Origin of the sequence: Acinetobacter sp. WCHA39 (assembly GCF_002165385.1) — a bacterium.
In the GTDB taxonomy this organism is placed as follows: Bacteria; Pseudomonadota; Gammaproteobacteria; order Pseudomonadales; family Moraxellaceae; genus Acinetobacter.
This window is the reverse complement of the sequence record NZ_NHRP01000014.1, coordinates 1-57,671: the sequence shown is the minus strand read 5'-3', so window position 1 is coordinate 57,671 and position 57,671 is coordinate 1. Positions and strand designations below refer to the sequence as shown.

53 protein-coding genes, 1 tRNA gene, 1 pseudogene and 1 riboswitch (1 of these 56 running past the window's edge) are annotated in these 57,671 nt (G+C 39.9%); of the genes and pseudogenes, 19 read left to right on the top strand and 36 right to left on the bottom strand.

Features of this window, described 5'->3' with window-relative positions; all coding sequences use genetic code 11:
* The 3 genes from CDG56_RS08900 to CDG56_RS08890 form a co-directional block, all read left to right on the top strand.
* Positions 1-1,193: the 3' portion of a type II toxin-antitoxin system HipA family toxin gene (locus CDG56_RS08900; protein WP_087547637.1), read on the top strand. Its footprint begins 40 nt before the window's first position; the window shows 1,193 of its 1,233 coding nt (coding positions 41-1,233); its start codon lies off the left edge, out of view; the stop codon is at positions 1,191-1,193.
* Positions 1,194-1,367: 174 nt separating this feature from the next.
* Positions 1,368-1,673, top strand: coding sequence for a hypothetical protein (locus tag CDG56_RS08895; protein ID WP_004678953.1), 306 nt, complete (start codon positions 1,368-1,370; stop codon positions 1,671-1,673).
* Between the two features lie 578 nt (positions 1,674-2,251).
* Positions 2,252-2,327 (top strand) — tRNA-Thr (locus CDG56_RS08890).
* 48 nt (positions 2,328-2,375) lie between these two features.
* Here CDG56_RS08890 and CDG56_RS08885 read toward each other — a convergent pair.
* The 6 genes from CDG56_RS08885 to CDG56_RS08860 form a co-directional block, all read right to left on the bottom strand.
* Entirely contained in the window at positions 2,376-3,203 is an 828-nt protein-coding gene (locus tag CDG56_RS08885; RefSeq protein ID WP_087537024.1) for an SAM-dependent methyltransferase, read from the bottom strand.
* 2 nt (positions 3,204-3,205) lie between these two features.
* Positions 3,206-4,504 carry an FAD-dependent oxidoreductase gene (locus CDG56_RS08880; RefSeq protein WP_087547636.1) on the bottom strand — a complete coding sequence of 433 codons (1,299 nt, stop codon included), beginning with the start codon at positions 4,502-4,504 and terminating at the stop codon, positions 3,206-3,208.
* Between the two features lie 435 nt (positions 4,505-4,939).
* Positions 4,940-5,800 carry a pirin family protein gene (locus CDG56_RS08875; RefSeq protein ID WP_087547635.1) on the bottom strand — a complete coding sequence of 287 codons (861 nt, stop codon included), beginning with the start codon at positions 5,798-5,800 and terminating at the stop codon, positions 4,940-4,942.
* A 278-nt stretch (positions 5,801-6,078) separates the two neighbouring features.
* Positions 6,079-6,663, bottom strand: a complete 585-nt coding sequence (gene ssb, locus CDG56_RS08870; RefSeq protein WP_005156773.1) for a single-stranded DNA-binding protein — start codon at positions 6,661-6,663, stop codon at positions 6,079-6,081.
* A gap of 51 nt (positions 6,664-6,714) precedes the next feature.
* Positions 6,715-8,079, bottom strand: coding sequence for an MFS transporter (locus tag CDG56_RS08865; RefSeq protein ID WP_034602552.1), 1,365 nt, complete (start codon positions 8,077-8,079; stop codon positions 6,715-6,717).
* Positions 8,080-8,230: 151 nt separating this feature from the next.
* On the bottom strand, positions 8,231-9,313 hold the full coding sequence (locus tag CDG56_RS08860; protein WP_005156777.1) for a DUF475 domain-containing protein: 1,083 nt from the start codon (positions 9,311-9,313) through the stop codon (positions 8,231-8,233).
* 171 nt (positions 9,314-9,484) lie between these two features.
* On the opposite strand from CDG56_RS08860, the gene tenA reads away from it, so the two are divergent.
* A complete protein-coding gene (tenA, locus tag CDG56_RS08855; RefSeq protein WP_005156779.1) occupies positions 9,485-10,159 on the top strand; it encodes a thiaminase II in 675 nt (224 codons plus the stop codon).
* Positions 10,160-10,315: 156 nt separating this feature from the next.
* Here tenA and CDG56_RS08850 read toward each other — a convergent pair whose 3' ends face one another.
* Positions 10,316-10,486, bottom strand: a complete 171-nt coding sequence (locus CDG56_RS08850; protein WP_413772785.1) for a DUF1304 family protein — start codon at positions 10,484-10,486, stop codon at positions 10,316-10,318.
* A 22-nt stretch (positions 10,487-10,508) separates the two neighbouring features.
* Positions 10,509-10,835, bottom strand: a pseudogene (locus tag CDG56_RS08845) (TetR/AcrR family transcriptional regulator); the annotation flags it as partial.
* 367 nt (positions 10,836-11,202) lie between these two features.
* On the opposite strand from CDG56_RS08845, the gene uvrA reads away from it, so the two are divergent.
* Together uvrA and omp33-36 are read left to right on the top strand one after the other, a co-directional pair.
* On the top strand, positions 11,203-14,034 hold the full coding sequence (gene uvrA / locus CDG56_RS08840; RefSeq protein WP_087547634.1) for an excinuclease ABC subunit UvrA: 2,832 nt from the start codon (positions 11,203-11,205) through the stop codon (positions 14,032-14,034).
* A 713-nt stretch (positions 14,035-14,747) separates the two neighbouring features.
* Positions 14,748-15,617: a porin Omp33-36 gene (gene omp33-36, locus CDG56_RS08835; protein WP_087547633.1), complete on the top strand. Its 870-nt coding sequence runs from the start codon at positions 14,748-14,750 to the stop codon at positions 15,615-15,617.
* Between the two features lie 115 nt (positions 15,618-15,732).
* Here omp33-36 and CDG56_RS08830 read toward each other — a convergent pair whose 3' ends face one another.
* Positions 15,733-16,383 (bottom strand): response regulator transcription factor, encoded by a 651-nt coding sequence (locus tag CDG56_RS08830; protein ID WP_004659931.1) that lies wholly within the window; start codon positions 16,381-16,383, stop codon positions 15,733-15,735.
* Positions 16,384-16,734: 351 nt separating this feature from the next.
* On the opposite strand from CDG56_RS08830, the gene msuE reads away from it, so the two are divergent.
* Both msuE and sfnG read left to right on the top strand, forming a co-directional pair.
* Complete coding sequence (gene msuE, locus CDG56_RS08825; RefSeq protein ID WP_087547632.1) at positions 16,735-17,475, top strand: FMN reductase; 741 nt, start codon at positions 16,735-16,737, stop codon at positions 17,473-17,475.
* Between the two features lie 27 nt (positions 17,476-17,502).
* Positions 17,503-18,609: a dimethylsulfone monooxygenase SfnG gene (gene sfnG, locus CDG56_RS08820; RefSeq protein WP_087547667.1), complete on the top strand. Its 1,107-nt coding sequence runs from the start codon at positions 17,503-17,505 to the stop codon at positions 18,607-18,609.
* Between the two features lie 79 nt (positions 18,610-18,688).
* Here the strand turns inward: sfnG and CDG56_RS08815 are convergent, their stop codons facing one another.
* Positions 18,689-19,102 carry an Lrp/AsnC family transcriptional regulator gene (locus tag CDG56_RS08815; protein ID WP_087547631.1) on the bottom strand — a complete coding sequence of 138 codons (414 nt, stop codon included), beginning with the start codon at positions 19,100-19,102 and terminating at the stop codon, positions 18,689-18,691.
* A gap of 105 nt (positions 19,103-19,207) precedes the next feature.
* Here CDG56_RS08815 and CDG56_RS08810 point away from each other — a divergent pair, with 105 nt between their 5' ends.
* On the top strand, positions 19,208-19,750 hold the full coding sequence (locus CDG56_RS08810; protein WP_087547666.1) for a cysteine hydrolase family protein: 543 nt from the start codon (positions 19,208-19,210) through the stop codon (positions 19,748-19,750).
* 55 nt (positions 19,751-19,805) lie between these two features.
* On the opposite strand, the gene acs is transcribed toward CDG56_RS08810, so the two are convergent.
* Complete coding sequence (gene acs, locus CDG56_RS08805) at positions 19,806-21,749, bottom strand: acetate--CoA ligase (RefSeq protein ID WP_087537034.1); 1,944 nt, start codon at positions 21,747-21,749, stop codon at positions 19,806-19,808.
* A 282-nt stretch (positions 21,750-22,031) separates the two neighbouring features.
* Between acs and CDG56_RS08800 the strand changes: the two genes are divergently transcribed.
* Both CDG56_RS08800 and CDG56_RS08795 read left to right on the top strand, forming a co-directional pair.
* On the top strand, positions 22,032-22,601 hold the full coding sequence (locus CDG56_RS08800; RefSeq protein ID WP_087537035.1) for a DUF805 domain-containing protein: 570 nt from the start codon (positions 22,032-22,034) through the stop codon (positions 22,599-22,601).
* 134 nt (positions 22,602-22,735) lie between these two features.
* Positions 22,736-23,707: a mechanosensitive ion channel family protein gene (locus CDG56_RS08795; protein WP_087547630.1), complete on the top strand. Its 972-nt coding sequence runs from the start codon at positions 22,736-22,738 to the stop codon at positions 23,705-23,707.
* Here CDG56_RS08795 and CDG56_RS08790 read toward each other — a convergent pair.
* Both CDG56_RS08790 and CDG56_RS08785 read right to left on the bottom strand, forming a co-directional pair.
* Positions 23,696-24,409, bottom strand: coding sequence for a 16S rRNA (uracil(1498)-N(3))-methyltransferase (locus CDG56_RS08790; protein WP_087537037.1), 714 nt, complete (start codon positions 24,407-24,409; stop codon positions 23,696-23,698). The genes CDG56_RS08795 and CDG56_RS08790 overlap by 12 nt on opposite strands.
* Positions 24,406-25,722: a 3-deoxy-D-manno-octulosonic acid transferase gene (locus CDG56_RS08785; protein ID WP_087547629.1), complete on the bottom strand. Its 1,317-nt coding sequence runs from the start codon at positions 25,720-25,722 to the stop codon at positions 24,406-24,408. Before CDG56_RS08785 ends, CDG56_RS08790 begins: the two co-directional genes overlap by 4 nt.
* 153 nt (positions 25,723-25,875) lie before the next feature.
* Here CDG56_RS08785 and CDG56_RS17305 point away from each other — a divergent pair, with 153 nt between their 5' ends.
* Together CDG56_RS17305 and CDG56_RS17300 are read left to right on the top strand one after the other, a co-directional pair.
* Positions 25,876-26,145 carry a hypothetical protein gene (locus tag CDG56_RS17305; RefSeq protein ID WP_227519056.1) on the top strand — a complete coding sequence of 90 codons (270 nt, stop codon included), beginning with the start codon at positions 25,876-25,878 and terminating at the stop codon, positions 26,143-26,145.
* Entirely contained in the window at positions 26,142-26,321 is a 180-nt protein-coding gene (locus tag CDG56_RS17300) for a hypothetical protein (RefSeq protein WP_227519055.1), read from the top strand. The genes CDG56_RS17305 and CDG56_RS17300 overlap by 4 nt, the downstream gene beginning before the upstream one ends.
* A gap of 94 nt (positions 26,322-26,415) precedes the next feature.
* On the opposite strand, the gene CDG56_RS08775 is transcribed toward CDG56_RS17300, so the two are convergent.
* From CDG56_RS08775 to prfB, 3 genes are all read right to left on the bottom strand, one after another.
* The gene (locus tag CDG56_RS08775; protein WP_087547628.1) at positions 26,416-27,468 is read right to left on the bottom strand and encodes an alkene reductase; all 1,053 of its coding nucleotides are present in this window, start codon (positions 27,466-27,468) and stop codon (positions 26,416-26,418) included.
* Positions 27,469-27,494: 26 nt separating this feature from the next.
* A complete protein-coding gene (locus CDG56_RS08770) occupies positions 27,495-27,797 on the bottom strand; it encodes an ArsR/SmtB family transcription factor (RefSeq protein ID WP_087543600.1) in 303 nt (100 codons plus the stop codon).
* Positions 27,798-28,063: 266 nt separating this feature from the next.
* A protein-coding gene (prfB, locus tag CDG56_RS08765; protein ID WP_143225706.1) for a peptide chain release factor 2 occupies positions 28,064-29,159 on the bottom strand; the annotation gives its coding sequence in 2 pieces (ribosomal slippage) (positions 28,064-29,086 and positions 29,088-29,159; 1,095 coding nt in all).
* Positions 29,160-29,547: 388 nt separating this feature from the next.
* Between prfB and CDG56_RS08760 the strand changes: the two genes are divergently transcribed.
* Entirely contained in the window at positions 29,548-30,315 is a 768-nt protein-coding gene (locus tag CDG56_RS08760) for a putative porin (RefSeq protein WP_087547626.1), read from the top strand.
* Between the two features lie 43 nt (positions 30,316-30,358).
* Here the strand turns inward: CDG56_RS08760 and recJ are convergent, their stop codons facing one another.
* From recJ to CDG56_RS08700, 11 genes are all read right to left on the bottom strand, one after another.
* On the bottom strand, positions 30,359-32,059 hold the full coding sequence (recJ, locus tag CDG56_RS08755; RefSeq protein WP_087547625.1) for a single-stranded-DNA-specific exonuclease RecJ: 1,701 nt from the start codon (positions 32,057-32,059) through the stop codon (positions 30,359-30,361).
* Positions 32,060-32,713 carry a pyridoxamine 5'-phosphate oxidase gene (gene pdxH, locus CDG56_RS08750; RefSeq protein ID WP_087547624.1) on the bottom strand — a complete coding sequence of 218 codons (654 nt, stop codon included), beginning with the start codon at positions 32,711-32,713 and terminating at the stop codon, positions 32,060-32,062.
* Between the two features lie 12 nt (positions 32,714-32,725).
* Positions 32,726-34,063, bottom strand: a complete 1,338-nt coding sequence (gene glmM, locus CDG56_RS08745; protein ID WP_004678999.1) for a phosphoglucosamine mutase — start codon at positions 34,061-34,063, stop codon at positions 32,726-32,728.
* Between the two features lie 126 nt (positions 34,064-34,189).
* Positions 34,190-35,656: an IMP dehydrogenase gene (guaB, locus tag CDG56_RS08740; protein WP_004659900.1), complete on the bottom strand. Its 1,467-nt coding sequence runs from the start codon at positions 35,654-35,656 to the stop codon at positions 34,190-34,192.
* Between the two features lie 141 nt (positions 35,657-35,797).
* Positions 35,798-36,163, bottom strand: a complete 366-nt coding sequence (locus CDG56_RS08735; RefSeq protein ID WP_087547623.1) for a YkgJ family cysteine cluster protein — start codon at positions 36,161-36,163, stop codon at positions 35,798-35,800.
* Positions 36,164-36,267: 104 nt separating this feature from the next.
* Positions 36,268-37,065 carry an MBL fold metallo-hydrolase gene (locus CDG56_RS08730; protein WP_087547622.1) on the bottom strand — a complete coding sequence of 266 codons (798 nt, stop codon included), beginning with the start codon at positions 37,063-37,065 and terminating at the stop codon, positions 36,268-36,270.
* A 158-nt stretch (positions 37,066-37,223) separates the two neighbouring features.
* Positions 37,224-37,799, bottom strand: a complete 576-nt coding sequence (locus CDG56_RS08725) for a TMEM165/GDT1 family protein (protein ID WP_087537048.1) — start codon at positions 37,797-37,799, stop codon at positions 37,224-37,226.
* Positions 37,800-37,883: 84 nt separating this feature from the next.
* Positions 37,884-38,024, bottom strand: a riboswitch (yybP-ykoY riboswitch).
* Between the two features lie 34 nt (positions 38,025-38,058).
* Complete coding sequence (locus CDG56_RS08715) at positions 38,059-38,346, bottom strand: hypothetical protein (protein WP_046739814.1); 288 nt, start codon at positions 38,344-38,346, stop codon at positions 38,059-38,061.
* A gap of 136 nt (positions 38,347-38,482) precedes the next feature.
* On the bottom strand, positions 38,483-40,450 hold the full coding sequence (locus CDG56_RS08710) for a 2-oxo acid dehydrogenase subunit E2 (RefSeq protein WP_087547621.1): 1,968 nt from the start codon (positions 40,448-40,450) through the stop codon (positions 38,483-38,485).
* 2 nt (positions 40,451-40,452) lie between these two features.
* The gene (aceE, locus tag CDG56_RS08705; protein WP_087547620.1) at positions 40,453-43,176 is read right to left on the bottom strand and encodes a pyruvate dehydrogenase (acetyl-transferring), homodimeric type; all 2,724 of its coding nucleotides are present in this window, start codon (positions 43,174-43,176) and stop codon (positions 40,453-40,455) included.
* A 205-nt stretch (positions 43,177-43,381) separates the two neighbouring features.
* On the bottom strand, positions 43,382-44,086 hold the full coding sequence (locus tag CDG56_RS08700; protein ID WP_087537051.1) for a M23 family metallopeptidase: 705 nt from the start codon (positions 44,084-44,086) through the stop codon (positions 43,382-43,384).
* A gap of 107 nt (positions 44,087-44,193) precedes the next feature.
* On the opposite strand from CDG56_RS08700, the gene CDG56_RS08695 reads away from it, so the two are divergent.
* The gene (locus CDG56_RS08695; protein WP_005156852.1) at positions 44,194-44,634 is read left to right on the top strand and encodes a hypothetical protein; all 441 of its coding nucleotides are present in this window, start codon (positions 44,194-44,196) and stop codon (positions 44,632-44,634) included.
* A 98-nt stretch (positions 44,635-44,732) separates the two neighbouring features.
* On the opposite strand, the gene lpxC is transcribed toward CDG56_RS08695, so the two are convergent.
* The 9 genes from lpxC to CDG56_RS08650 form a co-directional block, all read right to left on the bottom strand.
* Complete coding sequence (gene lpxC, locus CDG56_RS08690) at positions 44,733-45,635, bottom strand: UDP-3-O-acyl-N-acetylglucosamine deacetylase (protein ID WP_005156853.1); 903 nt, start codon at positions 45,633-45,635, stop codon at positions 44,733-44,735.
* 111 nt (positions 45,636-45,746) lie between these two features.
* On the bottom strand, positions 45,747-46,928 hold the full coding sequence (ftsZ, locus tag CDG56_RS08685) for a cell division protein FtsZ (RefSeq protein ID WP_005156855.1): 1,182 nt from the start codon (positions 46,926-46,928) through the stop codon (positions 45,747-45,749).
* A gap of 166 nt (positions 46,929-47,094) precedes the next feature.
* On the bottom strand, positions 47,095-48,357 hold the full coding sequence (ftsA, locus tag CDG56_RS08680; protein WP_087543588.1) for a cell division protein FtsA: 1,263 nt from the start codon (positions 48,355-48,357) through the stop codon (positions 47,095-47,097).
* A 65-nt stretch (positions 48,358-48,422) separates the two neighbouring features.
* A complete protein-coding gene (locus tag CDG56_RS08675) occupies positions 48,423-49,280 on the bottom strand; it encodes a cell division protein FtsQ/DivIB (RefSeq protein WP_005156864.1) in 858 nt (285 codons plus the stop codon).
* 6 nt (positions 49,281-49,286) lie between these two features.
* Positions 49,287-50,213, bottom strand: coding sequence for a D-alanine--D-alanine ligase (locus tag CDG56_RS08670; RefSeq protein ID WP_087547619.1), 927 nt, complete (start codon positions 50,211-50,213; stop codon positions 49,287-49,289).
* 46 nt (positions 50,214-50,259) lie between these two features.
* Positions 50,260-51,705 (bottom strand): UDP-N-acetylmuramate--L-alanine ligase, encoded by a 1,446-nt coding sequence (gene murC, locus CDG56_RS08665; RefSeq protein ID WP_087547618.1) that lies wholly within the window; start codon positions 51,703-51,705, stop codon positions 50,260-50,262.
* A 13-nt stretch (positions 51,706-51,718) separates the two neighbouring features.
* Positions 51,719-52,816, bottom strand: coding sequence for an undecaprenyldiphospho-muramoylpentapeptide beta-N-acetylglucosaminyltransferase (gene murG, locus CDG56_RS08660; protein ID WP_087547617.1), 1,098 nt, complete (start codon positions 52,814-52,816; stop codon positions 51,719-51,721).
* Between the two features lie 226 nt (positions 52,817-53,042).
* Positions 53,043-53,987, bottom strand: a complete 945-nt coding sequence (gene gshB, locus CDG56_RS08655) for a glutathione synthase (protein WP_087547616.1) — start codon at positions 53,985-53,987, stop codon at positions 53,043-53,045.
* Positions 53,988-54,210: 223 nt separating this feature from the next.
* Entirely contained in the window at positions 54,211-54,693 is a 483-nt protein-coding gene (locus tag CDG56_RS08650) for a glutathione peroxidase (protein WP_087547615.1), read from the bottom strand.
* A gap of 179 nt (positions 54,694-54,872) precedes the next feature.
* On the opposite strand from CDG56_RS08650, the gene CDG56_RS08645 reads away from it, so the two are divergent.
* From CDG56_RS08645 to CDG56_RS08630, 4 genes are all read left to right on the top strand, one after another.
* Entirely contained in the window at positions 54,873-55,325 is a 453-nt protein-coding gene (locus CDG56_RS08645; RefSeq protein WP_087547614.1) for a MarR family winged helix-turn-helix transcriptional regulator, read from the top strand.
* On the top strand, positions 55,326-55,535 hold the full coding sequence (locus CDG56_RS08640) for a DUF3565 domain-containing protein (RefSeq protein ID WP_087547613.1): 210 nt from the start codon (positions 55,326-55,328) through the stop codon (positions 55,533-55,535).
* A gap of 79 nt (positions 55,536-55,614) precedes the next feature.
* The gene (locus CDG56_RS08635; RefSeq protein WP_087547612.1) at positions 55,615-56,940 is read left to right on the top strand and encodes an AAA family ATPase; all 1,326 of its coding nucleotides are present in this window, start codon (positions 55,615-55,617) and stop codon (positions 56,938-56,940) included.
* Complete coding sequence (locus CDG56_RS08630; protein ID WP_087547611.1) at positions 56,924-57,544, top strand: hypothetical protein; 621 nt, start codon at positions 56,924-56,926, stop codon at positions 57,542-57,544. The genes CDG56_RS08635 and CDG56_RS08630 overlap by 17 nt, the downstream gene beginning before the upstream one ends.
* Positions 57,545-57,671: the final 127 nt, after the last annotated feature.

Here is a 57,671-nt window from a genome sequence, read left to right as displayed (position 1 = left end):
TTCACGTTTGTACAAATCAAATCGATCTAGGTGTACTGACATATGGTTCAGTACATCACTATCAACCTATACAAGAAAAACAACATGTATCTCTCACCATGACTAAAAAAGGTATGGATGGTTATTCATCAGGTTCATTACACCCAATATTTTCACAAAATTTACCTGAAGGCTTTAATCGTCGATTCATTGCTGAAAAACTTGCAAGATATGCCAAGGTCAATGATATGTATTTGTTGGCTTTACAAGGTAATCAAGGAATCGGAATGCTTTCTTATAAAAGTGAGCTGAATTTACCCGAAACCGAATCTTTAAGTCTAGGTGAAATTTTATCCTACGACAGCAAGGAACCTCTTTTCCCTCAACTATTAGAAAAATATTACCTAAGAAATTCATTAGCTGGTATGCAGCCTAAAGTGAGCGTACCAAATGCAATCACAACCCAGACGGATAGAACCGTTCAACAAAGAGATTTGATCGTAAAATCATTCGATTCAGAATTTCCATTACTGACAGTTAATGAATTTGTTTGTATGGAGGCAGCAAGAAAATGTGGGCTTGAACCACCAAAGACTTATTTATCCGAAAATTTAGAAACTTATGTTATAGAGCGTTTTGATAAAACCGATGATGGTATAAGACTTGGATATGAAGACTTTACGACTTTAATGAAAAAGCCTAATGATCCTGATGCAAAATATACAGGAAGCTATGAAGCTTTATTAAAAGCTACCTATCTATATACAGGTAGCTCAATTGAAGTTGAGAGGATGTATAAGTACATTGTTTTCAACTGTCTAATTGGCAATGGTGATGCACACCTTAAGAATTTCGCACATCAATATTCATCTGATATGAAGAATATTTTTGTTTCACCGCCATTTGATATTACACATACACTGATCTATAAAACGATTGATAATAAAATGGCACTTAAACTTAATGGTGGCAAGGAATTTCCACATACATCAGATCTAATCAAGTTGGCTCAAAACGACCAAATTAAGATTAGAAATCCTAAAGAAATTATAGAATCTCTCAGTGAAAATATTATTGACCACCTTAAATCATCCAATGAAGTTCAGCTATTTAATGGTTTACGTGCATCTATGGAAAGCTCAGTTTCCAATATCATGACCTCAAATGTTTCAACCAAATCTTATCGCCATGATAAAAAGAGAAAATTTGAATAGATGAAAACAGATTAGTTTTAAAATTGTGTTTTTATCACTCGTAGTTGGAGTGTGATACTTAAAAAATCATCAATAATTTTCAATATCTCAACAGTTGATTTTTACCGCCATACGGAATGTATTCCTATTTGACTACAGAATCTAGGAATACAGTCCCAGTTTTCAGAGATGCCTATGGGAAGAAGAGATTTATACAGGGTGCTATTCCCTAAACAGCGTAAGGCCTTGACAGCTTTTGGAGAAGATCTGTTACTTGCGGCAAAACGCCGTGGACTGACTAAACAATTGATCTGTGATCGTACAGGTTTTGATAATAAAACAGTGAGTAAAGTTTTTGCTGGCGACCCTAGTGTGGCTATTGGTACATACATTAAAGTAATGGCGGTGCTTGGTATGGAAGAAAACTTCGCCAAATTGGCAGCTCATGATGAAGTAGGGATTAAATTACAGAATATTAAACTGTTAGGCAGTTCAAAGTGATCTTATACTAGTGTCTATCAACTCCTCTTTAAGATACTTAGGGGAAAATAGAAATTCATGTATAATTAAGAACAGCACAGGTGAGCCTCGATGTAAATTTTTCCCTTTGCGATTCAGCATCCCTACCCTCATGCAGTTGGGGGTATAACTGGGGGTAAAATACAAAATATGATTTTTATTTTTCATTAATTATCATAAATTTAATCTAATAAGTTTATTCCCTCTCTCGCCAAGATTCATTATCATGTAGCCACATGATGTCTTAGAAGGCTTAAATCTAAAGGGTTTAAGCTTTTTTTATGCCCAATACACTACGGCGAATAACGGTAGTATACCGACAACTTTGTCGGTATATTTGTCGGTATAAATCAGAATCAGCCAAATTTTGACCCACAAATTTCAATGGAATTAGCTTCAAATCTTAGGTTGAAAGCTATTTAAAACCATTAATTGATTGGAATTTACTGCGGTCAATTTGGGGAAAATTGATAAAAAATCAACAATCAAATTAAATTTATCTGTTTGCTCATTTTTTCGCTTGTTTTTTTAAATAGATTCTGTATAATTCTCGCCACGTTGCCGGCATAGCTCAGTTGGTAGAGCAACTGACTTGTAATCAGTAGGTCCACAGTTCGAATCCGTGTGCCGGCACCATCAAATTCAAAAAAGGTTTAATTTTAAAGATTAAGCCTTTTTTATTGCCTAATTTTTAACTGCGCTGACCTGAATATAATGCACTAAACCATCTTGATAGAGTTTTCTGCATAACTTTGCTGTCATATCAATTTTCAATTGTGCCAAGTCAAAATGTTTCCTTTGTTTTCTCTTATTTTCAATATAGACAGCAAAACCATTTAAAACAGGTTCGGAAAAATCCTGAATTTCAATCTGGGTAAATCCTTTTTGTATAAGCTTTTGTGTTAATTGTTGTTCACCCATTAAATTTTGCCAATTTACATCAGCGCTTTTGAGCAAATAACGGTATTGTTGTTTTTTTAAATTTGAACACTCTCGCCAAGCATCTGACCACATCAAATAATGAAATGCAATTCGACCTTTTGAATTCAAAACCAAAGATGTCGAATTGAGAAATGAATTCAAATCACTGTGATAAGCTGCATCTATACACAGCACTACATCAAATAAATTTAAAAGTTGCAGTGCGTTTAAATTCAAAAATGATCCACAATGAATTTGAACTTGGGCTAATTGTTTTTGAATTCGTTTGGCATATTCTGGTTGTAGCTCAACCGCACTGAGTTGTTGAATCTGATAATACCTAAGCCAATGTAAAAGACTTGCTCCCTGTCCACAGCCCAGATCTAAAACATGATCAGATTGTTTGAGTTGAATAGAAGCAGCGATTTGATCCGCTAGGCTTTGACAAGCCTGTGGGTAATCATCATATTGGTTCTGCCAATAACCTAAATTACTCCAAGCAAGTAGAGAATCATCTCCGAGACGTTTTGCATCTATTGCATATTTATGTCCGAAAACTTTCTCAATCCATCCTTGCTTGGAGTAAGCCATATTTAATAACCCAGTTCTGGCGCAACTGAAACTTTCGGTTTAAGCCCAACGAAAGGCAATGGCGCACCTAAAATTTCAGAAATATGCATCGCCGAGGTCACCGCAGATTCTAAAATTGGCAATCCATCACATGACCACGAACCACAATAAAACACTTTACGATTGAGGTCTAAATGACGTTTTTGAATTTGTTTATTCAACGCAACCGTCTCTGAATCAACAACAGCACGGGTGAGCTGTACCTTAGAAATAATTTTCTTAGGGTCAATATCAATTACAGGGCACCAAGTTTGGAATACGGCATTTTTGCCGACTAGGCTTGGTTCGATTGAATTAATCCACACAGTGAATTGCTGGCGGCTAAAATTCCGATCCATCATATAACTTAATACTGCCCAATCTTTACGGCGTTGTGGCATCACGATTGGATCGGTGTGAATAACCAAATCACCTTGTTCAAAACGGAACTTTTTCAGTAATGCAATATCATCTGCAAATTGTGGTTGCTTGAGAAAATTTTCAATGGCTGGTGTTGGTGTTGCAATAACAACTCGATCGAACAATTGGCTTGCACCTTGTCCATTTTCTACCAAAATCTTATCGCCTTGTTCTTCTACTTTTTCAACAGGTGAGCCACTATGGATAGCAATTCCATCAATCAGTCGATTCACGAGTGCAGGTGTTCCCCCTTTCATTCGCAATAAAGCGTCACCTTCTGTGAGTTGGCGAATAAATTCTAATAGGGGCTTGGCTGGCCACTCACCAATCGTTTTTGGATGGCATGTGCAAATGGTATAAAGCACTGGCATTACCGTACCATGCCAGAACACTTCCTCAATATGGTATTGATTCATGAACTCAGCTAGGGTGATGTCTTGATTATCTGATTTGAAAAATTGATGTACAGCTGTTTTGAGTTGTAGCATCCCTTTTACCAGACGCCAGCCATATTGCTGTATCCCTTTACGGTTATTAATAATTGGGAAATTTCCAATTCGGCTACGTGAAGTTGTTAGCCAAGTATCTGTTTTATCTTCAAATAACCAACTACAAGCCATAAATGTACGCACAGGGAACATTTCTATTCCCAAATAGCTGGCTAAACTTAAAGTATTTTTCCAAAGTTTTGGGTTCATCACACGTAATGGTGCATCAATTAAGCCCCCATCAAAGTCTATACTGTGACTGTCCATGCCGCGCCCAGCAAGTGCTTCGAATATCGTTACGTTATGTCCTGCATCATGTAGGATTCTGGCTGAGGCAAGTCCTGCCATACCACTGCCGATAATTGCAATATCCAAAATTATGTCCCATCAGTTGATGATTTTTCTTGATTATGACTGATAGTTAACCTAAATACGGTATTAAAAAATACCATATTCTGCATTTAAGCTAGACTTTTGTCTTAATGTGTCCATTCACTTATTGTTACATTTTAACACACTTCTTATTTTAAGCTTAAATCAATGATAATATTAACTATATTTTTTATACATTAAATAAATATACATAACATTCTTTATTTTTCCATTTTTATCCTGTTAGGGACTTTGCAAAGCTGAAATTTAGCGCTATTGTGATTAAACAATAATCAGAATCGAGTCACGTAGCAAACTGGATAATAATAAGTGACCTAATATTAAAACAATCAATAGAGAGCCTTATAGCGAAAGCCCATAACTTTAAAGGAGTTATGGGCTTTGTTATATGTGTCTATATATAAGGAAAATTAAGCTTTACATGCTGCCAAATTTACCACGATTGAAATCATTGATCGCATCTGTAATCTCAGCTTTGCTATTCATAACAAATGGCCCATAACCTTCAATCGGTTCATTCAAAGGTTGACCTGTTAAAATCAAGAATTTACTGTCTTGCTCAGCCTTGATCTTAAAATCAATTTCTTCACGGCTCAGTACAACCAAGCTTGGTGCTGCAATGTGTTGAGCATCATTTAAAATCACCTCACCAGAAAGTAGCACCAACAATGTGGTATGTCCTTCGGTCACATAAAACGTGTGCGCTTGATCTGCCACAACTTTACCATCCCAAACATTGACTGGACTGAATGTTGTAGCTGCGCCAATTGTCTCTTGATATTGCCCAGCAATCACACGCAATTCACTCCCTACATCATCCAAGTGAATGCTTTGGATATCTGCTGCTTCAATGGCTTGATATTTTGCAGGCGTCATTTTCGAATGAGCTGGCAAATTTACCCATAGTTGTACCATTTCAAACAAACCACCTTGATGAGCAAATTCAGGGGAATGAAATTCTTGGTGTAGAACACCGCCTCCAGCTGTCATCCATTGCACATCACCAGCTTTAATTGTACCACCGCCACCACTTGAATCCTTATGTGTCACTTCACCTTGATAGGCAATCGTTACGGTCTCAAAACCGCGGTGCGGATGGGTACCCACTCCTTGTTGAGCAGTTGTTGGTTCAAAACGGTACGGCGCTGCATAATCTAAAAGTAAAAATGGGCTAATCGCTTGTCCCAAACGATCATAAGAAAACAAATTGTACACAGGGAAACCATCACCAACCCAGTGCATATTTTTATTTTGATAGATACCAAGAACTTTCTTCATTTAGTTTCTCCTATTCAGGTAGAAATTCTTTTCTTGAGACTCATTTTACGCCTTGATGATCAACGCTTATAGATATGGATTAACAACAAATTATTCCACAAACAGGACAATCTTAAATTTTATAGATAATTTAGTACTAAATTAGGGTCTGTTGACATTTGCTGTATAAAAAATGGCGAGTAAGTAAAATTCAATATTTTTTTAAAAATAAAAAAAAGAACCTGATACATATCAGGTTCTTATTGTAATTAGAGTACAATATTTACATATTATACAAGTTAAAATGGTAAATCATCATCTAAATCAGCAGGGGCAGTCGCAGGCTGAGGTGCTGATTTTGGTGTATTAAAACCATTTCCTGCTTGTGGACTACCAGCATAATTACCTTGATTACCGCCAGCAAAACCTCCGCCCTGACCATAACCATTTTGGTTGTTGTTATAACCCGTATTTTGGTAACCACCACCTTGGTTATTGTTGTTATTAAAACGTGGTTGATTAAAGTCACCGCCGCCTTGTTCGCTTTGTTGACGCGTATCTAACATTTGCATTTGATCACCACGAATTTCAGTACTGTAACGCTCTTGACCGTTTTGATCTGTCCATTGACGAGTACGTAATGAACCTTCGATATAAACTTTTGAACCTTTACGCAAATATTGCTGTGCAATTTCGCCTAAACGGTTGTGTAACACAATACGATGCCATTCTGTTTGTTCTTTACGCTCGCCTGTATTCTTATCTGTCCAAGACTCACTTGTTGCAATCGAAAATTGAGTCAGGGATCCACCATTTGGAAAAGTTTTGGTTTCAGGATCTTTACCCAAAGTACCTACTAAAATAACTTTATTCACACCACGCATTAGCTGTCTTCATCCTATATATTTCTATGTTTTACTTTATAAGAGTTATGTTTAAATGGCTACCTCTTTGCCAATCAAGTGCGTTAAATCTTGTCGTCCAGCATCATCTATACACTGTTTATCGACTTTAATATAAGCAACTTGTTGTTCAGGCATCACCACGACTTCTTCAATACCACGAATTGCCAACAATTTTGAAGTCCATTCGTCCGTTTGTGTCATTTGAGGTAGAGGCAACACAATTGAAGACAAATATCGAGGTTGAGCCAGCCCAAAACTGACCAACAACCAAAGTATAGCAATCCCAGAGAGGACACTCCAGCCAAGTGCAGTATTCTGTAACATCAGAAGCTGTCCACCCAAAGTACCCCCAAAAAAAGCACCTAAGAATTGGCTACTGGCATTTATTCCCATCGCAGTTGCTTTAGATTGAATAGGTGCAACTTTCGATAACCAAGATGGCAATAACGCTTCCATGACATTGAAGGCGATAAAGAAAATACCAAGCCCTGCGAGCAATACATATTTCGATTCATAACCAAAAATAAGAATCAGTAAACCCACAATAATTCCAGCAATTGCTGACAAGAAAATACCACGCATTTTGCGATATTTTTCAGCAATAATAATACTTGGGAAAGCAAAGAACAGACTCAGCACCAATAATGGCAAATAAATCAAACCATGTTTTGCCAGTGGAATTTGTGCATATTCAATCAACTGAGAAGGAATATAAATAAACATTGCCGTGAGCAATAAGTGCAGAGAAAAAACAGAGACATGTAAGCGATTCAAATCGCCCATTTGAATGACTTGTTTCAACTGCGATAAATAACCTTGTTGGAAATTGCGATGATGTCGTGTGACTTTAGGCACGAGCAATAACATCAAGATCGCAGCCAATCCCATAATCGTTGTCACGAAAAATAGCCCAGAAATACCGACTAAGCTAGTGAGCCAAGGCCCTAAACTAAATGCCACTACGAAAGACAAGCCAATACTCATCCCCATCGCTGCCATGGCTTTAGTCCGCTGTTCTTCACGGGTCACATCAGCCAGTAAAGCCATGACTACGGCTGAAACTGCACCTGCACCTGCAATCGCACGACCAATAATCACACCATAAATTGTGTCAGATAAACCTGCTATCGCACCACCAATCGCAAATAAGAGCAAACCCAGTACAACCAATGGTTTACGACTAAAACGATCAGCCAACAAGCTAAACGGAATCTGCAAAATTGCTTGTGTTAAACCATAGACCCCTACAGCTAAACCAATGAGGGCAGGCGTGGCATATTGATAAGATTGTCCTGCCACTGAAAAGACAGGAATAATCATGAACAAACCCAACATGCGTAAGGCAAAAATGCTGCTTAAGGCAAAAGTTGAACGGCGTTCTAAAGCATTCATTATTGATAAGACACTATAACTGGCTTAGCGAATTATAAGCGATTCGCTTAACAAGGTTGTAAGTAGATTATGAAAAACACAATCTTTAGGAGAAAAAATAAAGGAGCAAATCGTGCTCCTTTATTTAAAATATATCACTTAGCTGAAAATAAACTTAAGAAGCTTGCTGTTCTCGCTTGCTATATTGAATAGATGCGATCACGGCCCAAACGATAAAAGCAACCCCGATTAGCCCCGTTACAACTTCAGGTACATGTAAACCTGTACCACTTGCGATCATGATAAATGCCAAAGCGCCAATCGCATAATGCGCACCATGTTCCAAGAAAATATAAGCATCTAACGTGCCTTTTTCAACAAGATAGATGGTCATTGAACGGACAAACATTGCGCCAATCGCAAGACCTAACATAATAATGACAACATCACTGGTAATCGCGAATGCACCGATCACACCATCAAAACTGAACGATGCATCTAGGACTTCAAGATATAAAAAACCACCAAAACCAGCTTTCACGACACCTGAAGCAGCGCCATTTGCATCATGCGTAACCGCATTACCATTTTCATCAATCTCTGGCTCACCACCAAGGAGATGACTAAGCACCTGTACGCCAATATATACGACAATACCCCAAATCCCTGCCATGGTCACAGCCAAACGTACAGACTCTTCAACATTGGCTGCCATAATAATCATGGCAATCAATGCGAGAAAAACAGACATGGCGGGTACACTGGCTAAATTTGCTAATTTTGCTTCTAACCACTTAAACCAATGCGTTTCTTTACCATCATCAAAGAAGAAGTTTAAAAACACCATTAACAGGAAAGTACCACCAAACGCTGAAATTTCAGCATGATGTGCCATTAAACGCTCTGAATAGGTTTTTGGATCATTCAATGCCATTTTAGCGACTTCAATCATGCCCATATCTGCCGTCACAGCAACAATAACGACAGGGAAAATCAAACGCATACCAAACACGGCGATTAGAATACCCACCGTTAAAAAAATCATTTTCCAAAAATGATCCCAATTACGTAATACCGAAGCATTTACCACAGCATTATCAAAGGATAGCGAAACTTCCATTACGGCCAAGATCGCAGTAATGGTCAATGCTTTAAGCATCGTAGCTACGCCTGCTTCAGGGCCATGCGTGTAGCCCCAATAGGCAGATAGTGCTAAACACACTACCGTAAAGAATATAGAAAAACGAAAATGCTTCATGAACAGCCTTATGCGAAATCGTTGAGTTATAAAAATGTAGCTATTGTAGGCGAGTTTCGACCCAAAAAGAGAAAAGATTGTTGGACTTGTTTGGCAAAAGAAACCATCCAAACCAGACTCTGTTATAGTGCTGAAAGATTTCTTTTATATGTACTTTAATAGGTTCATTTCATGACGTTTTCTCAAGATGTATGGCAACGTAATCACGATTTATATCAAAAAATATTAGCTCTACCATTCAATCAAGAACTAGCTAAGGGTACTTTAGATCGTAAAGCATTTTGTCATTATGTGATTCAAGATGCTCACTATTTACTAGCTTATGGTCGTGCGCTTGCTGTAGCTGCGGCAAAAGCCTATGAAGCAGATGATGTGATTCAATTTTCGGAAGCAGCAAAAATTGCGATTATTGTAGAACGTAGCCTGCATAGTGATTTTATGCAGGAGTTTGATGTCAGCAAAGCTGAGTTTGAAGGCACACCATTAACACTTGCCTGCCACCATTACACCTCTTTCCTAACCGCAACAGCTTGGTCAGAAAGTTATCCTGTGATTTTGGCAGCATTGCTTCCCTGTTTTTGGATTTATGCTGAGGTTGGTAAAGACATCGTAAACCAATCAGTTCCTAATAATCCGTATCAAGCATGGATTGATACCTATGCAGGTGAAGAATTTAATACGGCAGTGCGCAATGTGATTGCAACTGTAGATAAAGTGGCAGCACGTTGTGATCAAGACACTTTGGCGAAAATGCATGCTGCATACACTATGGGTGCAAAACTGGAATGGTTGTTTTGGGACAGTGCGTATCAGCAACGCCAATGGTTAGGTTTAGATCAAGCTTAATCGTCTAGCAGACCTTCATTTACATTTTTCACAGACATAAAAAAGCCCCTCATAGGGGCTTAGTCGTATATCGTATTGTCCGATATACTGTATGAGGCTCATCTCAAACTGGCTGCATTAAAACATAAATCAGATCGAGTGAATACCTTTAATTGCTTAAAAAAAGTTAACCGCAATTAAGGCAAGCAATGCGGGTACAGATTGGATATAAATAATTTTTTTTTGCTTGCCGTCAAAGCACCATAAATACCTGCAATCAACACACACTAAAAAGAAATTTGCCAAAGCCACCGCATAGGTTTCAGGTGCAATGAGTGCCCAAAACAAACCTGCTGCAAGAAACCCGTTATAAAGACCTTGGTTCTGCGCTAAATTTAGTGAGTTGGGCTTTTTCCAAGCTATTACCAAAAGCCTTTAAACGTGCATACGCACTTTGTTCAGTATGCTGCCAAAGCTGTTCGACTTGTACTTTATAGTCAGCCATGTACTGTTCTAATAGGGCACAACCAAATGCCTCTTTAGACGCAAAATAGTGGTAGAACGAACCTTTTGTCACGTCACAGGCTTTTAAAATTTCTTGTAAACCAACTCCCACAAAACTTTTACGCAATAACAATTCAAAACTAGTATCCAAGATATGTTGTCGAGTTGCTTCACTCTTGATTGATCGTTTCATAGCCACACCATAAATTAATATTAGACCAGTCATGTAGTAAATTTATGTATTTTTATTCTGCAACAGCTTTACGGTAGTAAAATCAAAAAAGGAATGATAAAAATACAACTCGGTCAGGATGTGATACTCGTTATAAATGTGATTTAACCGTCACAATTTGTAGTTTTAAATATTTTTATACCTCTTGAACAATTTTAAGGCGCTATCATATAAGACCCATTCAACAGCAAAATGCTGCTCAGAAATTATTTTAAATTGATTAGTATTGAGCTTTCTTTCAATACATTCAACTTAAATAATGAATGATCTATGAGATTGCTGTTCAATGTATTTTGATCTTCTATTTGCATATTACTGAGATGTTTTCATGAGCCAAAGTCATATCCGTATTCGAGGCGCACGTACCCATAATTTAAAGAATGTGTCACTCGATATTCCACGTGACAAATTTGTGGTGATCACAGGGCTTTCAGGTTCAGGAAAATCATCCCTTGCATTTGACACTTTATATGCTGAAGGTCAGCGTCGCTATGTCGAATCACTTTCAGCTTATGCACGCCAATTCCTTTCGCAAATGGAAAAACCTGAAGTTGACTCAATCGAAGGTTTATCACCTGCGATTGCAATTGAGCAGAAGTCAACTAGCCATAACCCTCGTTCAACTGTCGGGACAATTACCGAAATTTATGACTATTTGCGTTTGCTTTACGCACGTGTTGGAACGCCTTACTGTCCTGAACATGATCTCCCAATGGTGGCACAAACCATTTCAGAAATGGTTGATGCGGTAAAAGGATTAGAAGAAGGCACCGCACTGATGCTACTTGCACCAGTGGTGCGCGAGCGTAAGGGTGAATACACCCAATTATTTGAACAATTACAAGGTCAAGGTTTTGTCCGTGCGCGTGTCGATGGTGAAATCATTGATATTGATACCCCACCTGAATTAGACAAAAAGAAAAAACATACCATCGAAGTCGTGGTCGATCGCTTTAAAGTCCGTGACGATCTCGGCAATCGTATTGCAGAATCGTTTGAAACTGCATTACGTCTAGGTAGTGATATTGCGGTGTTGTCGTGGATAAATGGCGAACATCCTGAACGTGTGTTCTCTGCAAAACATTCATGTCCTGAATGTGACCGTGCCGTAGCTGAACTTGAACCACGATTATTCTCATTTAATAATCCATTTGGTGCTTGCTCTGTCTGTGACGGTCTAGGAACACGCAGCCATTTCAGCGCAGAAAAACTGATTCCAAATCCAGAAGTTTCAATCAGCCAAGGGGCGATTCGTGGTTGGGACAGACAACGTCCGTATTACTACACCATGCTGCAAAAAGTTGCGGATCATTTCAGTATTGATCTCGATCAGCCTTGGAATAGTTTAGATAAAGACACCCAAAAGAAATTTTTACAAGGCACAGGCAGAGAGAAAATCGACCTCAGTTATATCGATGAACGTGGTCGTAAACACAGTCGTGTACAAGCCTTTGAAGGAATTCTGCCACATTTAGAACGCCGTTATCGTGAAACTGAATCGAATTATGTGCGTGATGATCTCGCACAATATTTATCCAATGCAGCTTGTGATGCCTGTGATGGTTCACGTCTCAATGAAATTTCTCGCCATGTTCGTGTTAAAGATAAAACTATTGCACAAATCACCAAGATGTCGATTGGTGACGCTGAAAACTACTATCAAGACCTCAATCTTGAAGGTGCCAAAGGTGAAATCGCCGATAAAATCTTTAAAGAGATTCGTGAACGTTTACATTTCCTCGTCAGTGTCGGTTTAAATTATCTCAGTCTTGCACGTTCAGCCGAAACATTATCAGGGGGTGAAGCACAACGTATTCGTCTCGCATCGCAAATTGGTGCAGGCCTAATGGGTGTGATGTATGTACTGGATGAGCCATCTATTGGTCTGCATCAACGTGACAATGATCGCCTATTACAAACCTTAATTCGCTTACGTGATTTGGGTAATACGGTGCTTGTGGTTGAGCATGATGAAGACGCGATTCGTGCTGCGGATCATATTATTGATATTGGTCCTGGTGCAGGTATTCATGGTGGGGCAATTATTGCCGAAGGCACTTATGATGAGTTGGCAAGCCATGCTGACTCCCTTACAGGTCAATATCTCTCAGGCAAATTGAAGATTGAAGTACCGAAACAGCGTACCCAATCACCTCGTCCAAATGAAGTCATTAAGTTGTCTGGCGCAAGCGGACACAACTTACAGAATGTCGATTTGACCATTCCTCTCGGCATCATGACCTGTGTGACTGGGGTTTCAGGTTCAGGAAAATCAACGCTGATTAACCGTACCTTATTACCTTTGGCTGCGACCCAGCTCAATGGTGCAACCACACTGACCGCAGAAAAGTTTGATTCGATTGATGGTTTACAGCACTTAGATAAAGTGGTTGATATTGACCAAAGTCCGATTGGTCGTACCCCACGTTCGAATCCTGCCACGTATACAGGCTTATTTACACCAATTCGTGAGTTATTTGCACAAACGCCTGAAGCCAAAGCACGTGGTTACAGCGCAGGTCGTTTCTCGTTTAACGTGAAAGGCGGACGTTGTGAAGCCTGTGAAGGCGACGGCATGATCAAGGTCGCAATGCACTTCCTGCCTGATATGTATGTGCCTTGTGATGCCTGCCATGGCAAGCGTTATAACCGTGAAACTTTAGAGGTTGGTTATAAAGGCAAGAACATTTCAGACGTGTTAGAAATGACCGTAGAAGATGCTGCTGAATTCTTTAGTGCCATTCCTGTGATTCACCGCCGTTTAGATACCTTAATTCAAGTAGGTCTAGGCTATATTCGTTTAGGTCAAGCAGCAACCACGCTTTCAGGTGGTGAAGCGCAACGGGTTAAATTAGCGCGTGAGTTAGCAAAACGTGATACAGGTAAAACCTTATATATCTTGGATGAGCCGACAACAGGTCTACATTTCCATGATATTGCTAAGTTACTCGACATTTTGTATGAACTACGCAATAAGGGTAATACCATTGTGGTGATTGAACATAATTTGGATGTGATCAAGACTGCCGACTGGGTAATTGACCTTGGTCCTGAAGGTGGTTCTGGTGGTGGTCAAATCATTGCCGAAGGTACACCTGAGCAAGTCGCTGAAGTTGAGATTTCTCACACAGGGCGTTTCTTGAAGCCAATGTTGAAATAAATTTAATTGGTTCTCAAGTACTGGCGTAAATTTAGGTTGATTTCGTCTCTCTAGCTTGAATTTACGCCAACTCAAAGGTCATATCTTAAAAAATGATAAAGAACTGGGCAAAAAAAAAGCTCAACCTTGGGGAAAGTCGAGCTAGTAAAACACAATATATTGAGAAAATGTTACGAGAGAATAAAATGCAAATTAAATACCTCTCTTCAACCATTATGTGAATTATATCTCAAAAAGTAAAGTCGATTAAATAGATCAAGTTTAAATTTACAATCGTTTTTCCAAATTAAATTAGCTCTTAAAATTGAACTTCCCAAATTTTTTAATTGTCATGCTTCATTTACAAATTAAATTAATCGTATAACACAATTTTAATGAGATTAAAATCACATTTTTATTGGTGATTTATTACAGTTTTACGACATATTAAAACGAAAAAAAACGATAAACTCAATCGAATTAACCAATTAAGATACATCGTTTCAAAACAAGATTACTCGCTTAAATAAACATAAGAAAATATCTTATCTATATATTAATATTATATTTTTTCTAAAGTTGACAACCGAAACTCTAGCAGAGCAATTTTTAACCACCATTATTATCTTACATGATCATTTGTCGGAACATGTCATTTATTACATTGACATCATATTTTGTTACAATAGAATGAAATCCAACTTTACTCCTTACTGTAAAAGCTGGAAATTATTATGAAAAAACTCGGTTTAGCCACTGCTTTATTATTAGCCATGACCGGTGCTCAAGCTTACCAATTCGAAATCCAAGGTCAGTCTGAAGCTCTAGATTCTAACGATGAAAACAGAGATTTTAATAATTACACTGTTGGCGGACAAGCAACTTACTACTTCAAAAATGTAGATGCATCTAAAGGTCCTTTAGCAGAAGCAGCTTTTGTTAACCAAGCATCAAATGTAGCTCTTGGATATAACTTTGCTAATCTTGATGATACTAAATCTCAAAACGTAGGTGTTAAAGCTGAAGCTTATGTACCAACTCCATATACACCAGCGTATGCAAGCTTAAGCTATAGCGCGACTGACAATGACGGTAAATATGGTGAGAATGATGACCGTGGTCAGCGTTGGGCTGTTGAATTTGGTTCGGTAATCGCTCCTAACTTCCTTGTTGCTGTAGGTTATACGAACGTTGTTGAACAAACCTCTTTGGATACTTTCAAAATCTTAAATAAAGGTTTTGGTAAAGCAGTTGGTGAAACAGCGACTATCGATGACAAGCAAGATGCCATCACTGCTCGTACTAAATACGTTGGTGCTATCGATGGCACGCCTATGTCAATCGGTTTCGAAACAGGTATCGTTTACGGTGAAGACACTGCATACGAGTTAAAAACTGATTTGTACCTAAACTCTAAACTTAGCACAGGTGTTTCATACGCTAAATCAAGTTTTGCAGATACACCTGATTCAGCTTGGGGCGTTAATGTAAACTACTTTATTACCCCAGCAGTTGCTGTAGGTGCAAGCTATTTAAATGCTAATGCTGTAGGTACTGATGAAGATATGCAAACTATTGGCTTAAACGCTAAAGTACGCTTCTAATGCAGTCATAGATGTTCTAATTCAGCATCTATGCATAAAAAAACCCAGTTCATGAACTGGGTTTTTTATTGTCTTTAAACATTTGAATAAACGAATGAGTTATTCAACTTGTTAATTACATCTTTTTATCTTCGATATTTAATGCACTAATTGCTAAAACAGCTTGCGTACGGTTTTGTACGCCTAATTTGCGGAAAATAGCCGTGACATGCGCTTTGATCGTGGCTTCTGATACGTCTAACTCATAAGCAATTTGTTTATTGAGCAGACCTTCTGCCACCATCATCAATACACGGAACTGTTGTGGTGTAAGCGATTGCAGACGTTCTGCCAACGCCGTTTCATCCGCAGCTCTTGGATCGAAACCATGATGCATGGGTAAATTCGGTGGTAGCCAAATTTCACCCTCTAATACATGTTTAATTGCCTCGCCAATATGACTTGGATGTGATGATTTCGGGATATACCCCATTGCACCATGTGCAATTGCCCGTTGGATAATCGACACTTCTTCATGTGCTGATACAACAATGATTGGAATCGCTGGGTATTGTGCTCGTACGTATACCAAGGCAGAAAAACCAGATGCGCCGGGTAAATTCAGATCAAGTAATACAAGATCAGGTTCTGCACCATGCTCTAAGCGCTCATAGAATTCATCGACATCCGCAGTTTCCTGAATCTGTGCTTGAGGAAGACTATATCGAACCGCTTGAATTAAAGCATGTCTAAATAAAGGGTGGTCGTCTACAATTAAAATATTCATAAGCGCTGAGCTGTCTGCGAGTACGTCACTGTACGGTGTTTATTCAAATTTAATCTATCTTAGCCTATTTTTTAAATGAACTGTTGGTTAGACATCAAAACTTGTTTATTTCATCATAAATGCAAAACAATACAAATATTGATATAACTCACACAACATAGACCAATCAATACACACTATACAGAAATAACCAATAGAAACAGAGTATTAAATTCATTTAATTTTTTCTACTGAATCCTTTATAGGTATATATACAAAACAGATAAGCTTGCAGCATTTCCTTATTTTACAACTTGGCATGCGGTGTAGATAAATAAATAGCAATTCGAAATGATCTTTTAGGCCGCTATTATGTCCAATCACAATACTCTCTCTACTCCCCTTAATATTGTTGCAGTATCTGGTGGTTTAAACAGCCCATCAAAAACAGAAAGTTTAGTTAAGGCGATTCTGGATGAGCTTTCGGAAGCGATTAATATTAAAGTACATTTCGTCAAGCTGAGTGAAATTGGGCCTTTACTAGGCGGGGCAATTTATCGTAATCAGCTGCCACAACGGGTACAAGATGATTTGGCTGCTGTTGAAGCCGCAGATGCATTGATTGTTGGAACACCTGTTTATCGTGCTTCGTTTACGGGCTTATTTAAGCATTTCTTCGACTTTGTTGAGCAAACAGCTTTGGTTGATGTACCTGTGTTACTCGCCGCTTCAGGTGGCAGTGACCGTCATGCACTGGTGTTAGAACATCAATTACGCCCTTTATTCAGTTTTTTCCAAGCACAAACCTTACCGATCGGGGTCTATGCCACTGATCGTGATTTCACGCCTGAATATACGGTTAAAAGCGAGCAATTGTCTGATCGCGTCACCTTGGCTGTGGCACGTGCTTTACCAATTTTGGAATGGGCACCTGCCAAAGGCCAACGTGCTGCTGCCATCAAAGCTAAAACTGAGCAAGCCAATCAGAATCTCGGCATTAATAAACAAATCGAACAAGCAGAAGTCTTACCATCTGCGGCAGTACCGAATCTGGATGCAGCTGAATCTCGCTTACACCCGAAGTCAGCCAAGGAGTTAACCCACGTCGCATAAACCATATCTGTTATGGAGGATACAACGATGACAATAACAACATCAGCAATTAAATTTGCCTACTGGGTTCCCAATGTGAGTGGCGGTCTCGTTGTAAGCAATATTGAACAACGTACAAACTGGAGCTACGACTACAATGTGCGCCTCGCACAAGCAGCGGAACGAAGCGGCTTTGAATATGCACTTACACAAATCCGTTTTACCACTGGCTATGGCGCAGAAAACCAACATGAATCCGTGAGTTTCAGCCATGCTTTATTGGCAAAAACCGAAAAACTCAAAGTCATTGCAGCGATCCTACCAGGCCCTTGGAAACCTGTACTCGCCGCTAAACAACTAGCGACCATTGACTACCTCACCCAAGGGCGTATTGCGATTAATGTGGTCAGCGGCTGGTTCCGTGGCGAATTTGATGCGATTGGCGAACCTTGGCCTGAGCATGATGAACGTTATGTTCGTTCGGAGGAATTTATTCGTACCCTCAAAGGTATCTGGACAGCTGACAATGACAGCTTTGATGGCAAATATTACCAATTCCAAAATTACACGCTTAAACCGAAACCTTTGCAAAAACCTTATATCGAAGTGTTTCAAGGTGGCAGTTCCCGTGCAGCACGTGATATGGCCGCGCGTGTATCAGACTGGTATTTTACCAACGGCAATAGCGTTGAAGAAATCAAGAAGCAAGTTGATGATGTCCGCAGCAAAGCAAAGTTAGCCAACAGACAAGTCAAGATTGGGGTTAATGCCTTTATCATTGCCCGTGATACTGAGGAAGAAGCCAAAGCAGTACTGAATGAAATCATAGCTCAAGCCAATGTCGAAGCGGTGAATGCCTTCGGTGATGCCACCCGTGAAGCAGGTGCAGCAGCCCCTGAGCGTGAGGGCAATTGGGCAAAATCGACCTTTGATGATTTGGTTCAATACAATGATGGTTTTAAAACAAATCTGATCGGTACTCCGCAACAAATTGCGGAACGGATTGTGGCCTTAAAGAATGTTGGCGTTGATTTGGTTCTTTCAGGCTTTCTACATTTTATTGAAGAAGTAGAATATTTTGGAGCAAAAGTTCTACCGTTAGTCCGTCAACTTGAGCAACAACAGGAACAGCGTCTCGCAGCAAAATCAGCTTAGTTTTCAGTGCTGAATAAGAAGAAAAACAAAAGAAATGGCAAATCTTTCCCCCAAGGCTCGGCTTGGGGCTTTTTTTATTTTAACGGGTCTCAATTTCCCGCATGACCGTTTCAACCGAATATCGGCACCACTGCGACAGTTGCTCAATAAACTCATTTAATTGTGATGGATTAAAATGGCTAACAATCATATAGCAGGCGTTGCCGAGAATTTTAAAACATTCATCCACCTGCTCATATTGTTTGACCAAACGCTCAACCTCAATAAAAGCTTGCTGATCATTCATAAACAGTTGGATGAATTGTTTATGTTCATATTTTATCGCGATGGTGTAATTTTTGATAAAGCCTGCATCCATTAACTGTGCAATACGAGCGCCAACGGCCTGCCCAGTACGGTGCACTCGCTGTCCTATTTCTTTATGGCTTAAACGCGAATCTTGTTTTAGCAATTCAATAATTTTCAGATCAATCGGATCAAATTCAATATTCATTTTTCATTATGAAAGAAAACCAGCAACAATGCTTTCATCTGAATATAGCGGATTTTTCACACTTCCCCTACTCTTGTTTTATCTTAACGCTGGAAGAAAAAAATGATGAAACAAGCCTTACTGATTATTGATGTCCAAAACGATTATTTTAAAAATGGCAAAATGGAATTGGTCAATCCAGAGCTTGCTCTAGCGCAAACCAATCTATTAGAAGACCATTTTATTCAAAACAATTTACCGATTATTTATATTCAGCATATTAACCCTGCCTCTGCCAGTTTCTTTCAGGAAAATACCGTGGGTGTTGAATTACATCCTCAACTTAAAGTCACAGATCAATCAGTGATTGTCGAAAAGCATTTTCCCAATAGCTTTTTGGAAACCAATCTTCAAACCATCCTTGAACAACATCAAGTTGAACAGTTAGTGATCACAGGTATGATGACCCATGTCTGCATTGACTCAGGGACACGTGCAGCCAAAGAACTTGGCTACCAACCCATTGTGATCGCAGATGCCACTGCAACCCGTGATCTGGAACATGATACTAAGATCGTCAAAGCAGCCGATGTACAAACGGCATTTTTATCTGCACTCGGTTTCTTTGCCACGGTACAAAACACGGCTGATTTTTTAGCACAGAATTAAATCATGCAGAAAAAAAGAGCGTTCCATCGAACGCTCTTTTTAAATTTGAATAGGTTTATCGGTTTGGATAAACCGTGGCAATCAGATGTTCAACCACAGCCGGCTCAGCCAATGTTGAGGTATCGCCTAAGCTATCCAACTCATTGGCAGCAATCTTTCTTAGGATACGACGCATGATTTTACCTGAACGAGTTTTCGGCAAAGCAGGCGCCCAATGCAGTGCATCAGGGGTAGCCACTGGCCCAAGCACTTTACGCACCCAGCTCACCAACTCCTTGCGTAGCTCCTCAGATTCCGCCACATCGGCTTGCAAGGTGACAAAAGTACAAATCCCTTGACCTTTAATGTCATGTGGCATACCAACAACTGCCGCTTCAGCCACTGCTTCATGTGCAACCAATGCACTTTCAATCTCGGCTGTCCCTAAACGATGACCTGAAATGTTCAGTACATCATCAACACGCCCAGTGATCCAGTAATAGCCATCGGCATCACGGCGTGCACCATCACCAGTAAAATAATAGCCTTTAAAAGTTGAGAAATAAGCTTCAATAAAGCGCTCTGGATCGCCCCAAATGGTTCTCATTTGGCCCGGCCATGAGTCTTTAATGACCAAATTACCTTCTGTTGCTCCGTCCAATTCATTTCCTTCGCCATCGACTAACGCAGGTTGTACTCCAAAGAATGGACGTGTTGCTGAACCCGGTTTGAGTGCAGTTGCACCCGGCAATGGTGAAATTAAAATGCCACCTGTTTCTGTTTGCCACCATGTGTCGACAATTGGACAACGGCCTTCACCTACGACCTCGTGATACCAATTCCATGCTTCAGGGTTAATTGGTTCACCGACTGAACCCAGCAAACGTAAACTACTCCGATCACTTTCACGCACGTAGGCATCGCCTTCACGCATCATGGCGCGAATTGCAGTTGGTGCAGTATATAAAATCGTGATGTTATGTTTATCAATCACATGACCAATACGTGCCCAAGTTGGATATTGTGGAATTCCCTCGAACATGACTGTAGTAGTGGCATTACTCAACGGACCATAAAGTAAATAACTATGTCCCGTAATCCAGCCTACATCTGCGGTACACCAGTACACATCATCCTCTTTAAGGTCAAACACTTCCCTAAAAGTAGTGTTGACATAAACCAGATAACCACCTGTGGTATGTAACACGCCTTTCGGTTTTCCTGTTGAACCCGAGGTGTACAGAATGAAGAGCGGATCTTCTGCTTTCATCGGTTCTGGTGGACAGTGTTCATTTACTTCCATAATCGCAAGGTGATACCAAACGTCACGCTCAGCATTGAACTGAATCGGATTCCCTGTACGATGCACCACAATCACATTTTCGACACTACTGGTGCCATCAATTTCTAAGGCTGCATCTACATTTTCTTTCAGTGGAATAAGCTTACCGCCGCGCATGCCCGCATCCGCAGTAATCACTAATTTTGCTTGACTATCTTCGATACGGCTAGCCAATGAGTCTGGTGAGAACCCACCAAACACCACACAATGCACAGCACCAATTCGTGCACAGGCCAACATGGCAATCGCTGCCTCAGGCACCATTGGCATATATAGCACCACACGATCACCCTTGCGAATGCCTTGTTTTTTTAGCACATTGGCAAAACGACAGACTTCATCGTGTAGTTCAGAAAATGAAATGATTTTATGACGTGAAGGATGATCACCTTCCCAGATAATCGCAGGCTTTAAAGGATTATCTTTAAGATGACGATCTAAACAGTTGGCTGAAACATTCAGTTCACCATCGGCGAACCACTCAATTTTGAAATTATCTGCGTTAAAACTTGTATTTTTAACCTGTGTGAATGGTTTGATCCAATCAATATTTTTTGCTTCTTGTGCCCAAAATACTTCGGGTTGCTCAATTGAATCCTGATAACGTTTGAAATAGTCTGCTTCCGAGATTCTTGCCATTTCTTTGAATTTATCAGGCACTGGGTAGATTTCTTTCATAGCTCACTTCCTTTGTTTTTTATTTCATACCTTAGATATACACATCTATTTTTCGGGTATATTTTGTTTTCTCTCACAGTATGGTCATCATTTACAAGAGCAAACAATGCGGCTTTGGTCGTAAGAATGTTATGCTTTAGCAACCAAATTTTTTTCAAAAATTTACTCAAAATAATTTAAATTTGAACTGCTTGTCTATGCTTTTTACTTTTAAAATAAGTGATTATTTTGATCATTGCTAAGACCTTAAAAGATTTAATAATCAAAAAATAGGAATTCATCATGTTCGATCAAACACGATCTGCCCCAATTCAGCCTCAATACGATCATCCTTTATCTGCTAAAGGACGTTTTAATCGCTTAAGCTATCTAGGTTGGTATGGTTTGTTGAGTGTCAGTTGGACGGTTCTTTTCATTCTTATTGCCACAATTTCGGCGAGTCTAAGTGTAAATAATGTACAGATTCATGAACCAATCTTATCTGCATTTTCAGGAATCGGAGGAATTGCGCTGATTGCACTATGGTTTGCTGGTTTTTATTTTCAGATCATTTTTTTAATCCGACGCTTACATGATCTGAATAAAACAGGATGGCTATGTCTATTATTACTGGTGCCAATCCTTCAATTCTTTTTTACACTTTATGTCTTATTTGCAGCAGGCACACCTCATCGCAATGATTATGGCGATGTCCGCCCATCCACCACATGGGAAAAACTATTTGCATGGATCATGATTATATTCAGTTTAACGATGATATGTGGCATGTTTATCTTTAGCTATTATTTTGCTAGCCCTGACTTTTGGGGTACACCAACCCAGATCTTACAAAATACAACTGAGTATTTTTAATACTTTATCGAACAGCCAAATTTGAGCCACTCAATCAATAAAACCGTTACGGAATTTATCATGCATGATCAGCGTAAATTCATTATGATAGCTCCCCTAATAAATTCCTTACGTTGCGAAATAGAGATTTTCCCGTGGCAAATGAGCAAACGACATTAACTGAGGTCGCTAAAGATACTGGTGAATTGATTCATCAAGCAGGTGCAAAAACCACGCAAACGGTATTGGCACATACTGAAAAATATCATGATGCCTATACAACAATCGATAAAATTATGGATAGCTTTTGGGAGCGTGTACCCTATATCTGTATTGCGATCACAGTATTTGTCATTTTTTGGCTACTGACTAAGTTATTTAAATTCTTTATTCACAAAACTTTGGAAAACCGTAGCTACACCCGACAAAACTTGGTACTGGTGCTCAACCGTGTCGGAAGCACTTTTATTCTATTCTTTGGTTTTTTAATTGGATTGGTCATCGCTATTCCAGGTTTCACCCCAAGCCAGTTAATCGGAGCATTGGGAATCGGTTCTGTTGCGATCGGTTTCGCTTTCAAAGATATTTTCCAAAACTTGCTATCAGGTATCTTAATTTTACTCAGTGAACCTTTCCGCATCGGCGATGATATTGTTGTGAATGGTTTTGAAGGCAATGTTGAAGATATCCAAATTCGCGCAACCTTTTTACGCTCACCTGATGGTCGCCGTATCGTGATTCCCAACGCAACGGTCTACACCAGTGCCGTGACAGTGAACAATGCCTACCAGCGCCGCCGTTGTGAGTTTATAGTGGGTATTGGGTATGAAGATGATATGCAGAAAGCAAAAAAAATCATTATGGATATTTTAGACCGTAATCTTAATGTACTTAGCCAACCCGGTTTCTCGGTCAATGTCACCGCACTTGCAGATTTCTCGATTAATTTAACCGTCCGTTGGTGGGTAAATACCACAGAAACCACCACATCTGCATCAATTAGTGAAATTCAAGAACTGGTTGTAACAGCCTTCGATGAAAAAGGAATTTCGATTCCTTACCCAGTACAAGAAGTCAAAGTGTATCGTGGTGATCAATCTGATAATACAGAGAACTTAGATAAATAATCGCCCTAAAATATGTGATACTGCCGTTTCAGTTCGTAAAATTCGGTTGCCTAAGCTCATCGCTTGGCAGCCGTTTTTTATGAGCAGATCGACCTCATACGGAATAAATCCACCTTCTGGGCCAACAATTAAGTGACATGAATGTTGAATCGCATAAGGCATCTGCTGTTCTGCATAAGGGTGTGCGACATAAGCAGGTTTCTGATCCGAAATAAATGTAGGCAAAACATCTTCAACAAAAGGTTTAAAGCGTTTATACAATTGAATTTCAGGTGCAATCGTGTCGCCTGCTTGCTCTAAACCTAAAGTCACATAATCATCGAGTTGCTGTAAAAATGGGCTTTGCCAATAGCTTTTATCCACTCGATAACTATGAATCAAACTGATCCGTTCCACACCTAAAGTCACCGCATCCATGATGATACGGCGTAACACTTTAGGACGTGGCAAAGCAAGAATCAAATGCACAGGTAACTTTGCTGGGATTGCTTCAACCTGAATTGGTCTTATGCGAATCTGTTGCTCAGAAACAGATATTACTTCCGTAAGATAGCGTTGACCATTACGCACGCCGACTTTTAAAGTATCACCACAATTCAACTGAATATGCTGTTGTAAATGTTGGAGTTGACGTTGATTTTCAATCTGCCAGATATTATCTGTTGTGGTGATTTGATTAGGTTCAAGTAAAACAATATTCATGACAAGGCTTTAAATTCTAAATAATGATCAATCAATTGAATATGCTTTTGGAGTGAGCCTTTATTTCGTTGCAGAACCAATTCTGCCTGTTCAATCAATTGCTGAGTCTGTATTCGGTCATCTAAACAACTCAAAAGTTGCTGTACCACTTGTACAGCATCTGTTCCAATCAAAATTCCGTGTTCCGCTACAAACTCATCCACGATACTTTGGAAATTAAAATAGCGTGGGCCAATCACAGTCGGTACATCTAAAACCATCGGTTCTAAAATATTATGTCCGCCCCCAGGCTCATTCAATGAACCACCAACAAAACAAGCTTGACTGAGTGCATACCATAACCACATTTCACCCATACTATCGGCTAGAAAAACCTGTGTATCAGTTTGAATTGGCTGTTTAAGACTACGGCGTTGCGTATTTAAATTTAAACTTTGACAAATTTTATACACCTCATCAAAACGCTCAGGATGACGTGGTACCACAATACAGAGCAAATTTGGATTTGAATTTAAATGTGGTTGTAATTGTCTTAATAAATTTTCTTCTTCCGGTGAATGTGTGCTAGCTAAGGTAATCACCTGACGATCGGCCAATTGCCATTGCTGTCTCAACTGTTCCGCCTGCTGGATATAGTGTTGTGGTGCTGTAATATCAAACTTGATATTACCCACCACCTGACTCTTGGCTTGATCTAGCCCCAAATTCACATAACGCTGTTGTGTCGCGATGTCTTGAGCCAATAACCATGTGAGTTGCTGCAACATTGGCTGTGTTAAACGGCGAACTTTGCCATAACCTTTGGCTGATTTTGCTGAAAGACGAGCATTCAATAAGATACATGGGATTTGTTGCTGTTTCGCTTGGGCAATTAAGTTTGGCCAAATTTCAGTTTCCACTAGAGCAAGAAGTTTCGGTTGATACAACTCAAAAAATTGTTTCAGTAATGGTTTTTGATCAACAGGCAAATAGACCGCCTGAAAAAGTGTCGGATATTTTTCGGAAAATAAACTCTTGGCTCTGGCTTGTCCTGTTTTGGTGGTGTTGGTGACCAGCACAGGCTGGCCCAGTTTTAAATAATGTTCAATCAAGGGCTGGGCGGCATTGGTTTCACCCACTGACACCACATGAAACCAGATCGCATGCTGGTTTTTAACTGGCTGAAATGGGCCAAAACGCTCTAGACACTCTTGCTGAAATAGTGCATCACTTTCAGTCCGTTGTTTAATTTTCCAACGGTATAAAGGCTTGAGACACGCCAATAGAAAGTTATACCAGAACGGGGTTTGCTGTACTGCGTTGTGCTGCGCCATCCGAGACCAAGATTTACAATTTGATTTCGTTCATTATGCGGAAGTTTCATATGCATTGACAATTGATTATTGTATGTTGCACTTTGATTAAATATTTCTTTATAAAGAAAAATGATATCTTAGAACAAAGAATAATCCATTTTGAGAAAAACAATGCAACCTGATTGGTTCAAACAAATAAAGCAACCTTCTGATGAAACAACACAAGAATATCTACCCTGTCATCCATTTAAAATTATTCTCCCTTTTTTAATTCTAGCGTTACTGTGCTGCTTATGGGCGCTTCTAGCCAGTCACTTAGGCGCATTAATGAAAGCCAGTTTTTTACTTGTGGTTCCCTTTATTATTGGCGCACTGATTGTATATATCATGTCAGCATTGGAGGGAAATATTTTGATCTTCGATATACCTCGTTTGAATTGACACCAATCAATGATCAGCAAACTAAGCTCACACTAAAAATTGATTATCGAATTAGCACCGAAGTCAATTTTTATGCCAATCAGATTGCACAATTGATGGTGCATGATTTTTCCAATGTGATTCTGGATTTTTATAAGAATCGAAGTGAACAGGCAGTACAGCAAATTAAGTCTTAAAAGTAAAAAATCAAGCGGCTAATGATCCGCTTGATCTTTCATCTGAGTTCAGTTCAGATTATTTTTATCCAGCACAGGTTGCTTAGGCTTCCAACTATTCAAAGGTAGGATAATCGGTATAACCTTCTGCACCTGCACCATATAAAGTATCGAATTGAACCTGATTTAAAGGCAAATCATGTTCCAAACGTTCTAATAGATCTGGATTGGCAATATAAGCTAATCCAAATGCCACAGCATCTGCTTGCTCAGTTTCTAAAATTTGTTTTGCTGAAGCTGGTGTTAATTTCTCGTTAGCAATCCACACCCCTTTGAATTTAGGGCGGAGTTTTGGCAATAAGCTGTCTTCTGCTTCATATTCACGGGTAAAGATAAAGGCCACATTGCGCTGATCAAGTTGTTCAACCACATAACCAAAAGTCGCGAGTGGATTATCATCACCCATGTCATGTGAATCACCACGCGGTGCCAAATGCACACCCACCCGACCTGCACCCCATACCTCAATAAAGGCATCCACAATTTGCAACAACAAGCGCGCGCGGTTTTCAATTGAACCACCATACTCATCATCACGAATATTGGTGCTACTTTGCAGGAACTGATCGATCAGGTAACCATTGGCTGCATGCAACTCAACACCATCAAAACCTGCTGCTTTCGCTAACTCAGCCGCATGTTTATATTTTGCGACGATTTCTTGGATTTCTTCATGCGATAAAGCACGAGGTGTAACGAAAGGACGTTTTGGACGCAGTAAACTCACTTCACCCGCAGGTTGAATCGCACTTGGTGCAACTGGAATATCACCATCTAATAAGTCAGGATGTGAAATACGACCGACATGCCATAGCTGAACCACAATCTTTGAACCTTGCGCATGCACTGCTTCAACAATTTTGTTCCACGCCTGAGCTTGTTCTTGTGACCATAAGCCTGGCGTATTGGCGTAGCCAGCAGCTTTCGGACTAATCACCGTCGCTTCAGTGATAATTAAGCCCGCATTGGCACGTTGTTGATAGTATTCCACCATTAAATCGTTTGGAATACGCTCAACACCACTACGAGCTCTCGTCAAAGGTGATAAAACCAAACGGTTTTTAATCGTAAAATCACCCACTTGTAACGCAGAATTTAGTTCAGCCATGATCGCCTCAATTTACACTTATTCAGTTAAAGTGTTTGTTTTAAATGTTCGATATATTGCTGAATCAAAGCTTCATTTCTGGTGAAATAGGACCACTGCCCATATTTCTCAACTTGAATCAAACCTGCCTGCTGTAACACAGACAAATGATTTGACATGGTTGATTGTGCAACTTTGCCAAGACGTTCAATATGACCTGCACATACGCCTCGTTCAAAACTGCCACCACATTCCTGCACCGGTAAAAATTGCTCAGGCTCTTTCAGCCACTGCAAAATCTGTCGGCGTAATGGATTGGCTAAGGCTTTGCTAATAATATCAATATCCATAGACTCACCATGTTGATCAAGCGGCAAAACTTTGTTCAGCACCTAAACCCAGTATATCGTATTTTTTAAATATTAATATCTGTTTTTTTCGATATTAATATCCTATTTTTTCGATTAACCAAACAATGCTGAACCAAGCCACTTTGATATACTTGTTTTCATTGAATAAAGTCTCCATCCGCTCAGGAATAGGAGACTTTTTCTCACACTTTAAATTCGAGTATTCCCTCTCCTGACAGGAGAAGACCAGGGAGAGGGCAAGAGATTTATAGACCTTGCTTTAAACTTGCTTCAATGAACTTATCCAAATCACCATCTAAGACTGCTTTAGTATTTGAATTTTCAATACCAGTACGCAAATCTTTAATACGTGAATCATCTAGGACATAAGAACGAATCTGACTGCCCCAACCAATATCTGACTTCGAGTCTTCCAATGCTTGAGCTGCTTCATTACGTTTGCTCATCTCTAACTCATAGAGTTTGGCACGTAATTGCTTCCATGCATGGTCACGGTTCGCATGCTGTGAACGTTGGTTCTGACATGCCACCACGATACCTGTTGGTGCGTGAGTGAGACGAACTGCCGAATCGGTTTTGTTAATGTGCTGACCACCCGCACCCGAAGCACGATAAGTATCGGTACGGACATCCGATGGATTAATATCAATTTCGATATTGTCATCAATCTCAGGTGAGATAAATACCGCAGAGAATGAGGTATGACGGTTGTTATTACTATCAAATGGTGACTTACGTACTAAACGGTGTACGCCACTTTCGGTACGTAACCAGCCATAAGCAAACTCGCCATCGACACGGATGGTTGCGGATTTAATGCCTGCCACGTCACCATCAGATACTTCCATCAATTCAGCTTTAAAGCCATGACGTTCGATCCAACGCAGATACATCCGCAATAACATCGATGCCCAGTCTTGTGCTTCCGTACCACCAGAACCTGATTGGATTTCAAGGAAACATGGATTTGGATCCATTGGATTACTAAACATGCGGCGGAATTCTAAGTTACCTAAAGCCTGTTCAGCACTATCAAGTTCAGCCTGAACATCTTCTAGCAAAGTTTCATCATCGGCTTCTACAGCCAAATCAAGCATGGCTTTGGCATCATCTAGCTGCTCTGCAAGACGATCAAATACACCTAAAGTATTTTCTAAACTGCCCTTTTCTTTCGCAATGGCTTGCGCACGACTCTGATCATTCCAAATCTTTGGGTCTTCTAGTTCTCTTAAAACTTCTTCTAAACGCTCAGCCTTTAGATCGTAGTCAAAGATACCCCCGTAGTGTTTGGCTACGATCAGATAAATCTTTCAATTGGACTAAGTACGGATTAATTTCCACGCGTATTTTCTCACAATATTTTTCACTCAATCTCATATTTTAACATAACTGGTTTGTACGACACAGCCATGTATTTTTAACTAAATTCAGCAGTTCATCCGATACATGGAAATGTATTTTGCTTATATAATTTCATGTTTAAAACTGACTCTGATTACACTAAAAATACGAATAAACACAATCTATCCTAAGTTTTAATAAATCAAAACACTAATGTTTTTTATTTAAAATCAATTATATAATAATTAAAATTTACATTTTATCTACGTTTGTACCATACAGTTACTTTCTTAAGATTGACGATTAAATAATTTTCTCTAGACTAAAAGTTGTAACAAAAAGTGTAATTAATATTCATTTGGTTCATTATCTCAACAGGGGCATAACCATGAAAAAATTAGCAATAGCATCAGCACTTTTATCTGCGATTGCAGTAACAGGCACTGCTCATGCGTATCAAGCTGAAGTGGGTGGTTCATATACCTATACAGATTGGGACGATTTTGATAGCACAAACAATTTTGGTGTGGATGGGACTTATTATTTCAACCCAGTCCAAACACGTAATGCACCACTTGCAGAAGCAGCGTTCTTAAATCGTGCTAGCAACGTGAAAGCCAATGTTAACTATGCCGACAATAGTGGCGTAAAAGATACAAAATATGGCGCAGGTGTTGAATATTTCGTACCGAATAGTGATTTCTATTTAAGTGGTAATGTCGGTCGTAGTGAGCTTGAAGTAGACAATAATGCCATCGATCAAAAAGTAACAACCTACGGCGCAGAAGTTGGTTACTTACCTGCTCCAGGCTTATTACTTGCATTAGGTGTGAAAGGCTACGACGAGAAAAATGGTAAAGACGGCGCTGATCCAACTGTACGTGCTAAATATGTAACTCAAGTTGGTGGAAAAGATGTCAACTTAGAAGCGTATGGTGCATTTGGTGATTCAGATGAATACCGTGTTAAAGGTGACTACTATCTAGATAAAACACTGAGTGTTGGTGCAGATTATTACAATAACGACCTAACAAATCGTGATGAATGGGGTATCTCTGCGAAGAAATTCCTGAATCAACAAGTGAGCTTAGAAGGTCGTGTTGGTTTTGGTGATGACTATAATACCTATGGTATCCGTGGTGCATACCGCTTCTAAGCAATTATGCTAGATAAAAAATCCGCTCTACTGAGCGGATTTTTTATTGTGCGAGATGTGATATTTGCAATTGCAGACTCGTATTGCCATTAAAAACGTTACGTTCCAATGTATAAACGAGATCAACATAACCCAGCATCGGATTGAACTCAAAACGGTCTGCCGCATTAAAAGCGATTGCATCGATAATTTGCTGTCCTAAAGATACTTTCAGTTTTAAATGCTGATCTTTAAGCCAGCGATAATCCATCACTTTAAATCTTCCATCAAATTGAGGAATTGGAAATTTTTGTCCCCAAGGACCTAGCCGATCAATCCAGTCTAGCGTTTCAAGATGTAAACTAGCATCAGTTAACTCACCATCTGTCCATAGAGTCGCTTGGAATAAATTTTCATCCATTTCAGCAATTGATTGAATAAAAACTGTTTTAAATTCATCAAAATTATCTTTTTTTAAGGTCAAACCTGCTGCTGCGGCATGACCACCAAAATGGCTAACTAAATGTGGGTATTGTTCTGCGACTTGCTCAATAGTATCGCGAATATGAACACCTTCAATCGAACGCGCAGAGCCTTTAATATGTATCCCATCTTCATCAGGAGCAAATACTAAACTTGGTCGGTGAAACTGTTCCTTTAGACGCCCAGCTACAATCCCTATTACCCCTTGATGCCACTGCTCATCAAACATCACCAATGCGGCAGGTAAAGAATCTGCCTGTAGCTGCACATGCTGTAATGCACTGATCGCTTGCTGTTTCATCTCAGCTTCAACTTGACGACGTTCTACATTCAGTTGATTGAGCTGCTGTGCAATTGGATAGGCTGTTTCTAAATCTGGAGCCAATAAACACTCAATACCTATTCGCATGCTCTCCATACGACCAGCCGCATTAATTCGAGGGCCGATCACGAAACCTAAATCTTGAGCGCGTAAACTTGCAGCGTCTCGTTTTGCAATATCCAATAATGCTAAAATTCCTGCACGACATTGATATTGCTGAATTCGTTTTAAGCCAGCATCCACTAAAATACGGTTATTATAATCAAGCGATGCAACATCAGCATAAGTTCCCAACGCAACCAAATCTAAATACTGAGTGACTTTACTTGTACTTTTTCCCTGCTGAGCGCGGTAACTGGCTAATTTTGCCAGCACATAAAATGCCACTCCAACCCCAGCCAATGCTTTGCTTGGAAAGTCACAGCCCAACTGGTTAGGATTCACCACCGCCTCTGCGGATGGAGTTGGTTTGGTGGTCAGGTGGTGGTCGGTAATAATGACCTGCATCCCCAACGCCTGTGCGGTTTCAACACCTGCATGACTCGATATACCATTATCTACAGTAATCAAAAGATCTGGCTGATAGCTTTGCTTTGCCAACTCAGCAATTTTAGGGGTTAAGCCGTAACCGTACTTAAAGCGATCAGGCACTAAATATTCAACGTTCGCCCCCATTTCTTTAAGAACCAAGATCATCAATGCAGTACTGGTCGCACCATCCGCATCATAGTCACCAACAATTACGATCTGTTTTTCTTGATCAATGGCTTGATCAATTAATTCAACGGCTTGATCTAATCCTTTGAGATCAGGTGGCAATAAATGCTTGAGTTTTAGCTCAAGCTCTTGTTCCGATTGCACTCCACGTCTTGCCAATATCTCAGCAATAAACATAGGCACGCCCTGAAATTGTTCAGGGCGTGTCAAAAATGGTCTTTGTTGAATTTGAATCATGGTCATTTATGGCATCAAGCGTTGAATAATCCAAAGTCCATTTTGTTTTTCATAACTCAAACGGTCATGTAAACGGTTTGGTCGTCCTTGCCAGAATTCATAATAATCTGCATCTAAGCGATAACCACCCCAAAATTCGGGTTTATCCAACTCCGCTCCATGTACTTGGTTTTGTAAGTTTTGAAAACGCTGTTGTAATAACTCACGGCTTTCAATGACACCACTTTGTGGCGTACTAATATGTGCTGCAATCTGACTGTCACGTGGACGCTTATGGTAATAATCCGTCGATTCCTGTTCTGAAATCTTGGAAACCTGACCACCGATACGTACCTGACGTTCTAAACTCGGCCAGTAAAATAAAAGTTCAGCATAAGGATTTTCCGCAAGGTCTAATCCTTTCTGACTATCATAATTGGTGTAAAAATCATAACCAGCTTCTGTTGCACCACGTAACAAAACGGTTCGGACGTGTGGGCGACCTTGAGTATTTGCTGTCGCCAAAGACATCGCATACGGTTCATGTAATTGAGCAGTGAGTGCATGATTGAACCAACTCAAGAATTGCTCATGGGGATTTACACTGATCTGGGATTCGTGTAACTCACCTTGTTCATAACTTAAACGAAGTTCACTCAGGTCTTTAATGACATCATTCATTATTACTCTCCTTTAAGCAGCTTGAGCATGAGCTCTGACTGCATCGGCTAAATGATTTGCGATGGCATCCACTTCCTGCTGTTGATCTCCTTCTACCATAACTCGAATCACAGGTTCAGTACCTGATTTACGAATCAAAATACGTCCACGCCCAGTCAATTGTTGTTCAGCTTTTTCAAATTCAGCAACAAGAGCAGGAACAGCATATGGATCAATCATATGCTGTAAACGAACATTAATTAACACCTGTGGAAATAATTCAAAGTCTGCAACTAATTCATGTAATGCTTTCTCTTGCTCAACCATCACCGTGAGCACTTGTAAGGCAGCAATAATCGCATCGCCTGTGGTGCTCTTATCCAACGTTAAGATATGACCTGAAGGCTCACCACCTGTGACCCAACCATTTTCTTCTAATGCCTGTAATACATAGCGGTCACCGACTTTTGCGCGTACAAAACCGACATCCGCTTTTTGTAATGCTAACTCAAGTGCCATGTTACTCATGACTGTTCCAACAATACCTGCTGGTTTATTTTTGGCCTGAGTTGCAAGGATATACAGAATATGATCACCATCTACCAGTTGACCATTTTTATCTACCATCACGACACGATCTGCATCACCATCAAACGCAATACCTAAATCAGCTTGGTGATCAACCACAGCCTTTTGTAGAAATTCAGGATGGGTTGATCCACAATTTTCATTGATATTTAAACCATCTGGTTCATTAAAAAGCGGGATTACTTTTGCACCTAGCTCTCTAAAAACTGAAGGACCAACGCTATATGCTGCGCCGTTAGCACAATCCACTACAATTTTGAGATTACTAAGATCGAAGTGATATGGAAATGTTGATTTACAGAATTCGATGTATCGACCATTTGCATCTTTTACACGAACACTTTTACCTAGGTTAGCCGTATCATCAATCACTAAATCTTTTTCTAATTCTTGATTGATCTCATTTTGTAAGGCATCTGGGAGTTTTTTACCTTCACCTGAGAAAAATTTAATCCCATTATCAAAGTAAGGGTTATGTGATGCTGAAATCACAATACCTGCATGTGCATGCAAAGCACGTGTTAAATGCGCTATAGCAGGCGTTGGTAATGGTCCCAACAAATGCACATATACACCTGCTGCGTTTAAACCTGCTTGGAGAGCTGCTTCTAGAATATAACCTGATAAACGCGTATCTTTACCCATAACCACAATTGGTTTGTTTTTAGGACTATTTCTTTTTAATACTTTTCCTGCTGCAAATCCTAATTTTAATGCAAATTCAGGGGTAATCGGCATTTGTCCAAATTTGCCACGAATTCCATCAGTTCCAAAATAGCTCATTCTTTACTCGCTTTCTTATCTTTATATGACGTATCGTCATATCATTTTTCATCTGTTTTACTTTACACCAAAACAAAAAAACCGTCAGTGCACTGACGGTTTTTTTATTGCCAAAATTACTAAAGATCAACCTACACGATAGTTTGGTGCTTCTTTAGTAATCGTCACATCATGAACATGTGATTCAGACATGCCTGCCGAAGTAATTTTCACAAATTTTGCATTTTGACGAAGATCTTCAATCACAGATGAACCTGTATAGCCCATAGAAGAACGTAAACCACCCATCATTTGATGGATGATATTGCCCATTGGACCTTTATATGGAACACGACCTTCAATGCCTTCTGGTACCAACTTTTCAGCACCTGCTTTAGAGTCTTGGAAATAACGGTCAGCAGAACCTGTTGCTCCCGCCATTGCACCCAATGAACCCATACCACGATACGCTTTATAGTAACGACCTTGGAAAAATTCAACTTCACCTGGCGCTTCTTCAGTACCAGCAAGGAGTGAACCGACCATGATCGTGCTCGCACCTGCGCCAATCGCTTTCGCCATATCGCCAGAGAAACGAATACCGCCATCTGCGATCAATGGAATTTGATCTTTTAGTGCATTGGCAACACTATCAATTGCCGAAATCTGAGGCATACCAATACCTGCCACAATACGTGTCGTACAGATCGAACCAGGACCAATACCCACTTTAACAGCATCTGCACCTGCATCTAACAATGCTAAAGCTGCATCACCTGTTGCAATGTTTCCACCAATCACTTGAACTTGTGGATAATTTGTTTTTACCCAACGTACACGTTCAATTACGCCCGCTGAGTGACCATGTGCCGTATCTACGACAATCACATCTACACCCGCATCGACTAATGCTTCCACACGGCTTGGTGTTTCTACACCTGTACCGACCGCAGCACCCACACGTAAACGACCAAGGTCATCTTTACAGCTGCTTGGATAGCTTTCCGCTTTACGGAAGTCAGTGACTGTAATTAAACCTTTGAGTTCATTGTGTTCACCAACAACTAGAACTTTTTCAATACGATGCTTTTGTAGCAATGCTTGAATATTTTCTTTCGACTCACCTTCACGAACAGTCACTAAACGGTCTTGACCTGTCATGATGTTGCTTACTGGTTGTTCAAGATTGGTTTCAAAACGAGTATCACGACCTGTGACAATACCCACAACTTTGCCATCTTTTACAACAGGTACACCGCTAATATTATTCGCTTGGGTAATTGCAATAAGTTCACGTACTGTCGTTTCAGGCGTTACTGTGATTGGGTCTTTCACCATTCCAGCTTCGAATTTTTTTACACGGCGTACTTCCGCAGCTTGTGCAGCGATATCCATGTTTTTATGCAAAATACCAATACCACCATTTTGCGCCATTGCAATCGCCATACGAGACTCAGTCACCGTATCCATTGCAGCAGAAACGAGAGGGATATTCAGTTGAATTCCGCGAGTTAAACGTGTCTTTAAGGAGACATCTTTTGGGAGAACAGTTGAGTAGGCAGGAAGTAATAAGACATCATCGAAGGTTAACGCTTCTTGAACGATGGTCAGCATAACAATCTCACTGGTAATTTCCGTGAGCTATTATAAACAAATTTCGATGTGATTTTCATTTTCTATGATGAAAATAATTTGATAAGCGCGTAGAAACGCTTCACTACGACGCCTTATGCCATTTAAGCAACATTGATACAGTTAACAAACTTGATCATAATTCTCATTATTTTCTGAATCTTGTTGTTCAATATTAATCAATGGGATGAGATTGTGCGCAAGTCGTGCTTTATTACAATGATCATCCGCAATCTGAACCTCTTTACACGTTGAGCTTCGAATGGCGTAGATCGAACAACTGACTTGCTGTCCTACTTCTCCTTGTAATGCGATACATTTGACTTGAGCTTGGTTGGTACCTTTCATACAAGAATAAACGGCTGTGAGCGGTTCGACCATGTTTGCAGGCATCCGTTCTGCTTCAGCCCAATAAAAAGAAACACGATAATTTGCACAGCATGCACCACAACTCACGCATGCATCTGGGCTTGCAACTTGAGACAACATTTTTCTTAAAATTCTCGTTATCAAATTAATTTTTTGTAACTTGAATCCTAAGAAAAGTTGTTGATGAACACAATAGATTTATAGAGAAAATATTATGAATTCATTTAGGTAGGACAACTAAACACATACTCATTCATTAAATCTACGCCACATTCCAGACCCTCAATCCAGTCCAGAAACTGGTTGATCATCTCTTTTCCAACAAATGCGGTGCCATGCTGCGGCACAATCATGTCGAGGTCCATCTGGCGAACCATATTCACCCATAAACGGATGACTTTGTTGGAACACATATAACGTTGATGAAAGCCTTTCATCTTTTTAATATGCGCTTCAAAATCGGTAATCGGCTGGCTGGCATCATCAACAATAGAGGCACCCATATCCCCTGAAAAAAGAATTTTGGCGACTGGATCATAAAACTGGAAGTTGCCCACCGAATGCAAAAAGTGAGCAGGAATCGCTATGATTGCTGATTCACCTAAAGGAATCACTTGTCCCGTATCGGCAAGCTCAATTAAGCGTTCTTCCCAATTCCCTTTCATTCGATCACTCATAAATGCTGAGTTTAAATGCGGTAAAAAGCGTGCCCATAATTTAGACGCCACTACTTTTGCATCGGTATAAACTAACCAACGCGGCATCGAAGTAATAATATCGGGGTCTTGATGGGATGCCATCACATAATCCAAATTTTTTAATTTGGTATAGCGGTTTAACTCCATGGTTAAAGGAACATAGGTGAGATCACCACCTGGATCTAGAACCGCTGCACGATCGTGATCAATAATTAAAAATTGATTGGCTTGAATGCCTTCGCCCTTGACCAAACTGGTAAAACTAATGCATTTATGCGTACCATTATCAAATAGTATTTGCGATGTAGTCCGCTCAAAACTCATATCAACCCCATAAAAATTCTTTAAATATAAAATATTTTAATTCCTTAATAAAATAATGGGATTTTATTATTGTTTCAATCAAATATTGTAGTTTTATCATAATTTATAAAAAAAGATCCATGCATAAATGATGGATCTTTTTTGCGATTTAAATTTAATTAGAAGAAATAATGCTGTACCAAGGTTGAAATACCAACGACTAAAAAAATCGCAGCACCAATTTTATGAATAAGTGAAATTGGTAACTTATCAGCTAACTTATCGCCGATAAATACTGCTGGCGCATTCGCTAACATCATGCCAAGCGTTGTACCACACATGACCCAAAAAATACTGTCAAAACGTGCAGCTAAAGCAACTGTAGCAATTTGGGTTTTATCACCAATTTCAGCCAAGAAAAATAGAATAAAAGTTGCACCAAATACGCCGAATTTTTGCCATTTATTAATACTTTCAGTTTCATCCCCTAATTCATCAGGAATGAGCATCCAAATCGCCATACCAATAAAACCAAGTGCCAAAATCCATAATAGAATTTCAGGACTTAGGACAGTCGTAATCCATTGACCTAATACCGCAGAGATACCATGATTAATCGTGGTAGCCAGTAAAATTGCAATTAAAATCGGAACGGGTTTACGGAAACGTGCCGCAAGTAATAATGCCAGCAATTGCGTTTTATCGCCCATTTCAGCAAGGGCAACAATTGATGTGGAGATGAGGAATTCATACATAGTTGAATGCTCTGGCTAGCAAAATATACCGATGACCTACCCCTCCTGCTAGCCAAAATCAAGTAGATTGATGCAGAGTGGTAAATCAAAGGTCTTGCCAACAAAAGCACAGCTAAACAGCTGTTCTTGGTTCTTTGCTATGATGACCATGTTCTGTGGAACAATTATGTTGACCATCACCTCTTTACTTTGCGTAAAGAGCGGCTACTCCCCAATGAAGTGATATTAGTTTATCAAACTCTTTAAATTTTTTAAATCACTATGCCCAAAATTTTTGGTAACCCCAAATTAGCAAACGAGCAATCCCCAATAACAAAGCTAAATTCACACTCAAGCCAAAAAAACCAAAAATCCCCCAACCACTTGCACCGCCAACATTTTGAGCTTGATATTCCATGCTAACCACAATTGTTGCAGCTAACACTTCCAAACCCATGACGATGTACATCACCCAATCTGATGCAAAATGTAGAAAATTGACCCATAAGCCCATTAATACAAAAATAATCAGTAATATCGGTAATACAACTCGATAAATGATTAACATCCTTGCTCCTTATTCCGAATAAATACTTCTTTCAACTATATTAATTTTAGACAAAAGCTTGCACAAATAAAGTCGATTTTTTAATGCTATAAAATAGAAAACCTCGCATATGCGAGGTTTTCATCGTTAAAAAGTACTAGAGCAATAGGCTACGAATATCTTTTAAAAGCTTGGTCAACTTATTGGTAAAACGTGCTGCGTCAGCACCATTAATCACACGGTGGTCATAAGACAATGACAACGGCAACATTAAGCGCGGATCAAAGTCTTTACCATTCCACACAGGTTGCATGGTTGCAGGAGATATACCTAAAATCGCGACTTGCGGCCAATTGACCAACGGCGTAAATGCAGTACCACCAATACTGCCTAAGCTGGTAATGGTAAAATTGGCACCTTGTAGATCTTTCGGTGACAATTTACGATCACGGGCTTTTTGGCTGAGTTCAGCCAATTCTGCTGCAATTTGCTTAATTGATTTTTGATCAGGATTGCGCAATACAGGCACTGTTAAACCATCTGGGGTTGCAACCGCAATACCCATATGAATTTCGTTACGCAATAATACTGACTTCTGATCATCAGCCAAATGCCCCGCAAAATACGGCTCTTCTTTTAACAAGTGCGCAACCGCTTTGGCAATAAAGGCCAAGATGGTTAAGCTCAAGCCTTGTTTTTTAAAGCCATCTTTCAGTTCGCCACGCCATGCTTCAAGCTCGGTAATATCCGCCAAGTCAAACTGCGTCACTTGCGGAATAAAGTTATTCAATGACAGCTGTGGCACAGACACTTGCTGTAAACGCGTCATCGCTTTCACTTCACCGCCACCAAATGAACTAAAGTCTGGTAACTTCGGCAAGCCTGAAGCCACTGGAGTGGCTTGCGTTGCAGCAGTCGGTTGTGGTGCGGTCAGACGTGTTTTCACATAAGCAAAGACATCGTCCTTCATCACACGACCGTGCTCACCTGATGCTTTGACCTGCCCAAGAACAACACCTAACTCACGTGCCAGTTTACGCACGGCTGGACCCGCATAGACCTTGGCATTGTCAGCTTCTTGCGCTTTGGTCAGTTTCTCAGCTTGTGCAGGCGCACTTGGGGCTGCTGTCGCTGCCGCCTGTGGTTTTGCTGGTACTGCTTGAGTCGCAGGCGTAGCGGCTGATTGAGCTTTTGGCGCTGCTGTTGGTGCAGCGGTCGAGCCACTCACTTCAATCGTTGCTAATACCATGCCTTGACGAACTTCTTGATTCGCAGACACATGGATTGCTTTCACAATCCCTGCAACCGAGCTTGGTACTTCAACCGATGCCTTATCTGATTCAACCACGCATAGGCTTTGTTGAGCTTCAACACGATCACCAACATTGACCAGAATTTCTGAAACAAGAGCTTTTTCTACACCTAGATCAGGTATTTCAATTTCAACATGACCCGTTGAGGTATTCGTTGCAACTGGTACCTCAGTCGTTGCGACTGGCGCTTCTGTTTGAGTTGGAGTTGCTTGTGGTTCTGGTGCAGCAGCCAAACTTGCAGTCTTGACCTGAATCAAGACCACACCTTCCTTAATGCTATCGCCTTCTTTAATCTGGATCGCTTCCACAATCCCCGCAACCGAGCTTGGGACTTCTACAGTCGCTTTGTCCGATTCAACCACCACAATACTTTGTTCAGGTTCAATCTGATCACCCACTTTGACCAATACTTCTGCAACCAGCGCTTTTTCCACACCGATATCGGGAACTTTTACATCCACAATCTGGCTTGCTGTCTCTGTTGGAGCAGCAACTGGTTGTGCTTTTGTTTCAGCTTCGACAGGTTTTACTTCTGCTTTTGGCGCTTCTGACTTCGGTGCATCGTTTGCAGGTGCTTCAGCGGCAGACTCAGACTCTAACTCAATCAATGCGATGCCTTCAGTCACTTCATCGCCCTGTTGAACCAGAATACTTTTAATGATCCCTGCCGCAGTGCTTGGTACTTCTATCGTTGCTTTATCTGACTCTAAAACCAGAAGGCTATCGTCCACTGCAACATGATCGCCGACTTTGACCAAGATTTCTGCAACAAGTGCTTTATCTACGCCAATATCAGGTGCTTGGATTTGCATAATTATTTCCCCTCACCTGTTTGTGTTTCATTGTATTCAGCAACTGCCTGGACTTCTGGATGCGCTTGTGGCGCCCATGCCACTGGACGATCCGTATCTAATTCAAAATTAGAAATTGCATCTTTCACTAAACGTGCATCTACTTCGCCTTCGTCCGCTAGTTTTTTCAAAGTCGCAACCACGATATGTGCAGCATCAACACCAAAGAAACTACGTAAGTTAGCACGAGTATCTGAACGACCATAACCATCTGTACCTAATGCAACAAATGGACGACCATCTGGTAAATATGCACGGATTTGTTCACTGTACGCACGCATATGGTCTGTCGCAGAAACAACAATACCTTCCGTACCACGTAACTGTTTAGATACCCAAGATTCTTTCACTTCTTCAGCAAGCGCAAGCGGGTGTAAGCGGTTATATTCTTCACATGCCATTCCATCACGTGACAACTCATTGAAGCTGGTTACACTCCAAACGTTTGAATGGATTTGGTATTCATCACGTAAGATTTTCGCAGCTTTGATCACCTCACGAAGAATGACACCTGAACCCAGTAATTGAACTGTTGCTTTTTCATCTTTTTCGAACAAGTACATACCACGTTTAATGCCTTCCTCAGCGCCTTCTGGCATTGCAGGATGCTCGTAGTTTTCGTTCATTACGGTTAAGTAATAGAACACTCGCTCTTGGTTCACATACATGCGTTGTAAACCATCGTGTACGATCACAGCCAATTCATAACCAAAACATGGATCATAAGATACACAGTTTGGAATGGTGTTCGCCAAGATATGTGAATGACCATCTTGGTGCTGTAAACCTTCACCATTCAATGTGGTACGGCCAGCAGTCGCACCAAGTAAGAAACCTTGTGCCTGTGCATCACCCGCAGCCCATGCAATATCCCCAATACGTTGGAAACCAAACATTGAGTAGTACATGTACATTGGAATCATCGGCAAGTTATTGGTTGAATAACTGGTTGCCAATGCAGCCCACGCACTCATCGCACCTGCTTCGTTAATCCCCTCTTGCAGCATGTGACCGTCACTTGCTTCACGATAATGCATCAACTGTTCTTGATCTTCAGGCGTATATTTCTGACCATGCGCAGCATAAATACCGAGCTGACGGAACATACCTTCTAAACCAAAAGTACGTGCTTCATCTGGAACAATAGGAACAACACGGTCTTTAATGGCTTTTTCTTTTAACAATGCAGCGATTAAACGAACCATCAGCATGGTGGTTGATTGTTCTTTGCCTTGTGAGCCTTTTAATACTGCATCAAAGACAGAAAGTTCTGGAATAGCCAACTGTTCACTTTCTTTACGACGTGCAGGTAGATAACCACCCAAGGCCTCACGACGTGCCTTCATATATTTCAATTCAGGCGAGTTTTCACTTGGACGATAGAAAGGCACTTCTTCTAATTGCTCATCGTTAAATGGCAAATTGAAGCGATCACGTACATATTTTAAAGAGTCGATTTGCATCTTTTTGATTTGATGCGTTTTGTTTACTGCTTCAATTTCATCAGACAAGCCATAACCTTTAACAGTTTTCGCTAAGATTACAGTTGGTTGACCTTTAGCTGTACATGCTTCTGCATAGGCTGCAAAAACTTTGTACGGGTCATGACCACCACGATTTAGATTATCAATATCTTCATCGCTTAAGTCTTTAATCAACTCAGCCGCTTCTGGGTATTTACCAAAGAATTTTTCGCGTGCATATGCACCGCCCTTCACTTGTAAGCGTTGGTATTCGCCATCCAGTGTTTCTTCCATAACCGCTTTTAAAGCACCAGTGCTGTCTTTAGCCAGTAGTGGGTCCCAATGACGGCCCCACACCACTTTAATCACACGCCATCCCGCACCACGGAATAAAGATTCTAATTCTTGAATAATTTTACCGTTACCACGTACTGGACCGTCTAGACGCTGTAAGTTACAGTTTACAACCCAAATGAGATTGTCTAATTTTTCACGACCCGCAAGTGAAATTGCACCTGTGCTTTCTGGCTCATCCATCTCACCATCGCCCAGATATGCCCAGACTTTACGATTTTCTTCTTTGATCAAACCACGATTCATCAAGTACTTTTGAATGTGTGCTTGGTAAATCGACATAATTGGACCCAAACCCATGGATACAGTTGGGAACTGCCAATAGTCCGGCATTAAATACGGATGTGGATAACTCGGAAGACCATTACCACCCACTTCACGGCGGAAATTATTCAATTGATCTTCAGTTAAACGCCCTTCCAAAAATGAACGTGCGTAAATACCAGGGGCACAATGACCCTGATAATAAATCATGTCACCGCCGAAATTGTCCGAGGCAGCACGAAAGAAATGGTTAAAGCCCACATCGTACAAAGTGGCGGAAGATGCGAAGCTGGCAAGATGCCCACCAAGGTCATCGCCTGTTTTATTGGCACGTAATACCATCGCCAAGGCATTCCAACGAATTAAAGCACGAATACGACGCTCCATATCTTGGTCGCCTGGCATCGCTGGTTGTTCTTCAACAGAAATCGTATTGAGATAAGGTGTATTTAAGCGTTGGATCGGAACATGTTTTGCAATAGCCTGTTGATAAAGTTTTTCTAATAAGAATGCGGCGCGTTCCGTGCCCATATGTTGTAATACTGAATCAAATGCTTCTTGCCATTCCTGGGTTTCCTGCGCGTCTGAGTCGCCATAAAACGCCATACAATTCACCTTTTCCCTTAAGTTATTTTGACCTTATATATTTATCATGTTTTGGTGCTATGGAGGTATCGCCCCAAATGAATACAAAATCCCTTAATATTTTCTTGCTAAATAGTCATTGACTCAAATGAAACAAAAAACATAAAAAAACGCCAGTTAAGGCGCTTTCTTTTTAAATTTAATATACAACTGTTAACAAATTAGCTTAAGGCAACATGGCAAGATAAGTTGTTGGATTTTTACGTTGACCATCTTTGACAACTTCAAAATGCAAATGTGGTCCTGTACAACGTCCAGTACAGCCTACATTGGCAATATGTTCGCCTGCACTAACGCGATCACCCGCATTCACCATTAAGCGTGAAGCGTGAGCATAACGAGTGATATAACCGTTGCCATGATCGATTTCAACATATTGACCATAACCTGATCCCCAACCTGATTTGGTTACAACACCAGAACCTGTTGAATAAATAGCTGTACCTGATGGTGCCGCTAAATCAACACCCGAATGATGACGTGTCGTTCCTAATAAGGTACGGTTACCCCATGTTGAACTTACCCGCCCTTCTTGAAGTGGGTGATTAACTAACCACGAATAACGTGTATTTGCTGAAAAAGATGGTGCATTATCTTCGGCAGTCGATGAAATCGCTGAACGACCATATTTTCTTTCGATCGTAGCATTATTCAATTCAATGGTTTTTTCACGCAATTTAACTGATACATTCGATACGGCAGGCAAATCAATATCATCAGGATGGCTATAAGAACCTTGTGCTAAGGTTTTAGATAATTGCTCTAGGCGGTCACCATCTGTTGCTTGACCAATATTTTGATAATCTGCAAAAGCAACCGAAGCGGCTGAAGCAGCGAGTGAGAATGCAAGTAAAATACGACGCATATGCATAAAAAAACCTCTTGAAACAGTCCTTAAATAGTTCCTTTATCATCTCTTCCTTGATAACAGTTAAAATGAACGCTTAAGATGAGCCGATAACCTCGAAGGAAGTTAACATGTCTGAACCTAGCAACGTTTTTCAACAGAAAGGACAACACATAAAAACTGGAAACTTAACGTTTCTGACTACGCAAGTGACTCGATGGAAACAACTTACGAAAATTATTCAACCTATACTGCCCCAACCAGAACAATGGCAGGTTGTTTGTTATCAACATGGAGTTCTGATCATAACTGGTGAAAATCAAGCGATGATTAGTCAACTCAGCTATTTACAAAGCAACTATGTTGCGCAGTTAGCTCAATTAGAAGGACTCAAAGACTTACGAAAAATCCAAGTTCGCCTAAGAAACAAAATGAATGTTCCTCGTGAACCTTCTCCCCCATCTAAAACACTTTCTTCAGAAACCCAAGAGCAGTTACGCAGCGCCGCTGAATATGTGAGCGACCCTAAGCTTAGCCAAGCTTTACTACGTTTGGCAAGCAATAAAAAGTAAACTACTTATCTTAGGTATTGAAATATACACTTATTTTATGTGAACTAAATCTCAATTTTTATTGTTATAATATAACATAACCAATAAAAGACAATGACTTATATCACACTCACATAAGAAATTGGACAATCATTATCGTTATTAAATGTTACAATTTCATAACTGCTCGGATCATTTTGAACATTGCGTAACAGCTGATTATTGAGTGCATGCCCTGATTTATAGCCATCAAACTTAGCAATTACCTGATGACCCAATAAATATAAATCACCAACAGCATCTAAAATCTTATGACGCACGAACTCATCAGCAAAGCGTAATCCCTCTTCATTGACCACACCTGTATCATCAACACCAATCGCGTTCTCTAAACTCGCCCCTAAAGCCAGATTATTCGCCTTTAAATAATCAAGATCTTTCATAAAGCCAAAAGTTCGCGCTTCACTGACTTCGTATACAAAAGTTTCCGTTGAAAAATCAATCGACACGGATTGGTATTCTTTAGCAAATGCGGGATGATCAAAATCAATCGTAAAATTGAGTTGAAAACCTGAATGCGGGGTGAAAATAGCACGCTTATCTTCAATAAGTGCTTCAACAGGTTTTAGAATTCTAATAAATTTCTTTGGTGCATCTTGCTCTGCTAACTCACCTTGCATGAGTAAATAGATAAATGGACCTGCACTGCCATCCATAATAGGTACTTCAGAAGCAGAGACCTCGATGATTAAATTATCAATGCCTAATCCCGCTATAGCACTCATCACATGCTCAATCGTACCGACTTTTATATCTTCTCGCACAAGATTGGAACACATAAATGCTTCTTGAATGAGTAAAGCATTCGCAGGAATTTCTACAGGAGGATTGAGGTCAATACGGCGAAAGATAATACCTCCATCAATATGGTGAGGAACAAAATTAATCAGCACCTTTTGACCACTATGCAGACCAATACCGCTCGCTTTCACCACACGCTTGAGAGTACGTTGTTTCACCATACCATGACAACTTCATTTGCAAAAACCGATATAACTTAGCATATTTTGCCATTTTAAAAAAATAAAAAAGGGAGCAATTACTTACCCCCTTTCTCTAAACATATGATTTTATTATTTACGCTGCTGATTTTTCAGATAGTCTTGAATACTCATTGGCGATGAACGTGGTGTAGAACTTGGCGCTGCTGTAGCAGGTGCGTCTACATTTGCACGTTTACTGATCGCCGGAACATCATCTTCATCTACAGGTTGTTGGGTTTTAGCGATTGTTGTTGGCGTATGAGTTACTGTACGTTTTTTGGGTTCGGTATCATTGGCATTACGTGTCAAACCTGTTGCAATTACAGTCACACGCAGCTCATCACGCGAATCTGGGTCAAATACCGTACCATAGAAAATTTCACCTTCATCCAAATCAACAATCTGGTTGACTACTTCTGAAATAATGTCAATTTCGCGTCCAGTAATATCTTCGCCACCTGTGATATTCACCAATGCACCTTTTGCATTAGTGAGATTCACATTATCAAGCAACGGGCTACGGATAGCCTGTTCAGCCGCCTGACGAGCACGATCTTCACCACGTCCTGTACCCGATCCCATCATTGCGTAACCGCGAGTACTCATAGCTGTTTTCAGATCAGCGAAGTCGAGATTCATATGACCATGGTTCACTACAAGATCAAAAATACTCCGTACCGCATTAAGTAATACATCATCTGCCTTTTTATAAGCATCTTTCATTGAAATATCTCCATAAACGCTGAGTAAGCGTTGGTTTGGAATAATAATCAATGAATCAACATGCTCTTCTAAAGCTTCAATACCTTTTTCTGCTAACTTTTGGCGGCGGCGACCTTCAAAATTAAACGGGGTTGTTACCACACCCACGGTCAAGATGCCCATTTCTTTGGCGACCTCTGCAACCACTGGAGCGGCACCTGTACCAGTACCACCACCCATACCCGCGGTGACAAAGACCATATCTGTGCCTTCAAGGTGCTGGCGAATCACTTCACGACTCTCTTCACCAGAAATTTGCCCCATCTCTGGTTTACCACCACAACCTAAACCACGCGTACTTTGTTCACCAATCTGAATTTTAAAAGGCGCATTCATGCTATCGAGTGCCTGTTTATCAGTATTGGCACAAATAAATTTTACACCTTGGATATCTGATTGCACCATATGTTGGACGGCATTACCACCACCACCACCGACACCAAATACTGTGAAACGGGCTTGACCGTTGCCATCGTCTAGTTCATCTTCTACCAATTCAAATGAGGTCATGACCTTTAGATTTCCTAATATATAAAATGGCAGTCACTTCAGCCCGTTACTGCCCTGATTTTTAAAACAACCGATGTTAAGATGCTGTTCAATAATAGGTAGCTTGTCAAGTACAACGGCTCACTATTACAACTTCCTAACAAATTTTCCCCAAAATACGTACAACTTAAAATATGGCTTTTAATTTGCTATTTAATGCATTCCAACCATTGGTCACTCGATCCATAAAACTTCGATCATTCGATTCTTCTGGTTCTTCTACTGCATCCTGCAAATCACTTTGGCTAAACATCAATAATCCTGACGCTGTCGCATACATCGAACGACGTAATGCAGCAAGATGTTGGTCTTCAGCGTAGACCTGTAAAGGTGGATTACCTAAATGTGCAGATACTCCAAGCATACGACGTGCCAAATTCACCATACCTTCAATTTGACAAGCATCACCTGTGAGTACTACACCATGATATAAACCATATATTGCCCCACTATGCTCTAACTCTTCACGAATTAATGTAAAGATTTCTTCATAACGCGCAATAATAATTTCTGCAAGCTCAATACGACTAATGGTCTGCTGTCCATCAATCGCTTGCACTTGAATCATATGGTCAGGTTTCACTACACTGAGATCAACACAACCATGTAAAATTTTAATACGTTCAGCTTCTTCAGTGGTCGTTTGTAAAACCGCTGCAATATCGCGGGTCACATTTTCACCACCACGTTGCAAGGTACGTACTAATGCTAAACGACCATCTAAATATACTGCGATATTGGTAATCCCTGCACCAATATCAACTAAGCATACGCCATATTCTTTTTCATCTTTGAGCAAACTAGCTTCAGCCGTAGCTAAACTAGATACCACCATTTTCTCTACCCCGATATTCGCACCTTTCATGGCACGATCAAGGTTTTGCATGGTATTAATCGGCATCATCATCAATTGATAATGCCCAGTCATGCTATGAGCCGACATATTGACTGGGTTCTGCACCCATTCAGCCGAATCGCCCAACTCGAAGCCTAATGGAACAGCACTTGCAAAATAATAATCTGGCGATACATGGCTCGCTTTGGCTAACTCTAATGCTCTAACCACTTCATTTGTCGTAATAATATGATCATGATTAGCTACTGGTGTACGGCCTGATGCGTAAAAACTTTGCAATTCAGTACTTGGAATTGACACCCATGCGCTATGGATACGACACTCCGCCATATCTTCGGCTTCAGAGACTGCATTTTTAATCGCAGCAATCACCTTATCCAAGCTCACAATTTTGCCTTTAACCATGCCTCGGTTGCGAGCAGTTGCCATGCCAATCACTTGGATCTTATCCGGTGCATGGACCTTACCAATCAAAACTGAGACTTTATGCGTCCCAATATCAATCGCAACAACTGAGGAAACAGCTTCACTCATTACTTCATTACCATATCTTTTGTTGTTTAGTACGGGCAAACTGCCTGTTATTTTCAAGCCACGTATTATGGCTTTGCCTCAATTGCCCCTGCAAGGCTTGTGTCATCAATCGTTACAACTAACTGACCATTGACAATCTTTGGCGGGATTGCGTTTTTCCATTGAATAGCAAGGCCATTTCGATAACGCAAATCAATTGCTGAGATTTTCGACCATACAGGTTTGAGATCCGTTTGTGCCAAATGGCTTAAGCGTTGAAGCTTATTCATGGTTTGATCTTGATCAACAATAATCCGTAGACCTGAATCAAACTGCATAAACCACGTCATTCGCTCTGTTAAATACAATTCTTTTAATCTTAAATTCGCTGGATGAAACAGTTGATTAATTTCATTATAGCGACGCATCATCATTTTGGATTGGCTGACTGGCCCATGTAAAAGTGGCAAGTTTGGATGTACTTTTAATACAGCTTCACTAAAGACATCACCATTGTCACTGAGCAAACGCCCTGTTCCCCAACGCGCAATTGCGTGACGCGGCATAACTCTTACACGAATCCCATTCGGCCAAGCTCGTGATACCACGACACGGTCAACCCAAGACACTTTTAACGCCTGATCTCGAATTTGCTCTAAATCGGAAGTGAAATAGTTATCTTTGATCATTGGACTTAGATATTGTACTAACTGCTGATTTTCAATATCCGAGTTAGTCCCAACCACCTGTAATTGTGCGACTTTTGCATCAGTCATCACTTTATATAAGCCATATAGACCAATTGCCAATACAATAAAAGCAATGATCAACAACGCCCAGCCACCCGCGTTCACCATTTTTTGTTTAGGCGAAGGCGGTTTCTCATGAATAGAGCTGATGGCAGGTCGTGTTTTACGACGCATTGATGCAGGAAGTTGAGCCATGAATAATTAAGCCGACTTTGCTAAAGTTTGCTCTAAAATTGCTAGGCAAAGCTCATCAAAACTATAACCAAGCGCTTGTGCAGCTTTAGGTACAAGCGAGTGGCTGGTCATTCCCGGTACGGTATTGACTTCTAACAACCAGAAATTGCCCTGCTCATCCTGCATTGCATCAATACGACCCCAACCTTCTGCACCAACTGCTTGGAAAGCACGTAGACACAATGCTTGTAAGCTTTTTTCTTCGTCTTCGCTTAAACCACAAGGAATGCCATATTCCACGTCATTGCGTTGATACTTTGCCTCATAGTCATAGAAAGCAACGTCTGCGGGTGGTTGTAAACGAATCACAGGCAACGGCTGACCATTCAAGAATGAAATGGTGAATTCACGACCCGTAATCCACTTTTCAGCCATTACCACAGCATCATGCTGTGTCGCTTTTTCAATTGCAGCGGCAAAATCTTCTGCTTTCTCAACCTTGCTCATCCCGACACTCGAACCTTCGTGCACAGGTTTGATAATCACAGGCAAACCTAAATCTGCAATGACTGCATCCAGATCTGAGTCTTTCGTAATGATGCGGTATGGTGCGGTTGGTAAATCACTGCCCTGCCAAATTTGTTTGGTTTTGACTTTGTCCATCCCAATCGCAGAACCCTGCACACCCGTACCTGTGTATGGAAGGTTTAACCACTCCAACACACCTTGGATCTGACCATCTTCACCACCACGACCATGCAATACGATAAAAGCACGATCATAACCGACCAACTCAGTCACGCTTCGCTCTTGTGGATCAAATGCTTCTGCTTGCACACCTGAGCGCAACAAAGCCTCTAAAACGGCTTGACCACTATCTAATGACACAGCACGTTCAGCTGACTTCCCACCAAACAACACAGCAACTTTGCCGAATTTTGCAGCATTTGACACGTTTATATCCTTAAAACTGTAAAACTTTTATATTCACGAAAATAAATTATTTGGCATACAAACGATGCTGAGCCAATTCTACCGAAATTGCGCCCACGTTACCCGCGCCTTGTGTTAATAACAAGTCATTCGCTTGTAACACTTTTTGTAAAACATTCGGTAAATTGCCATCAACTGGATCAACTAGAATCGGTTCAACTTGACCACGTAGACGAATACTCCGTGCCAAAGCTCGACTATCCGCCCCCACAATCGGTTTTTCACCCGCTGGATAGACTTCCAGTAATAACAGTTGATCCACTTGCGATAACACATCGACAAAATCATCAAAACAATCACGAGTACGACTAAAACGGTGTGGTTGAAACAACATCACCAAACGGCGATCTGGATGACTGGCACGCGCTGCTTTAATCGTTGCTTCAACTTCTTTTGGATGATGACCATAATCATCAACGAGTTTAACAGTGCCTTCACCAACCTCAAATTCACCTTGAACTTGGAAGCGACGACCCACTCCACTGAAGCCTTCTAAAGCACGGCAAATCGCACCATCAGAAACACCTTCATCAGTTGCCACACCAATCGCAGCCAATGCATTCAAGACATTATGCAAACCTGGCTGATTGATGGTGACACGTAATGGCTCACGATCTTTACGCAGTACAGTAAAGTGCGATTGCATACCTTCTTGTAACACATCCACAGCACGAATATCGTTATCTTCACCAAAACCATAGGTCAACGTTGGACGACCAATACGAGGAAGAATTTCACGGATATTGGCATCATCACCACAAACGACTGCCAAACCATAGAATGGTAAATTATGTAAGAACTGAATAAAGGTATCTTTTAACTTATCAAAGCTACCTTCATAGGTGTCCATATGATCTGCATCAATATTGGTCACGATCGCAGCCATCGGTTGCAAATACAAGAAAGATGCATCTGACTCATCAGCTTCTGCTACGATAAAACGGCTTTCACCCAGTGCGGCATTGACACCTGTGCTATTCAGCAAACCACCAATCACGTAAGTTGGATCTAGATTTTCTTCTGCCAGCATCGTCGTTAATAAACTGGTAGTTGTGGTTTTACCATGTGTACCTGCAACTGCAATACCGTGACGATAACGCATCAACTCACCCAGCATTTCAGCGCGGCGTACAATCGGTGTGCGTTGTTCAATCGCGGCTTTAATTTCTGGATTTTCAGGATCAATCGCAGTTGATACCACGAGCACATTGGCATTTTTAATATTTTCAGCTGAATGCCCAATATAAACTTTAATACCATTGCTTTCGAGTTGCGCTGTGGTCTTTGAGGCTTTGATGTCTGAACCAGAAATTTTATAACCTTGATTGGCTAATACCTCGGCGATACCACACATCCCCGCACCACCAATCCCAACAAAGTGGATATGTTTAATACGGCGCATTTCTGGCACTTTGATGAGCTTTTTGGCTTGGTTTGGATTTGTTGGAGACATAAATAAACTCGAATTACAATTTTTTAATCAGATCAACCACATGCTGAGTTGCATTCGGTTGTGCTTGTTGACGTGCTTTAATTGCCATTTCAGACAGTAGTTGGCGATTTAATAATGTGGCTAACAACTCATCTAAAACAGTGGGTGTCATGTCTGCTTGTTGACAAATTTTCGCAGCGCCGACATTTGCTAAAAATTTCGCATTTGCAGTCTGGTGATCATCCACTGCGATAGGCAGCGGAACAAACACAGCAGCAAGACCCGCAGTTGCGACTTCTGTAACCGTTAATGCACCAGCACGGCAAATAATTAAATCAGCGTCACTGTAGGCTTTTGCCATATCGTGAATAAATGACTCAACCTGAATATTTAAATTTGCAGATGCACCCTGATAACGTTCACGCGTAATCTCTTGCTGATTTTGGCCGCATTGATGAAACACATTCAATGGAACATTGACCTTTTTCAAAGCTTCAGGCAAACGCTCATTCAGTGCTTGTGCACCCAGTGAACCACCAACAATCAAAATATTCAGTGGTAATTGTGCTTGCTCACGGGTTTGATAACGCCATGATGGGTTCAAAATCGCAGTAATCTCAGCACGTACAGGATTACCTGTGGTCACGACTTTATCACTGTTTGCAAATGTATTTGGAAAAGCCTGACACACGGTCTTGGCAATACGTGCCAATTGGGTGTTGGTAAATCCTGCAATCGCATTCTGCTCATGGATTAACACAGGAATACCGAGTAAACGTGCTGCTAAACCACCTGGTCCAGCGACATAACCGCCGAAACCCGCCACAGCATCAATGTTTAATTGCTTCATATAGCGCATCGCGCTTAATGTTGCTTTTAGAATTTTAAATGGCGCACTCAACTTACGTAAAATACCATTACCGCGTACGCCTTGAATATCAATTTGATAAATCGGAATATTTTGATCTTTGAGTAACCGATTTTCCATTCCCGTAGGCGTTGCTAGCCAAGAGACTTGGCAGCCATCCTGTTGCAGTTGTTTGGCAACAGCAAGCGCAGGGAAAACATGTCCACCTGTGCCAGCGGCCATCATCATGACATGTTTAGGTTTATTCTGTAGCGAATTGGTCACGGTCTAATTCTTCAACTCAAAAGAAGGTTATCGTCTATTGTTTTCGGAAGTTATTCTAATCCTAAAGCTTCATTCACGAAAAGCGAATTTCACCTGTTTACAACAGAAAGGTGAGCTTTTTTTAATTCTTTGTTGAAAACAAGGTTCTACCAATATCCAAACGCCCATTTGCACATAAATTTAATCCAAATACAAACGGGCAGTTTGGTCAAAAAATGGCTTAATCTTAGCTGTTTCGCCCTGCTTCTAGCACATCAAATAAATTATCTGCAATCGAGGTACCAAACTGAGCATCAATCTCACGAATACAGGTCGGGCTCGTGACATTTATTTCAGTCACATAATTACCAATCACATCAAGCCCCACAAAAACCAAACCTTTTTCACGCAGGAAAGGACCGACTTTTGCCGCAATCATTTTGTCATTTTCAGTAAGTGGACGCGCTTGACCTAGACCACCCGCAGCCAAGTTACCACGCACTTCGCCATTTTGCGGAATACGCGCTAAACAATATGGAATCGGTTCACCATTGACCATCAAGATACGCTTATCACCTTCAACAATTTCAGGAATATAGCGTTGTGCCATGATTGGACATATGCCCATTTCGGTGAGCATTTCTAGAGTTGAACCAATATTTACCCCATCTTGGTATAAACGGAAAATCCCCATCCCACCCATACCATCCAAAGGTTTCACAATCACATCGCCATGTTCTTTGATGAATTCACGAATTAGGCTTTGTTGAGACGTCACCAAAGTCGGTACTTGTAACTCTGGGAATTGAGTTGCGAACAGCTTTTCATTACAGTCACGTAGCGATTGTGGTTTGTTAATAATCCACGCGCCTTCACGTTCAGCCTGTTCCAAAATATAAGTGGTATAGACAAAATTCATGTCAAACGGTGGGTCTTTGCGCATCAACACCACATCGTAATCCGCCAATGACGCTTTGCGCTTCTCACCCAACTCATAATAATGATCGTAATCTTCAAAGACTTTAAGCGGTGAAATCAAACCAAAGGCTTTACCCTGATCAATATATAAATCGTGTTGTAATACATAACCCAATTCATGACCGCGACGGCTTGCCGCCCATAACATTGCCATGGTTGAATCTTTCTTAAGATTCACCGTTTCAATTGGATCCATCACTACAAGTACACGCATAATTTAACGCTCATATTTTTTAATCTTGGCAAAAGTATAGCGAAGTTTGTTGATGTTGTTTAAACAAGTTATGTAATTATTAAATTTAAAAAATTCTAATTTATTCAAATCACTAGATTCGATTTATTTAAATAGACGATTTTCTGAGTGATAAAAATTAAAAAATTACTGGTAGATGATTTCGATACCAGTAATTTCTAAAGCATTCAATTTTATATTCAACTTATGCGAAGAGTTTTTGAATATCTTTGCTAATTTTTTCAGGTTTAGTGGTTGGTGAATAGCGTTTGATGACTTCACCATTTTGGTTAATCAAAAACTTGGTGAAATTCCATTTGATGCTTTCACTACCTAAGATGCCTTTGGCTTCTGAAGTGAGATATTTATAAATCGGGTGCGCATTTGAACCATTCACATCGACTTTGGCAAACATGGGGAATGACACACCATAGTTACGCTGACAGAAGCTGCCAATTTCTTCGTTGCTTGATGGGTCTTGGTTAGCAAACTGGTTACACGGAAAGCCTAAAACCACTAAACCTTGTTGTTGATAGTCCTGATATAGCTTCTCAAGTCCTTCAAATTGTGGGGTTAAGCCACATTGACTTGCCGTGTTCACCACCAACAAAACCTTGCCTTGATAGTCTGCAAAGTTCTTTTGCTCGCCTTCTAAAAGTTCAGCCTGAAAATCATAAATTGTGGTCATACAACATCTCGCTCTAATTCAATCAATCTTATTTGCCTAATAGCTTTGTGTAGTTGTTCAGCTATGTGAATTAATATTGCACACAACTATATTGTGTGCAAGTTAATTATGCGCAATATACTTTTTATGTTAATCAAACTATACTGTGATTTCGCAAAGATGACGTTGAGGAGCAAAGCATGACTGAATTTTCTTACTTGGATAATCAAGTGTGTTTTGCGATGTATTCCGCGACCAATGCGATGATTCGTCAATATCGTCCCTTGCTTCAGGAATACGATCTGACCTATCCGCAATTTATTGTGTTGCTGGCTTTATATGAAAAGGACAATGTGACGTTATCTGAAATAGGGCAGAAGACCTTTTTTGATTCAGGCACGCTGACGCCAATTATTAAAAAACTTGAAGAAAAGCAATTTTTAAAGCGCATTGCGGTAAAAGAAGATGAGCGTATGAAGAAGGTAATCTTGCTGGAAAAAGCACTGTCTGCAAAAGATGAAATTACCTTAATTCCTTTTAAACTCGCCTGCTCTTTAGGTGTTGATCCCAATGATTTGGTGGCAATTCATAATCTATGCCATCGTTTTTTAAAGGGTTTAGAGGATTCTAAACTTGAAAGTTTGAGTGAATAAATGCAACAGGCGATTGTTGGATTTCATATCGATGAAGAAAATTATTGGATTGCTGACCTCGCCTGTGGTCATGGTCAGCATGTGCGCCATGACCCACCGTGGCAAAATCGCCCTTGGGTGTTGACGGAACAAGGGCGAAATGAGAAGTTAGGCGTGATGTTGGAATGTAAGAAGTGTGATTCACATAAGAGATTTTATGTTAAATGGTAGTTTTTGAACCAATTAAAAGTATCTTTTTAAGGTTTTAAAGATAAACTAATATCAATGTTGCAAAGGTTCTCAAGAATTTATGAAATTTATTATTCGAAATATAGGAACTATTGATAGTGCTGAAGTTGAATTAAATAATTTGACAGTAATTTCTGGTGAAAATAATTCAGGAAAAACAACTATATCTAAGATTGCTTATGCTGTTGGCCAAGCATCTTCATCTTTTCCTATAGACTATAAAAGACATCAATATAATGAGTTTAGAAGGCAATATGATGAAATATCATTTAATGTAACTAGACTTTTAAAAGATTATGATGCAGTAAAACAAGAAGATATTTACCATAAACTTATGTCCATATTATTGGATATTAGACGTAGTTCCGAGGTCACACAATTTGATTTATTAATAACTAAAGAATTAATTGATGAACTCTCAAATAGTTTAGATGAAAATCAGAAAAATTCTAATTACTTAAAGCGAATCTATTTAATACTTAATAGATTGGATTCTTTATATAATGAGTACAACTATAATGATCCTATAGATAAATTTATATTTAGAGCTCTCAAGAATGAGTTTTCAAATGAACTTCTGAACAAGCGAAACGGAGCTAATGAAGCATATCTATCTTTAGAAATAGACAATATTAAAGTATTTGAGATTTCATTTAATAATAAAGATATTTTAAGTTTTTCTTCAGAAAATAATCAACTGCCCATTAAAGATTCTACTTTAATTGAAGGCCCATATGTATTTCAGCTAGCTCCTTTAGTTCATGATCTATCATTTAGAGAATCTATTTCAAGAAAATCTTCTAAAATAAATCCCAAAATTCCATACCATGTCCTCGATTTATGCTCAAAATTAGATGGAAGTAGGGGGATTGAAAATAATAGTAGCTCTTCATTCTTTAATATTAATCTTGAGGAATTTTATAAAGGTTGTATTGCTTATAACTCCGATACAAATAACTTTGAATTAAATGAAAATAATCTCGTTTTTAATTTAAATAATGTTTCATCAGGTATGAAGTCTATAGCTATATTAGATTTACTATGTAAAGGCTATTTCATTAACAATGAAACAATACTTATTATTGATGAGCCTGAAACAAATTTACATCCTAAATGGCAAAACATCTATGCTAAGTATTTGATTGAATTAGCAAATAATGGAACGCACATATTGGTTAATACACATAGCCCTTATATGATTGAATCACTAAAAGTTTATAGTGATAAAAGTGATAAAAATTTAGGTTCTAAATTTTATTTCTCTCATAAGGAGGGCAATATTATAAATGTTGAAGACACAAATGGAAATATCGTTCCTATAATTGATGTTTTATCTGCGCCACTTTATTCATTAATGGAAGAATTAGAAGATGTCGACAATTTCTAATGAATTATTCTTATTAAATGAACTAGAAAAAAAATATTCAACACATATTTCTTATCTTAAAGATATTTCCTATAACCCAACAGGAAAAAGGGATTTTATTGAAATAGATTTTAAATCACTTCATTTTGATAAAGTCCCTGCTTTTTATTCAGATAACTATGAAAACTCTCAATCAAATTCTGCAGATACATTGATTTATGATCACAGTAATAATTTCTTATATTTAATTGAGTTTAAAGAAAGTTGGCCGAGAGATAAAAGTGATGCAAGTAGTGAAATTCGTCTTAAATGCTACGATTCTATAGCAAAATTATGTTTATTCTGGGTCAATATACTAGGAAAGCCACGTAAAGAATTCTTTGATTTAAATATTAACTATTGTTTAATTACTCGACTTAAAAATGAAACTAGTCACCCTAGTGCCTTAGCTGCTTTGAATAGTACAAAACAGGTATTTCAACTTAAAATGTTGGAAAATACATTTGTAAATCAAACAAATATATTAGTAACGCCTACTGGAATATATAAGCTTTTATCTAGGATAACTAGAGTACCAAACATGATTTATACAAAGAAGGATGGAACAAAATTAATTAGTTTCTAATTATGCATTTTTTCTAAAATTAACATAATACGCCTTATGCGAAACGCTTGTGTAAGCCCAAAATAGAAATGTCCGGTTTCTCCAAAGTAAAAATGTCCGCTTTTAGAATATGCGCTTTTGCAATTTC

Excerpts from the sequence above, each read along its gene's own strand:
- glmM (WP_004678999.1), bottom strand. The coding sequence starts at position 34,063 with ATGAGCTATTTTGGAACTGATGGAATTCGTGGCAAATTTGGACAAATG.
- CDG56_RS08810 (WP_087547666.1), top strand. The coding sequence starts at position 19,208 with ATGAAACAAGCCTTACTGATTATTGATGTCCAAAACGATTATTTTAAA.
- CDG56_RS08885 (WP_087537024.1), bottom strand. The coding sequence starts at position 3,203 with ATGGCTTACTCCAAGCAAGGATGGATTGAGAAAGTTTTCGGACATAAA.
- guaB (WP_004659900.1), bottom strand. The coding sequence starts at position 35,656 with ATGCTGACCATCGTTCAAGAAGCGTTAACCTTCGATGATGTCTTATTA.
- CDG56_RS08785 (WP_087547629.1), bottom strand. The coding sequence starts at position 25,722 with ATGGCGCAGCACAACGCAGTACAGCAAACCCCGTTCTGGTATAACTTT.
- CDG56_RS08860 (WP_005156777.1), bottom strand. The coding sequence starts at position 9,313 with ATGAAGCATTTTCGTTTTTCTATATTCTTTACGGTAGTGTGTTTAGCA.
- CDG56_RS17305 (WP_227519056.1), top strand. The coding sequence starts at position 25,876 with ATGCAACCTGATTGGTTCAAACAAATAAAGCAACCTTCTGATGAAACA.
- CDG56_RS08770 (WP_087543600.1), bottom strand. The coding sequence starts at position 27,797 with ATGGATATTGATATTATTAGCAAAGCCTTAGCCAATCCATTACGCCGA.
- pdxH (WP_087547624.1), bottom strand. The coding sequence starts at position 32,713 with ATGAATGATGTCATTAAAGACCTGAGTGAACTTCGTTTAAGTTATGAA.
- CDG56_RS08775 (WP_087547628.1), bottom strand. The coding sequence starts at position 27,468 with ATGGCTGAACTAAATTCTGCGTTACAAGTGGGTGATTTTACGATTAAA.
- aceE (WP_087547620.1), bottom strand. The coding sequence starts at position 43,176 with ATGGCGTTTTATGGCGACTCAGACGCGCAGGAAACCCAGGAATGGCAA.
- CDG56_RS08830 (WP_004659931.1), bottom strand. The coding sequence starts at position 16,383 with ATGAATATTTTAATTGTAGACGACCACCCTTTATTTAGACATGCTTTA.
- omp33-36 (WP_087547633.1), top strand. The coding sequence starts at position 14,748 with ATGAAAAAACTCGGTTTAGCCACTGCTTTATTATTAGCCATGACCGGT.
- CDG56_RS08645 (WP_087547614.1), top strand. The coding sequence starts at position 54,873 with ATGACTGAATTTTCTTACTTGGATAATCAAGTGTGTTTTGCGATGTAT.
- CDG56_RS08875 (WP_087547635.1), bottom strand. The coding sequence starts at position 5,800 with ATGAAGAAAGTTCTTGGTATCTATCAAAATAAAAATATGCACTGGGTT.
- CDG56_RS08640 (WP_087547613.1), top strand. The coding sequence starts at position 55,326 with ATGCAACAGGCGATTGTTGGATTTCATATCGATGAAGAAAATTATTGG.
- CDG56_RS08650 (WP_087547615.1), bottom strand. The coding sequence starts at position 54,693 with ATGACCACAATTTATGATTTTCAGGCTGAACTTTTAGAAGGCGAGCAA.
- recJ (WP_087547625.1), bottom strand. The coding sequence starts at position 32,059 with ATGACCATGATTCAAATTCAACAAAGACCATTTTTGACACGCCCTGAA.
- ftsA (WP_087543588.1), bottom strand. The coding sequence starts at position 48,357 with ATGAGTGAAGCTGTTTCCTCAGTTGTTGCGATTGATATTGGGACGCAT.
- murC (WP_087547618.1), bottom strand. The coding sequence starts at position 51,705 with ATGTCTCCAACAAATCCAAACCAAGCCAAAAAGCTCATCAAAGTGCCA.
- sfnG (WP_087547667.1), top strand. The coding sequence starts at position 17,503 with ATGACAATAACAACATCAGCAATTAAATTTGCCTACTGGGTTCCCAAT.
- msuE (WP_087547632.1), top strand. The coding sequence starts at position 16,735 with ATGTCCAATCACAATACTCTCTCTACTCCCCTTAATATTGTTGCAGTA.
- CDG56_RS08895 (WP_004678953.1), top strand. The coding sequence starts at position 1,368 with ATGGGAAGAAGAGATTTATACAGGGTGCTATTCCCTAAACAGCGTAAG.
- CDG56_RS08800 (WP_087537035.1), top strand. The coding sequence starts at position 22,032 with ATGTTCGATCAAACACGATCTGCCCCAATTCAGCCTCAATACGATCAT.
- gshB (WP_087547616.1), bottom strand. The coding sequence starts at position 53,987 with ATGCGTGTACTTGTAGTGATGGATCCAATTGAAACGGTGAATCTTAAG.
- acs (WP_087537034.1), bottom strand. The coding sequence starts at position 21,749 with ATGAAAGAAATCTACCCAGTGCCTGATAAATTCAAAGAAATGGCAAGA.
- CDG56_RS08730 (WP_087547622.1), bottom strand. The coding sequence starts at position 37,065 with ATGAGTTTTGAGCGGACTACATCGCAAATACTATTTGATAATGGTACG.
- CDG56_RS08815 (WP_087547631.1), bottom strand. The coding sequence starts at position 19,102 with ATGAATATTGAATTTGATCCGATTGATCTGAAAATTATTGAATTGCTA.
- tenA (WP_005156779.1), top strand. The coding sequence starts at position 9,485 with ATGACGTTTTCTCAAGATGTATGGCAACGTAATCACGATTTATATCAA.
- ssb (WP_005156773.1), bottom strand. The coding sequence starts at position 6,663 with ATGCGTGGTGTGAATAAAGTTATTTTAGTAGGTACTTTGGGTAAAGAT.
- CDG56_RS08790 (WP_087537037.1), bottom strand. The coding sequence starts at position 24,409 with ATGAATATTGTTTTACTTGAACCTAATCAAATCACCACAACAGATAAT.
- CDG56_RS08630 (WP_087547611.1), top strand. The coding sequence starts at position 56,924 with ATGTCGACAATTTCTAATGAATTATTCTTATTAAATGAACTAGAAAAA.
- CDG56_RS08695 (WP_005156852.1), top strand. The coding sequence starts at position 44,194 with ATGTCTGAACCTAGCAACGTTTTTCAACAGAAAGGACAACACATAAAA.
- lpxC (WP_005156853.1), bottom strand. The coding sequence starts at position 45,635 with ATGGTGAAACAACGTACTCTCAAGCGTGTGGTGAAAGCGAGCGGTATT.
- CDG56_RS08635 (WP_087547612.1), top strand. The coding sequence starts at position 55,615 with ATGAAATTTATTATTCGAAATATAGGAACTATTGATAGTGCTGAAGTT.
- CDG56_RS08700 (WP_087537051.1), bottom strand. The coding sequence starts at position 44,086 with ATGCATATGCGTCGTATTTTACTTGCATTCTCACTCGCTGCTTCAGCC.
- CDG56_RS08710 (WP_087547621.1), bottom strand. The coding sequence starts at position 40,450 with ATGCAAATCCAAGCACCTGATATTGGCGTAGATAAAGCACTTGTTGCA.
- CDG56_RS08715 (WP_046739814.1), bottom strand. The coding sequence starts at position 38,346 with ATGTTAATCATTTATCGAGTTGTATTACCGATATTACTGATTATTTTT.
- CDG56_RS08735 (WP_087547623.1), bottom strand. The coding sequence starts at position 36,163 with ATGTTGTCTCAAGTTGCAAGCCCAGATGCATGCGTGAGTTGTGGTGCA.
- uvrA (WP_087547634.1), top strand. The coding sequence starts at position 11,203 with ATGAGCCAAAGTCATATCCGTATTCGAGGCGCACGTACCCATAATTTA.
- CDG56_RS08760 (WP_087547626.1), top strand. The coding sequence starts at position 29,548 with ATGAAAAAATTAGCAATAGCATCAGCACTTTTATCTGCGATTGCAGTA.
- CDG56_RS08675 (WP_005156864.1), bottom strand. The coding sequence starts at position 49,280 with ATGGCTCAACTTCCTGCATCAATGCGTCGTAAAACACGACCTGCCATC.
- ftsZ (WP_005156855.1), bottom strand. The coding sequence starts at position 46,928 with ATGACCTCATTTGAATTGGTAGAAGATGAACTAGACGATGGCAACGGT.
- CDG56_RS08725 (WP_087537048.1), bottom strand. The coding sequence starts at position 37,799 with ATGTATGAATTCCTCATCTCCACATCAATTGTTGCCCTTGCTGAAATG.